Origin of the sequence: Clostridium bowmanii (genome assembly GCF_018861315.1) — a bacterium.
Lineage (GTDB): Bacteria > Bacillota > Clostridia > Clostridiales > Clostridiaceae > Clostridium_AD > Clostridium_AD bowmanii.
The window spans coordinates 1-57,671 of record NZ_JAHLDL010000009.1 but is presented as its reverse complement, the minus strand read 5'-3'; the positions used below and the strand labels follow the sequence as shown (position 1 = coordinate 57,671).

At 30.6% G+C, this 57,671-nt stretch carries 47 protein-coding genes and 1 pseudogene; 38 read left to right on the top strand and 10 right to left on the bottom strand.

The genetic code is table 11. The features are described from left to right. Positions 1–89: 89 nt before the first annotated feature. The 4 genes from ade (at position 90) to KPL51_RS07865 (ending at position 4,389) form a co-directional block, all read left to right on the top strand. On the top strand, positions 90–1,817 hold the full coding sequence (gene ade, locus KPL51_RS07880; RefSeq protein ID WP_224853975.1) for an adenine deaminase: 1,728 nt from the start codon (positions 90–92) through the stop codon (positions 1,815–1,817). Between the two features lie 276 nt (positions 1,818–2,093). Further along, positions 2,094–2,540, top strand: a complete 447-nt coding sequence (locus tag KPL51_RS23985) for a prepilin-type N-terminal cleavage/methylation domain-containing protein (protein ID WP_216159205.1) — start codon at positions 2,094–2,096, stop codon at positions 2,538–2,540. A gap of 256 nt (positions 2,541–2,796) precedes the next feature. After that, complete coding sequence (locus KPL51_RS07870; protein ID WP_216159203.1) at positions 2,797–3,573, top strand: prepilin peptidase; 777 nt, start codon at positions 2,797–2,799, stop codon at positions 3,571–3,573. Between the two features lie 177 nt (positions 3,574–3,750). Continuing rightward, positions 3,751–4,389, top strand: a complete 639-nt coding sequence (locus KPL51_RS07865; protein ID WP_216159201.1) for a hypothetical protein — start codon at positions 3,751–3,753, stop codon at positions 4,387–4,389. 239 nt (positions 4,390–4,628) lie between these two features. On the opposite strand, the gene KPL51_RS07860 is transcribed toward KPL51_RS07865, so the two are convergent. Then, positions 4,629–5,858, bottom strand: coding sequence for a 6-phosphofructokinase (locus KPL51_RS07860; RefSeq protein WP_216159199.1), 1,230 nt, complete (start codon positions 5,856–5,858; stop codon positions 4,629–4,631). A 307-nt stretch (positions 5,859–6,165) separates the two neighbouring features. Between KPL51_RS07860 and KPL51_RS07855 the strand changes: the two genes are divergently transcribed. From KPL51_RS07855 to KPL51_RS07845, 3 genes are all read left to right on the top strand, one after another. After that, the gene (locus KPL51_RS07855; protein ID WP_216159197.1) at positions 6,166–8,490 is read left to right on the top strand and encodes a VIT and vWA domain-containing protein; all 2,325 of its coding nucleotides are present in this window, start codon (positions 6,166–6,168) and stop codon (positions 8,488–8,490) included. 203 nt (positions 8,491–8,693) lie between these two features. After that, positions 8,694–9,440, top strand: a complete 747-nt coding sequence (locus KPL51_RS07850; RefSeq protein WP_216159195.1) for a SprT-like domain-containing protein — start codon at positions 8,694–8,696, stop codon at positions 9,438–9,440. Positions 9,441–10,198: 758 nt separating this feature from the next. Then, a complete protein-coding gene (locus KPL51_RS07845) occupies positions 10,199–10,783 on the top strand; it encodes a GerMN domain-containing protein (protein ID WP_216159193.1) in 585 nt (194 codons plus the stop codon). A gap of 624 nt (positions 10,784–11,407) precedes the next feature. On the opposite strand, the gene ltaE is transcribed toward KPL51_RS07845, so the two are convergent. Continuing rightward, a complete protein-coding gene (gene ltaE, locus KPL51_RS07840) occupies positions 11,408–12,445 on the bottom strand; it encodes a low-specificity L-threonine aldolase (protein WP_216159190.1) in 1,038 nt (345 codons plus the stop codon). Between the two features lie 266 nt (positions 12,446–12,711). Between ltaE and KPL51_RS07835 the strand changes: the two genes are divergently transcribed. The 3 genes from KPL51_RS07835 (at position 12,712) to KPL51_RS07825 (ending at position 19,090) form a co-directional block, all read left to right on the top strand. Then, a complete protein-coding gene (locus KPL51_RS07835; RefSeq protein WP_216159188.1) occupies positions 12,712–14,058 on the top strand; it encodes a metallophosphoesterase family protein in 1,347 nt (448 codons plus the stop codon). Between the two features lie 11 nt (positions 14,059–14,069). After that, positions 14,070–16,967 carry an AAA family ATPase gene (locus KPL51_RS07830; protein WP_216159186.1) on the top strand — a complete coding sequence of 966 codons (2,898 nt, stop codon included), beginning with the start codon at positions 14,070–14,072 and terminating at the stop codon, positions 16,965–16,967. A 125-nt stretch (positions 16,968–17,092) separates the two neighbouring features. Then, positions 17,093–19,090, top strand: coding sequence for a DNA topoisomerase (locus tag KPL51_RS07825; RefSeq protein WP_216159342.1), 1,998 nt, complete (start codon positions 17,093–17,095; stop codon positions 19,088–19,090). Positions 19,091–19,394: 304 nt separating this feature from the next. On the opposite strand, the gene KPL51_RS07820 is transcribed toward KPL51_RS07825, so the two are convergent. Further along, positions 19,395–21,155, bottom strand: coding sequence for a phosphoenolpyruvate carboxykinase (ATP) (locus KPL51_RS07820; protein ID WP_216159184.1), 1,761 nt, complete (start codon positions 21,153–21,155; stop codon positions 19,395–19,397). A 318-nt stretch (positions 21,156–21,473) separates the two neighbouring features. On the opposite strand from KPL51_RS07820, the gene KPL51_RS07815 reads away from it, so the two are divergent. Continuing rightward, positions 21,474–22,379 (top strand): DMT family transporter, encoded by a 906-nt coding sequence (locus tag KPL51_RS07815; RefSeq protein WP_216159182.1) that lies wholly within the window; start codon positions 21,474–21,476, stop codon positions 22,377–22,379. Positions 22,380–22,776: 397 nt separating this feature from the next. Continuing rightward, positions 22,777–23,064: an ArsR/SmtB family transcription factor gene (locus KPL51_RS07810; RefSeq protein ID WP_216159180.1), complete on the top strand. Its 288-nt coding sequence runs from the start codon at positions 22,777–22,779 to the stop codon at positions 23,062–23,064. 135 nt (positions 23,065–23,199) lie between these two features. On the opposite strand, the gene KPL51_RS07805 is transcribed toward KPL51_RS07810, so the two are convergent. Further along, the gene (locus tag KPL51_RS07805; RefSeq protein ID WP_216159179.1) at positions 23,200–24,450 is read right to left on the bottom strand and encodes a D-alanyl-D-alanine carboxypeptidase family protein; all 1,251 of its coding nucleotides are present in this window, start codon (positions 24,448–24,450) and stop codon (positions 23,200–23,202) included. A 161-nt stretch (positions 24,451–24,611) separates the two neighbouring features. Here KPL51_RS07805 and KPL51_RS07800 point away from each other — a divergent pair, with 161 nt between their 5' ends. Next, positions 24,612–25,223, top strand: a complete 612-nt coding sequence (locus KPL51_RS07800) for an NUDIX hydrolase (protein ID WP_224853987.1) — start codon at positions 24,612–24,614, stop codon at positions 25,221–25,223. Positions 25,224–25,292: 69 nt separating this feature from the next. On the opposite strand, the gene KPL51_RS07795 is transcribed toward KPL51_RS07800, so the two are convergent. Together KPL51_RS07795 and KPL51_RS07790 are read right to left on the bottom strand one after the other, a co-directional pair. Then, positions 25,293–25,643 (bottom strand): hypothetical protein, encoded by a 351-nt coding sequence (locus tag KPL51_RS07795; protein WP_216159175.1) that lies wholly within the window; start codon positions 25,641–25,643, stop codon positions 25,293–25,295. A 167-nt stretch (positions 25,644–25,810) separates the two neighbouring features. Next, positions 25,811–26,170 carry a winged helix-turn-helix transcriptional regulator gene (locus KPL51_RS07790; protein ID WP_224853970.1) on the bottom strand — a complete coding sequence of 120 codons (360 nt, stop codon included), beginning with the start codon at positions 26,168–26,170 and terminating at the stop codon, positions 25,811–25,813. A gap of 333 nt (positions 26,171–26,503) precedes the next feature. On the opposite strand from KPL51_RS07790, the gene KPL51_RS07785 reads away from it, so the two are divergent. Continuing rightward, positions 26,504–26,719 carry a hypothetical protein gene (locus KPL51_RS07785; RefSeq protein ID WP_216159173.1) on the top strand — a complete coding sequence of 72 codons (216 nt, stop codon included), beginning with the start codon at positions 26,504–26,506 and terminating at the stop codon, positions 26,717–26,719. Positions 26,720–26,803: 84 nt separating this feature from the next. Beyond that, on the top strand, positions 26,804–27,277 hold the full coding sequence (gene ndk, locus KPL51_RS07780; RefSeq protein WP_216159171.1) for a nucleoside-diphosphate kinase: 474 nt from the start codon (positions 26,804–26,806) through the stop codon (positions 27,275–27,277). 217 nt (positions 27,278–27,494) lie between these two features. On the opposite strand, the gene KPL51_RS07775 is transcribed toward ndk, so the two are convergent. Together KPL51_RS07775 and KPL51_RS07770 are read right to left on the bottom strand one after the other, a co-directional pair. Next, a complete protein-coding gene (locus KPL51_RS07775; protein ID WP_216159169.1) occupies positions 27,495–27,854 on the bottom strand; it encodes a hypothetical protein in 360 nt (119 codons plus the stop codon). Positions 27,855–27,900: 46 nt separating this feature from the next. Continuing rightward, entirely contained in the window at positions 27,901–29,379 is a 1,479-nt protein-coding gene (locus KPL51_RS07770) for a nicotinate phosphoribosyltransferase (protein WP_216159167.1), read from the bottom strand. A gap of 157 nt (positions 29,380–29,536) precedes the next feature. Here KPL51_RS07770 and KPL51_RS07765 point away from each other — a divergent pair, with 157 nt between their 5' ends. The 7 genes from KPL51_RS07765 to KPL51_RS07735 all read left to right on the top strand — a co-directional run bounded on the left by KPL51_RS07765 (position 29,537) and on the right by KPL51_RS07735 (position 38,740). After that, positions 29,537–31,570: an ATP-dependent helicase gene (locus KPL51_RS07765; protein ID WP_216159165.1), complete on the top strand. Its 2,034-nt coding sequence runs from the start codon at positions 29,537–29,539 to the stop codon at positions 31,568–31,570. 60 nt (positions 31,571–31,630) lie between these two features. Next, entirely contained in the window at positions 31,631–32,029 is a 399-nt protein-coding gene (locus KPL51_RS07760) for a hypothetical protein (RefSeq protein ID WP_216159163.1), read from the top strand. A gap of 126 nt (positions 32,030–32,155) precedes the next feature. Then, positions 32,156–32,455, top strand: a complete 300-nt coding sequence (locus KPL51_RS07755) for a hypothetical protein (RefSeq protein ID WP_216159161.1) — start codon at positions 32,156–32,158, stop codon at positions 32,453–32,455. Positions 32,456–32,588: 133 nt separating this feature from the next. Further along, positions 32,589–34,688 carry a cell division protein FtsA gene (locus KPL51_RS07750; protein ID WP_216159159.1) on the top strand — a complete coding sequence of 700 codons (2,100 nt, stop codon included), beginning with the start codon at positions 32,589–32,591 and terminating at the stop codon, positions 34,686–34,688. An 89-nt stretch (positions 34,689–34,777) separates the two neighbouring features. Then, entirely contained in the window at positions 34,778–35,950 is a 1,173-nt protein-coding gene (locus tag KPL51_RS07745; protein ID WP_216159157.1) for a M20 metallopeptidase family protein, read from the top strand. A 165-nt stretch (positions 35,951–36,115) separates the two neighbouring features. Then, complete coding sequence (locus tag KPL51_RS07740) at positions 36,116–37,069, top strand: RluA family pseudouridine synthase (protein ID WP_216159155.1); 954 nt, start codon at positions 36,116–36,118, stop codon at positions 37,067–37,069. Between the two features lie 42 nt (positions 37,070–37,111). Beyond that, a complete protein-coding gene (locus tag KPL51_RS07735) occupies positions 37,112–38,740 on the top strand; it encodes a putative polysaccharide biosynthesis protein (RefSeq protein ID WP_216159153.1) in 1,629 nt (542 codons plus the stop codon). A gap of 42 nt (positions 38,741–38,782) precedes the next feature. On the opposite strand, the gene spoVB is transcribed toward KPL51_RS07735, so the two are convergent. Next, positions 38,783–40,288: a stage V sporulation protein B gene (gene spoVB, locus KPL51_RS07730; protein ID WP_216159151.1), complete on the bottom strand. Its 1,506-nt coding sequence runs from the start codon at positions 40,286–40,288 to the stop codon at positions 38,783–38,785. A 244-nt stretch (positions 40,289–40,532) separates the two neighbouring features. Here spoVB and KPL51_RS07725 point away from each other — a divergent pair, with 244 nt between their 5' ends. The 15 genes from KPL51_RS07725 to def all read left to right on the top strand — a co-directional run bounded on the left by KPL51_RS07725 (position 40,533) and on the right by def (position 55,247). Continuing rightward, positions 40,533–41,105 (top strand): ferritin-like domain-containing protein, encoded by a 573-nt coding sequence (locus tag KPL51_RS07725; RefSeq protein ID WP_216159149.1) that lies wholly within the window; start codon positions 40,533–40,535, stop codon positions 41,103–41,105. Between the two features lie 127 nt (positions 41,106–41,232). Continuing rightward, positions 41,233–42,531, top strand: coding sequence for a PQQ-dependent sugar dehydrogenase family protein (locus tag KPL51_RS07720; protein ID WP_216159147.1), 1,299 nt, complete (start codon positions 41,233–41,235; stop codon positions 42,529–42,531). Positions 42,532–42,605: 74 nt separating this feature from the next. Beyond that, positions 42,606–43,307, top strand: coding sequence for a zinc dependent phospholipase C family protein (locus KPL51_RS07715; protein ID WP_216159145.1), 702 nt, complete (start codon positions 42,606–42,608; stop codon positions 43,305–43,307). A 90-nt stretch (positions 43,308–43,397) separates the two neighbouring features. After that, positions 43,398–43,937 (top strand): class I SAM-dependent methyltransferase, encoded by a 540-nt coding sequence (locus KPL51_RS07710; protein ID WP_216159143.1) that lies wholly within the window; start codon positions 43,398–43,400, stop codon positions 43,935–43,937. Next, positions 43,912–45,669: a B12-binding domain-containing radical SAM protein gene (locus KPL51_RS07705; RefSeq protein WP_216159141.1), complete on the top strand. Its 1,758-nt coding sequence runs from the start codon at positions 43,912–43,914 to the stop codon at positions 45,667–45,669. The genes KPL51_RS07710 and KPL51_RS07705 overlap by 26 nt, the downstream gene beginning before the upstream one ends. 324 nt (positions 45,670–45,993) lie before the next feature. Next, positions 45,994–46,320 carry an ATPase gene (locus KPL51_RS07700; protein ID WP_216159138.1) on the top strand — a complete coding sequence of 109 codons (327 nt, stop codon included), beginning with the start codon at positions 45,994–45,996 and terminating at the stop codon, positions 46,318–46,320. Continuing rightward, complete coding sequence (locus KPL51_RS07695) at positions 46,307–48,265, top strand: V-type ATP synthase subunit I (RefSeq protein WP_216159136.1); 1,959 nt, start codon at positions 46,307–46,309, stop codon at positions 48,263–48,265. The genes KPL51_RS07700 and KPL51_RS07695 overlap by 14 nt, the downstream gene beginning before the upstream one ends. A 13-nt stretch (positions 48,266–48,278) precedes the next feature. After that, positions 48,279–48,755, top strand: coding sequence for a V-type ATP synthase subunit K (locus tag KPL51_RS07690; protein WP_216159134.1), 477 nt, complete (start codon positions 48,279–48,281; stop codon positions 48,753–48,755). 56 nt (positions 48,756–48,811) lie between these two features. After that, positions 48,812–49,411 (top strand): V-type ATP synthase subunit E, encoded by a 600-nt coding sequence (locus tag KPL51_RS07685; protein WP_216159132.1) that lies wholly within the window; start codon positions 48,812–48,814, stop codon positions 49,409–49,411. A 66-nt stretch (positions 49,412–49,477) separates the two neighbouring features. Beyond that, a complete protein-coding gene (locus KPL51_RS07680; RefSeq protein WP_216159130.1) occupies positions 49,478–50,479 on the top strand; it encodes a V-type ATP synthase subunit C in 1,002 nt (333 codons plus the stop codon). Continuing rightward, a complete protein-coding gene (locus tag KPL51_RS07675; RefSeq protein WP_216159128.1) occupies positions 50,472–50,780 on the top strand; it encodes a V-type ATP synthase subunit F in 309 nt (102 codons plus the stop codon). The genes KPL51_RS07680 and KPL51_RS07675 overlap by 8 nt, the downstream gene beginning before the upstream one ends. A gap of 17 nt (positions 50,781–50,797) precedes the next feature. Next, complete coding sequence (locus tag KPL51_RS07670; protein ID WP_216159126.1) at positions 50,798–52,570, top strand: V-type ATP synthase subunit A; 1,773 nt, start codon at positions 50,798–50,800, stop codon at positions 52,568–52,570. Continuing rightward, positions 52,563–53,945, top strand: a complete 1,383-nt coding sequence (locus tag KPL51_RS07665; protein WP_216159125.1) for a V-type ATP synthase subunit B — start codon at positions 52,563–52,565, stop codon at positions 53,943–53,945. The genes KPL51_RS07670 and KPL51_RS07665 overlap by 8 nt, the downstream gene beginning before the upstream one ends. A 2-nt stretch (positions 53,946–53,947) precedes the next feature. Then, positions 53,948–54,619 (top strand): V-type ATP synthase subunit D, encoded by a 672-nt coding sequence (locus tag KPL51_RS07660; protein WP_216159123.1) that lies wholly within the window; start codon positions 53,948–53,950, stop codon positions 54,617–54,619. Positions 54,620–54,770: 151 nt separating this feature from the next. Beyond that, a complete protein-coding gene (def, locus tag KPL51_RS07655; RefSeq protein ID WP_216159121.1) occupies positions 54,771–55,247 on the top strand; it encodes a peptide deformylase in 477 nt (158 codons plus the stop codon). Between the two features lie 1,032 nt (positions 55,248–56,279). On the opposite strand, the gene KPL51_RS07650 is transcribed toward def, so the two are convergent. Next, positions 56,280–57,113, bottom strand: a complete 834-nt coding sequence (locus KPL51_RS07650) for an SDR family oxidoreductase (protein ID WP_216159119.1) — start codon at positions 57,111–57,113, stop codon at positions 56,280–56,282. Between the two features lie 106 nt (positions 57,114–57,219). Here KPL51_RS07650 and KPL51_RS07645 point away from each other — a divergent pair. Then, positions 57,220–57,671 (top strand): annotated as a pseudogene (locus KPL51_RS07645) (IS200/IS605 family element RNA-guided endonuclease TnpB); the annotation flags it as partial.

The window sequence follows — 57,671 nt, the reverse complement described above, 5'->3', positions numbered from 1 at the left end:
TACTTAACATAGCAATGAGGCATACTGTGACCCTTTCAGTAATAATTTAATAGAAGGTGTGTGAAAAAATATTGAAGGGGGGAAAGCTTGTGGAGAAAGTTAAGAGAAACATCGATGCGGCAATGCTAAGGATGAAAGCAGACTTGGTTTTGAAAAATGCAAATTTTATTAATGTATTTACTGCATCTATAGATCGAGGGGATATTGCTATAGTAGGTGATACTATCGTAGGGATTGGTGAATACAAGGGTGAAGAAGAAATTGATTGTACAGATTTATATGTGACACCGGGCTTTATTGATGCTCATGTGCACATAGAATCTTCCATGATTATGCCAGAGCAGTTTGCAAGGGTTGTAATTAAAAAAGGGGTAACTACAGTAATAGCGGATCCGCATGAAATAGCTAATGTAGAAGGAACTAATGGTATTGAATTTATGCTAAAAAATAGTGAGCCTGCACCTATAGATATCTTTTTTATGCTACCTTCTTGTGTTCCCGCCACACAGGTTGAGGATAGTGCTTGTGTTCTTAATGCTGAAGATTTGGTAAAATTAATAAATAATAATAGGGTATTGGGTCTTGGGGAAGTAATGAATGTTCCTGCAGTTATAAATGCAGACGAAAATATATTAAAAAAAATAGATATAGCTAGGTATAAACATATCGATGGACACTGTCCTATCATTACGCAGAGAGAATTAAACGCATACTTAAGTTGCGGTGTAAGAACAGATCATGAAAGTACTAATGTTAAGGATGCCACACTTAAAGTTAGTAGGGGGATGTATATTATGCTAAGGGAAGGCTCTGCGGCAAGAAATTTAAAGGACATACTTCCGGCTGTTAACAATCATAATTTTGGAAGATTTTTATTTTGCACAGATGATAGGCATATAGACGATTTATTAGAAGTTGGTTCTATAGATAATTGTATTAGAATTTCTATAAAACAGGGGCTTAATCCTATAAAAGCATATATAATGGCCTCATTTAATGCAGCTCAGTGTTATGATTTAAAGGATAGAGGAGCAATAGCACCAGGGTATAAAGCAGATTTAGTGCTATTTGAAGATTTAAAAGGCTTAAACATAAAGAAAATTATAAAAAATGGTAAAGAGTATACAGAATTACAAAGTAAAAAATATTTAAACTTAAAAATAAATTCTTCTATGCATATGGATTTCGTAAACAGTGAAATTTTCAAAGTCCAAAGTGGGACTGAAAATATAAATGTTATAAAATTAATCCCAAATTCCCTGGAAACTAAGCTAGTGCAGAGAAAAGTAGAAAATGAACTTGGATATATAAAGAAAACTATTGAAAAAGATATATTAAAAGTAGCAGTTTTTGAAAGACATCATAATACAGGTAAGCACTTTGTTGGTTTTATAGAAGGATTAGGCTTAAAACATTGCGCTATTGCACAAACTATAGCTCATGATTCTCATAATATTATTGTGGTAGGGGACAATGATAAGGATATGGAGGTGGCAGTTAATACTCTTGTCTCTACTGGTGGTGGTATAGCTATGGTGTCAGAGGGAAAGGTGATTGCTCAATTAAATTTGCCGATTGCAGGAATAATGACTTTTGAATCCCCTTATATGGTGGCAGAAAACCTGAAGAGGCTCAATAGAATGGCTAGAAGTTTTGGAGTACGGGATGAATATGATCCTTTTATAAGTTTATCTTTTATGGCACTTCCAGTAATACCTGAAGTTAAAATCACTACTAGAGGATTGTTTCATTATAAAAAATTCGCTTTTATAGAACTTATGTCAAATAACGAAAAAAATATAAATTTGAAAGAATAGCTGATATTATTAAATTCAAAAATAGATAGTCTAATCCATTTTATTTGGAGAGGACTATTTGTTTTTTTTGCTCAACAATAATTTTTATTAACAATATAAAATTTTTTTAAAATTTGGAAATTTAATGGTATATCTTCTAATTCTTCTGGCAATATTCTTAGTGGAAGTAATATTTACCTAAAATTTTGAACTGTGGAACTCAATTTATGAAAATGTTATTAGCTTCCAAAAGAAGTTTAAATAAAAAAAACAAAAGAGCAGGAGGAATTATGAACTATGAAAAATGTTAAAAAGAAAAAAGGATTTACCCTGATTGAGCTTATAATTGTAATTTCAATTATTGCAGTATTGGCTGCTATTGCAGTACCTAAGTATGGAGAGATTCAAAAGGATGCTAAAATAAAAGCTGATATTGCTAGTGCAAAGGTTATTGCTGATGCAACGGTAGCACTTATTGCTCAAGAAAAAATTACTAAAAGCGCCTATACATCGGCAGCTGTTTTAGGTGACGATATAAAGGGTTATCTTCAAACAGTACCTGTTACTAAGGCTGTTAAGGATGGTGTATTCAAAGTTCAAATCGATGCTAGTGACAATGTTGTGGTTACAGTTCTTAGCACTAATCCGGCTGGTACTTTTACATTGTATCCAACAACAACACCATTGGTTTATCCTACACCACCAGTAGCACCAGTAGCACCAGTAGCACCAGTAACTAATTAAACTTATTTTGTGTCAGATTGACCTGTCCAAAGTTTTACGACTTTGGACATTAAATTATTTCATTATTATAAAACAATACTAAACATTATTTTAAGATGTAAAATTATAACGATTTATGCAAAATAATGTTGTGCTAAGCTTAAAATAGTTATAAAATAATAATGGTTAGTTTAGCAGGTATATTCGCACACCATTAATGTTTCTATCCAAAATACCCTGCATAATTAGACTAAATAATATTAGATGAGGTGTTTCAATGAAAAGCATTTTCCCAATAACTATTTTTATTTTAGGACTATTAATAGGAAGCTTTTTAAATGTATGTATTTACAGAATTCCAAGAGGAGAAAGTATAGCATATCCAGCCTCTCATTGTACTTCTTGTGGAAATGATATTAAGTTTTATGATCTTATACCAGTAATTAGCTGGATTTTTTTAAGAGGTAAATGCAGAAACTGTAAGGAAAAGATATCTATTAGGTATGCATTGGTAGAATCAGTTACGGCTATACTTTTTTTATTAACCTATTTTCAATATGGGATGAGTATTTATCTCTTAAAGTATTTAATATTTATACCCTTTTTAATTGTTATAGCTATGATAGATTATGATACTATGGAAGTATATACTGCAACTACTTGGCTTGCAATAGCTGCAGGTATTATTTTACTAGGAGCATATTTTTACCTGGGAGAACCAATTGCTACATATATTTATGGCGCACTATTAGGTGCAGGTACTATAGCCACAATCATTTTATTATCAAAACTTATTATTGGAACCGAGGGTATGGGCTGGGGTGATGCAGAGATTTGTGGACTTTGTGGTCTGTTTCTAGGTTTTAAATTAACACTCTTGATGCTGTTCTTTTCTTTTATAATTGGCGGAATTATTGGTGTTTATTTATTAATGTTTAGAAAGAAAAATGGTAGGTCCGAAATGCCTTTTGGCCCATCTATAATAATGTCATCACTATTAATGATGATTTGGGGCGATAGAATTTTAAATTGGTACTTAAATACATTGAACTAAGCAGTATAAATTTTTATGAAATATATATAGGTCTAAACATAAGGACTTTAACGGAAACGTGAGCATAACTTGAATAGTTTCAATAATCCGTAAGCTATCTGGAATGGTCCTATTTGGCTATTGTCAGGAGTCGGTGTATAATGAGACATAACTGTATTGTTATGAAGGGTTGATAATATGCAAAATGTATTGCAGAACATGAATAGTAAATGGAAGGAAAAAACCATGAAGGCTAAAAAAAATGATTATCTTCAAAAAATTTACGAGAAAAATTCTAGTACAGGAAATTACGTTATACAAGTAGCTTTAGACAAGTATAATGACATATTTAATGATTGGGATCATGCTCCTTTTAAAAAAAGAGACATGGATCCGGATTTGGCAAATTTTCTTGAAAACTGTTTTGAAGAGATTCCCGCTAAACATGGAGTAGATATATGCTTTTACTTACCAAAAGAGGAAAAAGACGTAAACAGAGAAGAATTGCTAATTGCAGGTATAAAAACCTATTATTCTTTTTATTTACATCAAGAAATCAAAGTTTTAAATAATAATTATCGTAAACTGTTTCAATATTTACTCACATCACTTAGCCTGCTGGCAGTATCTGTTTTTTTGACTACAATAGTTGGTGACAATATAATTTTAGGAACAATACAACAGGGATTTAATATTGGTGGATGGGTATTTTTATGGGAAGTTATTTCAATGGTAGTTTTCAGAGGAAGAGAAGTTAGCTCTGAAATCAATAAATACCAAAGGTTTTTGAATTCATTAATTTATTTTAAATATGGTAACGAAAATCCACTATTTTAGTATGTGATATGTTCAGAAAAGTTCTATGAGATTTTTTTCGTAGGACTTTTTTTATTTTATAGTAAACAGCTTGCGGAAAATAATGTGGATAACTTTTTTATAGATGAGAGTTTATATAACATTTGGAAATTTTTATTTGCTAACAAATGTTTTTATGTGTAAAAAAAAGAATATATTACGTATAATGCATTAATCGTATTGCAATACGCGTAATATATACTTTTTTTAGTGCCTTGTTTTTATTTATTAAAGGCTTGTTCTAAAAATGTGTATTTTGGAAGACCATTTTCTATAGAAATTTTTGGTTCCCCCATTATTAATGGTAAGGTGTATTCATAGGCTTCTCTGGTAACATTATTTCCCTCTTTATTAATCCATTCAAGTGGGAAGTATTTAATGTTATTAGCAACCTTTGAGGTTTCAAGTGCAAAAGGCTCAGAGGTATATGGCGAGTTTGAAAGTCTTCTTATACCTATCATGTTACCGCTTATTCCTTCAATAGAATAAGAAACGGCAGCTTTTCCTACTTCAAAGGCTTCATCGATATCTGTTTGTGAGGCACAGTGCATTGAACAACGCTGAATTGTAGAAAGCTCTAAAACTCTAACCTTTTCAGCCGTATTGGTTTCTAAAATTAAATTTTTAAGAAAGGCACAAACACCACCTAATTGAGCATGACCAAATTTATCAAGTCCAGTGGAAGAAGCCTCACCTATAAATTTGCCTTCTTTAGTTCTTATGCCCTCAGATACTACTACGAAAACATGATTTTTTTCAGTAAGTTTTTTACTTACATCTTTCAAGAATTTCTCTGCACTAAAAGCAACTTCAGGAAGATATATGAAATCAGCAGCAGGAATACCGTTAATAGTTGCAACGCAAGCACTAGCAGCTAGCCAACCAGTATCTCGTCCCATAGTTTCAAGTATAAATACTCCTTTTGCAGGATACACACTTGCATCTAGGAAGTTTTCAAGAACAGAAGTAGCAATTAGTTTGGCTGCACTTCCAAAGCCAGGGGTATGATCCATAATTGGCAGGTCATTATCTATAGTTTTAGGAATGCCAATAAATTTAACATCCTTATTATGCTCTCTTGCGTAGATACTAAATTTATGTACAGTATCTTGTGAATCGTTACCTCCGATATAGAAGAAGGTTTTTATTTCGTGTTCCTCTAATAATTCAAAAAGTTTTAGGTACTCTTCAGGACTTTTATCATAGGACTTAAGTTTATATCTGCAAGAACCTAGGCCAGATGAAGGGGTATATTTTAATCCTTTAACCTCATCATAGGGTAGGGTGGATAGGTTTACAATGTGGTTATTTAAAATACCTTGTATGCCATTTATGCCAGCATAAACATTATCATAATAGTGAGAGCTATTGTTTTCCTCTAGAACTCCCATAGCACTAGCATTAATTACAGAAGTTGGACCTCCTGATTGCGCTACTATACAATTTTTCATTTAAGAATTTCCCCTTTCAATCGGAATATTATTGTGATTACAATTCATAGAATCTACTAATTAATTATAAGGTATAAATTTAAGTTACTCAAGGTAGAATTGAATTTTAAATTAAATCAGTTGAAAATTTCTTTACTATAGTGCCTGTCACATATAACTATTAGAATTTGCATAAAATAGTATATATATATTTATAATAAAATTGTTTAAAAATTCAAAGACTAATTTTAATATTAATGATAAAATATATGTATAATATTTTAAAGATTCTGTTAAGTCTTTAAAATATAAAATCAGGAGGGGTACAATGGTAATTAATAAAACAAACCATGGAAAAGAATCCAAAAACAATATAGTTTTAAAGGAAGTTAATATAAGAGGAAATTTATGTGGGGAATTTGCTGAATACACTATTGACCACGTATATGAGAATAAAGGAACAAATGATGTAGAAGCAATTTATACTTTCCCAATACCAGAGAGAGCAGTTATATCTGGTTTTGAAGCAGTACTTGGTGGGAGAACTATAAAGGGGCTAATACAAGATAAAGATGAGGCAAATAAGATATATGAAAATTTTAACCAAAAGGATAATAATACTTTTCTCATGGAAGAATTCAGTGATAATATATTTAGAATAGTTATTGGCAAGATAATTCCTAATGAAGTCGTAAAAATAAAAGTGTCTTATATAGAAGAACTTAGTTATGAAAATAGAAACTTAAAATTAATTATTCCAACAATAATAGCTCCAATAAATCTTTCTAAGAACAATAAATTACTATCTAGTAAAGAGAGAAATATCCCTAAAGATAATAATTACAAATTTACTTTAAGGCTACTCGTTGAATCACTAACAAAATTAGAATTTAAGTGCCCTTCTCATAAAATAAAGGTGGAATATGAAGAAAATAATTTATATAAAGTGACATTAGATGGAAACAATCAAAAAATGGATAAAGATTTGGAAATTACACTAGAAGAACTAGAAAAAATAGAAACTACGGGAATGATTTATGACTATCCTAGGGATGATAAAGGAATTTTATATTTGAGATTTATACCAGAAATTGAAATAGAGCAAAAATCTACTGGTGCAAATTATATATTCCTTTTAGATGTATCACGATCAATGGACGGTAATAAATTAATAGAGGGCAAAAACGCACTGCAGCTATGTTTGAGAAACTTGTCCTTAGGAGATACCTTTAATATTTCAGCTTTTGGAGATAAACTTCATTATTTTTCTAAAGAGACAAAAGTTGATTTTAATGAAGAGAATCTAAGTAGTGCTAGTAAATGGATCGAAGAACTTAAAGCAGAAAAAAATGCAGTGATTTTTGATGCAATTAAGTTTGCGCTACTGGGGAAAAGTGAAAAAGAAGAAAATATAATATTCTTGTTCACAGATGATTTGGTGGAAAATGAAAAAGAAATTCTTGATTTTGTAGACGATAATATTAAAGAAAGTAGAATTTTCCCTTTTGGTATAGATACTTCAGTAAATAGTTATTTTATAAATAAATTAGCTCGTATTTCTTATGGAGCAGCAGAGGTTATTTACCCAGGTGAGAGAATTGAAGATATTGTGCTTAAACAATTTAATAGAATAAAAAATCCTCAAATTACTGATATTGAAATTGATTGGGGTAAAATGAATGTGGAAACAACATTCCCAAGAACTATAAAATACATGTATGACAAAGAACCATTTTCAGTTTTTGCTAAAATTAATGGAGAAGTGGGCGGAGTTATAATATTAAAAGGAAAAGTGGGAAAGGATAGAATTCAAAGAATAATTACTCTCAATGACCTTGAATTAGAAGAAAATGTTAATTTGATTGAAAAAATATGGTATAAAAAACGTATAGAATCCCTTCAACATAGAGTTAAATATGAACGAGGCGAACTTCAAGAGGCAATGTATAATAAGATTGTTGAAATTTCTAAAAAGGTAGGAATAATTTGTAAAGAAACATCATTTATTCTTTATGAAGAAATGGAAGACCCAATCTTAGGCATAAGAATAAGAGAAATTTTACCTGTTAAAACCACGAAAAGCTTAGAGCTTTCCTATGAAAGTTTAGATAGTGAATCTGAATCAACAGCGTTTTATTATAAGGATTTATCAATAGTAAAAGAAGATAATAATAAATATTCTGATTATAAAAGAAATCAGTTATTAAAAGTCTTAGCATCTAATCAATTTGCTAGTGGAGCTTTTGGTATTAATGTGGAAGACAGCCTTGAATCAAATATAAAGTATACTACAAAAGCAATGCTAGCCTTTATTCTAGGCAATGAAGATATTAAAATGTATACAAATCAATTAAATAAATCTTTAGAGTTTTTATCTAGAGCTTTAAAAAATAATGGTTTAGAGCTAAATAAAGATGAGTATATGAAATTATTATTAGTTTTTGAATTATCTATTAAAAAAGATATAGTACTCTTATTTTACAAAGAAAATATTGAGAAAACAATTGATGAAATCAAGACAAAACATCAATTGAAGGATGTTGATTTAAGTGAAATTCAGAATAAATTTATACAGAGGTTAAGAGAAAGTTTTAATGAGCCTAAAGATACTCTGAATTTTATAATCCATAATGCTATTTTAAAAACACTATAAAATTTATTTAAATTCTTAGAGAGAGTTTTAAAATTCCACATATTTTACATGTGGGATTTTTATCTGTGTATTTATAATGGATGGGTAGTTATTATTTTATAAGAATGGTATATTATATTTAGAAATTATTAGTTAAAATAAGGTGATTTTAAAATAAGTAGTATTTATTTTTAATAGTGCCGAGGCATAAGGAAGTATGGATAATGATAAGGGGAAATATAAAAGATTTAAAATATAGTGAGGAAGAAGTAATTCGAAAAAGAAATAATGTGAGAGCTAAATTTATAACTAAATCTTTAAATGTGAACACGGGAAAGATACAATGCATGTCAAAAGTGGATTTGGAGATTTTATTTAAGTTATATGATGAAGAATTTTTCCAATATTATTTTAGTGAAAATTTGAAGAGAAACTTAACTTTTTCATTATCAACTAGAATGACAAACGCAGCAGGAAAAACTATGTATACTAGAAAATCAAAACCATCAGAGGCGGTAATAGAAGTTTATGAAATAAGGATAGGGATAAAATTCTTTTTTCAGTATGATTTGATTGATAGAGATAAAATAGTATCTGGTATAAATACAGTGGATTCCTTAGAGGCACTTCAAATAGTTTTTGAGCATGAATTATGTCATTTAATAGAGTTTCATATTTATGGTGAATCTAGCTGTAAAAGGCTCAGGTTTAAAATTATGGTTAATAATATATTTGCTCATACAGAGGTACATCACCATTTGCCAAGTACAAAGGAGATAATATCAAAGAAGTATGGATTAACAATAGGACAAGAGGTGAGTTTTATTAAGGGAAATAAAAAATATAGTGGTTTTCTTTATAGAGTAAACAAAAGAGCGACAGTTATGGTAAATGATAACAAGGGGACTTATAGAGATGGGGATGGAAACAAGTATGCAAAATGGTATGTGCAATTTGATCAATTAGTATGATACAAAATGGTATATAAACACTAGTGGTTTGTTTTGTCTAAATAAATGCTAAAGGCAGGTTTAGCTAAAACCTGCCTCATCCTAGGATATATTGAAAGCTCAGAACAGTTTACACTACAACCTATGCACATCCCTACACACCTAAGGATAATCTTTCGACTATATATAAGCATTACACAACATACATACATCTTTGCTCGATTAAAAGACGTACCTTGGAGAACATAAATAATCTTTCGACTATGTACAATCCCTAACTCTTATCAGTATAGTTTAATTATTAAAGTATAACGCAAACATAATGTTATACACTACAACTGGAGCCTGCGGCACATAATCTAGTCTTAGCTCGACCAATACACATCTATTAAGCTCATATATACACAGTTATGCAAATATACAACCTTTTCAAGACATATAAGAATCTTCCCTCCAGCACATACCAAGCCTTGCGACCTAGGATACACCTTTGGCCGAATATTAAAAAGCTATTTAAATAACCTCGTAACACTCTTGGCTCAACCAATCTAAACCCTCTGGTAAATATTATTACCTAATATATTTTTAATTATTCAAAAATCAATAAAAATTTTGAAAATTTCATATTATAAAATGTAAAAAAAAATTTTAATAAACATTTCCACATAAGGGAATAAAATATGATATAATTTACATATTATTTATAATAAAATCAGAGATGTATTATTTGTCTTCGAATTTTATTAATTATAATATAATATTTTATTAGGACGGTGACAATGATGAAAAAAATTTTTTCAGTAATATTATGTAGTGTATTAATGGTTTCATTGGTTGCTTGTGGAAAAGCCGAGGAAAAAAAAGAAGAGACTTCAAAAAGTGTAGTTAAAGAGGAAACAGTAGCAGCAAATAAAGTAGAACCAACAACAGAAGTAAAAACTGAAGAAATAAAAAGTAGTCAAGTTGTATTATATTTTAGTGACGACCAAGCTATGTACTTAGTAGGGGAGAAAAGAAATTTAGAGAAGCCTACAGCAAAGTCTATTGTAGCGGAATTAGTTAAAGGTCCAAGTGGCACAGAAAAGTTAACTGCAACAATACCTGAAGGCGTAGTAATATTAGATGTGGCGGTTAAGGAAAATATAGCTTATGTTGATTTTAAAGGTAACGTAAGTGAAAAAATAAGTGGATCTACTGGAGAACAAATGGCTTTATATTCAATTGTAAATACATTGGTTTCATATAAGGATCTAGGAATAACAAAGGTTCAATTTTTAATTGAAGGAAAAAAAGTTGAGTCTATTGCAGGTCATTTGGATACTAGTCAACCTATGGGTGAAAATACAGAGATATTAAAGAAATAATACTTATAGGACATAATGTCATATTTAAAACATAAGAATCTCAAAACAAATAACCAGTCAAAGATGCTAGCATCTTTGACTGGTTATTTATTTCCATATGTCTAATTTTAAAAGGCAGAAATTTGAAATATGCCTCTTAACCCTAGGAATTTATTTGACAACCCAAAGCAATCTACGCTACAACCTATACACATCCCTACATACCCATATGCAATCTTTCGACAACAATGGAGCATTACAGCACATATATATATCTTTACTCGACCATATAGAACACCTTGGGAGCTAATAATAATCTCTCGACCAAGAATAACCCCTAGTTATATATTAATAAAACCTGCGGCAACCTATATCATCTTAGCTCGACTATTACACATCCGGGAGAACCATATACATACAGTTGGGCACATATACAGCTGTTAAGAACCCATAATAATCTTCCCTCCGGCATATAAAAAACCTTAGTAGATCTCGTATACACCTTTGGCCGAATACTCTAAAACTATTTTAAGTCTAGGAGCACTCTTGGCTCAACCACTTTGAATCATCTATTAACATTATTGTATGCTTTTTTTAATTTATTATACTAAAACAGATAATAATGATATAAGAAAAAATTGTAAATTAATTGATTAAAAGAATCTCTTTTATAGAGTCTACAACAAACTTAATATCTTCTTTTGAAACCCAATTGTGAGTAACAAAGCGCATTAATCCATCCTCTTCACCATTAATTTTGATTCCTTTAGCATAGAATTTCTCTACTAATTTATCGCTATTTAAGCCAGTGCCATGCATATTAAAGAATACCATATTAATATGTGTATCTTCTTTATTTACTACTATGCCTGGTATCTTTGTCAATTCTTCTCCAAGTAATATAGCATTTTCGTGATCTACTTTTAGTTGAGGAATCATTTCACGCAAGGCTACAAGTCCTGCTGCAGCTAAAATACCCACCTGTCTTAAACCTCCACCTAAAACCTTCCTTTTCTTCCTTGCTTTATCAATAAATTTTCTATCTCCAGCAAGCATTGAACCAATAGGTGCACAAAGACCTTTAGATAGACAAAACATGACAGAGTCACAATATTTAGTGATTTCACTGGCATCCACATCTAAGTAGGCAGCTGCATTAAAAAGCCTTGCTCCATCTAAGTGAACTGGTACATCATGGTTCTTTGCTAATGTGTAAATTTTTTCCATTGTACTTAGTGGTATCACTCTTCCACAAGAATGTGCATTTTCTACACAGATAAGACCTGTACTAGGATAATGGATATCCTCATTTTCTTTTCTAATTCTAGATCCGATTTGGGTAGGGTCGAGCTCTCCTTTATTGCTAATTAAAGTTCTAAGCTGAACTCCAGCAATTATTGATGAGGCACCAACTTCATGGATTACTATGTGGCAATCATCACCAAGAATAACTTCATTACCTCTAGTACAATGGGTAAAAATAGCTAGTTGATTTCCAAAAGTACCACTTGGTACAAATAGTGCGGCTTGTTTGCATGCAAGTTTGGCAGCATATTTTTCTAATATTTTTACTGTTGGATCATCACCATAAACATCATCTCCAACCTCTGCTGTAAACATAGCTTGTCTCATATTTTGGGTAGGCTCCGTTACTGTATCGCTTCTTAAATCTATAAATTTCATTTTATATTTACCTCCCTAACAATTCACTAGAGGATATAATAATTTTTAATTGTTATTCCCCATTATTATTATTATTATTATTATTATTATTATTATTATTATTATAAATACTATTATAACGTAAAACGTTTTCACGATGTGTGATATATAAAATTAATATTAAAAAATTATGAACTTTCGAATAAGTTGGGTGATATATATTTTTGTTTTTTATGGTAAAATATATATATATTAGCATCGCAAATAAATTAGGTGGTGGAAAAGTAATGAGCGGAACATTTCGATTTATTCATACTGCAGACTTGCATTTGGGGTCCTTTCTTAATATAAATGGGCAGCCCAGGGAAGAAATACAAGACTTGTGTAAAGATGCTGTTTATAATGCTTTTGAGAGAGTATGTAAAGTTGCTGTTTTATATAAAGTGGATTTTGTTTTGATTTGTGGAGACGTATATGATAGCTATTTAAGGTCTGTAAAAGGAAATAGATTTTTTGTTAATCAATGTTTAACACTAAATGAAAGAAATATAAGTGTATATGTTATTTATGGTAATCATGATGCTACAGATGAAAAACGTGAATTGTTTGACATGCCACGTAATGTTCATATATTAAGTTCTGATAATGTAGAAACATTTCAGGTATACAAAGCAGGGGAACTTATAGCGAGAATTATTGGAAAATCTTATAAGAGTAGAAAAGAAAGAGAAAAAATTTATGAGAATTATTTATTGGATAATGATGTTTTTAATATTGGCATGCTACATACTGCAATGGAGGGGGATAATAAAAATTATATTCCTTGTACCTTGGATGGGCTTATAAAGGTACCTAATATAGATTATTGGGCACTGGGACATATTCATAGAACCAATATTTTAAGTGGTGCAAAACCTATTGTAGCTTTTCCAGGAATTCCTCAAGGGCGAGATATGGGAGAACTGGGACAAGGCGGAATTTTCTTAGTTGAGGTACGCAAGAAAGAAATTGTCAGTATGGAAATCTTGCCTATATCAACTATCATATATAAGAGGTTAGAAATAGAAATAAATGAAGACAATAAGACAGAAAATTTTAGTGATTTAATGGTGGTAATTCTAGAAAAAACAAGGGAGCTTATATACAATACACCTGAAATTTCTATTGGCTTTGTGAATTCAATGGATGATTTGTCCCATGTATTTAAAGGCCATATTGTGCAATTAATAATAAAAGGAAGGACAGAGTTACAGGATAAAATAACTCACATGAGGGAAGATGATTATAAACAATTCATAGATGATATAAATGAAGAACTTTCCTCAGAAAAGTATTTTATATGGGTTGATTCTATAATATTTAGGACAACATCTATCATGAGAGATTTTGAAAGCCTTAAAGTACAAAACTCTATCTTCCGTGATTTAGAGGAGGTAATTAATTTATATCGGTTGGAGGGAGAAAGTAAAGTGCAACTCCAAAAAAACTGGGGTTCTATTTGGAAGCAGCAAATTTACACGGAAAATATAGATGAAGACAAATTTGATTATGATGAAGAAATTACAGAAGATATCATACTGCAAGCTAGGCAGATAGTTATTGAAAAATTAGTAGAAGCACTAGAAATAGTTTAGGGGGTGAGAATTTGCAAATAACACAGCTGGATATTAGGGATTTTGGAGTATTTCAAGGCGAAATGCTGGAAAACTTAGAGGGAAGAATAATAGTTGTTGGTGGAGCAAATAGGTCTGGTAAAACAAGCTTAATGCAAATACTTAGAAATATACCTTATGGGTTTTCTCAAAATAACAATTTACCACCAGCTAAATTCCAATATGATGTCAGATGTGATTTGGAACTAGAGAAGGGTAATGAAGTAAATGTATTGTTAAAGGGATTTAGTAATCCAGAGATAGTTTATAAAAATTGCAAAGACAATATGGTAAATAAAAACTTATATACTATAGATAAGACAACCTACAGAGAATTATTTACCATAAGTCTTGATGAGCTTAATAAGAGTTCGGATAAAGAAGATAGTAATTTACAGTCCATGCTTCTAGGAGCAGGATTTAAGCATATTATAAAAATACCCTCTGTAGCTAAAGAATTAAGAGATAAAGCCAATATGATTGGTGGTACTCGGGGAAACCCATCTACTAAAATGTTTAAGCCTTATACAGAAAACATTAAAAAGGGTGTGGAGGGAAGGAAAAAATCGATTTTGCTATTAGATACTTTTGTGCAAAAGAAAAATATTGCATCTAAGCTTTTAGGTGTTATAAGTTCAAAGGAGAAACAGCTTCAAAACAGTAATGGTAATATGACTATATTAGATATGTTAAAGCATAATTATCAGCTTAATGAGAGTAAAATAAAATTGGAAAACGATCTTCTAAGCTACACTTTTAGCATAGAGGATATAAAGGAATATAATATAGAAAAAGCTAAGGCCCTAAAAGCTCAATATATTAAAGACCTAGAACAATATAATAATGACAACAATGAATTTGAAAGAGAAATTTATGATGATGCCAGTATTAAGGAGTTGCTACTTGAAAATAAGATACCAATTAATAATTTTTATAATGGGTTATCAGGAATTAAAGAAAGAAGTAGAAATCTACTTATTATAAAAAATGAATATTATGAAAAAATGCAAACCTTAATGGATAAGATTAAAAAGGCAAACATTAACTGGAATAGCTTTGACCTTGTACAAGAGATTAATTGTGATGAGGTTCAAGGGGCTATTTTAAATGGTCATATTGAAAAATTTAGAAAAATAGTAGTGGAAAGAGTGGAGTGCAATAAAAAGATAGAAGATTTTAAAATTCAAAAGGAAATTTTAGAAAAACAAATTGGACCCTATAATCCAGAAGCATATACTAAAAAATATTTTTATTTAACACTGTTTTTTATGATTTTAGGACTTATATTGTTTTTTATAGATAAATTACTAGGCTGTTCAATAATAATAATAGGAGCAATAGGCACAGCTCTATATTTGTTTGTAAATCACTCTAATAGTAAACTAATACTAAAAAGAAATGAAGAAACTAAATACGGAATTGATAAAATAGAAGTGGGTTTTAGTAAAACCTACGGAGAACTAAAAATTCTTGATGAAGAACATATAGAAATGAATAACATAATGGATGAGTATAGGGATATTCTAAAGCTTGATGTGAGAGTTTCAGAAGGAGACATTAAAGAATGTTTTAAGACAGCTGCTTTTTTAAAGGATGAAATATCTGGATATAATTTATTAGAGAAAAAACTAAACAGTGAATTTGTTGCCCTTAGTGAAACAGTGAATAGAATTATTGTGGTGATTAATAAATTTACTAACTTTAATACCAAAAGCTTTAATGGATTGGATTTTAAAGGAATAAATATAGATAATATTGGGAATATTTGTAGCACTATACTGTTAAAAGTAGAGGAGTTACATAAGCACTCCATACTGGTAGAGAAGACTGAGAAGAGCTTTTTAAAATTAAATATATTACAGCAGGAAATATATTACTTCTTAGAGGAAAGTCAATCAAAAGGAAATAGTCCACAGGAAAATCACTATGAAAATGTAATCATATCCTTAGAAAATTATATATGTAAGGGTGATAAGTATATAAAATATACAAATCTGCAGAAGGATTTAAAAATTATTAAAGATAAGTTATTACAAGGAGTAAAAAGCCAGCGCATAAAAAACATATTGTATAATGACAAAATTGAATTTGTAGAGGATAAAAATTTAAAGATTGAGAATGAAGATGAAAAGCTATTAAAAATATTGGAAGACTTATATAAAGAGCATCCGGGTATGGATGAACTTCATTATGATTATGAACTTTTGAATACTGAAATTAAATCATTAGTAGAGGACATAGAAACATTAAAGAATAAAAAACAAACCATTAAAGATGAATTGCGAGCCTTAAATTCCGATGAAAAGATTTTAGAGTATGATAAAAGTATTAAAGAAGCAAGAACTCAGTTAAGACCCCTTGCGGAAAGATATGCTGTTTATAATACAGCAGCCTTATTCTTAGAAAAAATTAGAGAAAGATTTTTAGTGAATACTAAGGATAAATTATTAAAAGACGCCAGTGAGATTTTAAGTGAAATAACCTCTGGGGAATATAAAGATATTATGCCCATGGAGAATATAATGCAAGGAGACTTTAAAACGATGCTGCAAGATGAAAGCATTGTGGAAAGTTCTAAACAATTAAGTAGGGGCACTAAGGAACAATTATTCTTGGCAGTGCGTATAAGTAGAATAAAAGAAATTATGCCAAGTTTGCCTGTGATACTTGATGATTCTTTTGTTAACTTTGATATAGCACATACCAAAAACACAGTTAAGGCCTTAGTAAAACTGGCAAAGACTCATCAGATATTTGTGCTTACCTGCCATTCCACCTTAGTAGAACTAATAAGGGAGCAATGTGCGCAGGTACAATATTTCAAATTGGAAAAGGGTAAATTTACAAAATCCAAAGGGGAAGAATTAAGCGAATATTTAAAAACACTATAAGTCACATTTGAATTTTCGTGTGCCTAAGTGCACAGATAATGGTATAATAGATTCTTTAAAACAATTTTTATTGATATCTAAAATTAGAATTGTTATACAATTTAATAGAAAGTGAAGTGATACATATCAGTAAGGCATTATTTATTACAGAAAAACCAAGTGTTGCTGCAGAGTTTGCCAAAGCCTTAAAAATAAATGGGAGAAAATCAGATGGATTTATAGAGTCTGACAAAGCTGTTGTTACATGGTGTGTGGGACATCTTGTTACTATGAGCTACCCTGAAAAATATGATGTAAAATTAAAAAAATGGTCTTTGAGTACTTTGCCATTTTTACCTAAAACATATAAATATGAAGTTATAGATGGAGTGAAAAAACAATTTAATATAGTTAAGAGCCAATTAATTCGTGAGGATATTGACAGAATTTATGTTTGTACAGATTCTGGAAGGGAAGGGGAGTACATCTATAGATTAGTGGATGAAATGTCAGGTAGACCTAATAAGCAAAAACGAAGAGTGTGGATAGATTCACAAACAGAGGAAGAGATAATTCGTGGAGTTAAAGAAGCAAAGGATTTAAGTGAGTATGATAATTTATCAGAAGCCGCTTATTTAAGGGCAAAAGAGGACTATCTAATGGGAATTAATTTTTCTAGACTTCTAAGTCTGGTCTATGGAAAAACTGTAAGTAATTATCTTGGAAAAAATTATATAGTTATTGCAGTGGGACGTGTAATGTCTTGTGTACTTGGAATGGTGGTCCAAAGGGAAAGAGAAGTCAGAGATTTTGTTGTTACTCCTTTTTATAGGATTATGGCTAGCTTTAAAGTAGATGAAGAATCTAAATATGATGGGGAATGGAAAGCGGTAGAAGGTTCGGAATATTTTGAATCACCCATGCTTTATAATGAGGGTGGATTCAAAACGCAAGATATGGCAGAAAAATTAATATCAGACCTTAGAGATTCTAGTATAGATGGTAAAGTTGTAGTTGAAAGTATTACTAAGAAGAAAGAAAATAAAAATGCTCCACTATTATTTAATTTAGCAGAAATACAAAATGAATGTTCTAAAAAATTTAAAATAAATCCAGAACAAACACTTGGTCATATTCAAGCTTTATATGAGAAAAAAATGCTTACCTACCCAAGAACAGATGCTAGGGTATTATCTACAGCAGTGGCAAAAGAGATAAATAAGAACTTGAAAAAATTAACCAATTTTAATGGTGATCTAGAAATAAAAAATATAGCTGAGAATATTCTAGACAAAAGGTGGTTTAGTAATATAGCTAAGACAAAGTATGTTGACGATAGTAAGGTCACAGATCACTATGCTATTATTCCAACAGGAGAAGGTCTTCAGAGCTATATGGCACTAAAGGATATTCAAAAGAAAATCTATAATTTAGTTTTAAGACGGTTTCTTTCAATATTTTATCCACCTGCTGTTTATAGCAAGGTTTCCGTTATAACTAAAATTGATAAGGAAAGATTCTTTACGTCAGATAAGGTTTGCGTTGAAATTGGCTATTTGGAGGTCTTAAAACCTGATAATGATAGCTATGACAGTGAAAACAAAAACATGAAATTTTTAAGTACCTTAAAAAAAGGTCAAAGTGTAGACCTAGATGACTTAATTGTAAAAGAAGGTAAAACATCTCCCCCTAAAAGATTTACTACAGGTTCAATAATTATTGCTATGGAAAATGCGGGTAAACTTATAGAGGATGAGGAACTAAGGGAGCATATTAAAGGTTCTGGTATCGGTACAAGTGCCACTCGTTCAGGAATTTTAACAAAGCTTGAAAAAATAGAATATATTAAATCTAATAATAAGACCCAGGTGGTTATGCCTACACTTCTTGGAGAAATTATCTATGATGTGGTGAGAAACTCTATACCCACCTTGCTAAATCCAGAGTTAACAGCTAGTTGGGAAAAAGGATTAACCATGGTTACGCAAAGTGAAATAGAGGGTACTATATACATGGATAAGTTAGAAAATTATATAATAAAAAATACTGATAGAGTACTTAAACTAAATAATGGCTTAAGACTTGTAAACCATTTTGATATGATAAGTTCATTTTACAAAAATCCTCAAACTGGGGCGGAATAATTACAATAAATGTTTTTAGTCACAAAAAAAAGTATATAGGAAACAGTTTGCGAAAGTGGCTGTGGATAACATTTATACTCCACCGTAATAAGAATTTGGTCTTTACACGGTAAAAAAAGTATATATTACGTAAACTTCATTTGAGCAAGCTTTAGTAATTCTTAAGTGATTTTAATGAGAGATGCGTTAAGAAAAGTGCATGTTTGAGCGTTAGCGAGTTTGCACTTTTTAGCATCTTTCATTAAAATCAGTTTAGAATTACTTAGCACAGCGAACAGAAGTTGTAGTAATATATACTTTTTTTCTATTTTATGATTAAATCAAATAATTTCTTAGCGGCTTTTTTTGGACCGTCTTGTTCCTGACCTTTTACACCCAAGGAAGTTCTAATTTGACCAACTTTTACTCCTGTTTTGAAAAATTCCTCAAAATATTGGTCTATAAGGACATCTACTAGTTCTTGCTTTTGCACAGGCCCAAAGGGATTTGCAAAATAGGAGGTAACAAGACCGAGTTCTGTAGTAGTGCCTTTTGCCATTCTTGCACCTCTTTTACAAACAGCAATAGCATCTTTTGGGTTTGTAAAGAAATTAATCTCTTCATTACCTTCCTTTACTTCTTCATAATTATTTGCATATAGAAATAAATCTATAGGGTAGCCTTTAATAATATCTTTATAGCTTGCTACGGGCATAACAAGTCTTGCATTAATTTTATCAGGATTCATAAATATACTTCTATCAATTTCTTTAAAAGCATATCCAGCATCTAAATCATCAAGTCTTACAAAAGCTCCAATTTCTGTTCCAAAGCCTAAGGGTTTATTACTGGAGTTTAGAGTTACAACACCCATATCATCAAATACTATGGTCATGTCGCTGATATAATCCTCACTTAAACTTCTAAAGGCCTCTAGGCATTCTGACTTGCCAGCTCCACTATCACCCATAATAACAACATTTGCACTTTTACCATTATTCATAACTATGTTTACCATTGCGCCATGGATTGGTAAATAGCCACGTTTAATCATTATTAGGTTATGAAGAGTTAGAGCCATTTTCTTTACATAGCCGAAATAATCAATTTCTTCACCATAACTAATGTAGCCAAGCATAATATTATTTTCTATATCGTCATAAAATACTGTTTTTACTTTAGATGAAAGAGCTTTAGCAGTAGCTGAATCTTTACCACCAAAAACAAAAACTATATCAGGTTTAATGCCCCTATATTCTTTTTCACGAGCCATTTCAAATAAGTTACATAGAGTTATTGCATGAGCCATAAAATCTCTGTGTACATAGATAAAGGCAAGCAGTGTTCCTACTTTAGCAGGATAACAAAACCAATGGTCTGTGCTTATAGTACAATTTTTTAATGGGTTTTCAAAACATTCCTGAAAAATTCCATCACGAGTATTTTTTTTAGGGTAGCTAATATAAGGCAAATCTAGCATTATTGATTCAATGAATGGAACATCTTTTAAAAGTTCATATCCAGAAGGAATAGGCCAATACGCATTGTTAACAATTAGACCCGCATTGCCACCAGCTGGTAGTTGTCTGTAAACCATAGGCTTATAGCCAAGAACATTCTCTTCAATTTTTCTGTATAAATTAAGTATAAGCATAGAAAAATCATTGTTTGCTTCAAGGAAGCTTGTTTTCTCTAAACCCTCATTAATCTTATTGTTATGAATTATTGTATACCTTTCAAGCTTTCTCCAAAAACTATAAAAATCTTCTATAAAATCAACAAAAGTACCGCGGCTAGTAATAAGTGAACTATATTTTGTATTTAAATTTATAATCTCATTTACATTTAGTACTGATAAGAGTTTAAACAAATGTATCATAAAGACATCTAAGTCCTCATTTTCTGTGCTTGCATTTTGGATTAAATATTTATAGATATTTGAGTTTTTCTTCTTTATTTTCTTGAGGTAAGAGTTAAAGACTCTTCTAAAACCGGTACTTTCTAATAGCTTTTCAGGGCTATTACAATATTTCGCAGTGAAATTAATCATTACGTTGTCGTTACTTAAAGAAAATTCTTTTTTCAAATCTGCACCTCCGTAGGCTAGTGTATATTTTTTTTAACAATACAAAATGAATTTTATTAGAACAGATGATATCATAAACAGTAATTAATATTTAAATACTATACTATAATACTCTGAAAATGAAATATTGACAACACTAAAATTGCAAAAAAACTTATTTTAGAAAAGTTTTAAATATAAGTATGGTGTAATTTTTGGTAATTTTGAGATATAATAATATTGTACACATGGAAATAGATAACAAGTCGGAATAAGCTAGTATACTTGCTGGTTGTTTATTTTCTTGTGTCCTAAAGAAAAAGTAAAGGGCGTGGTATTGTGAAAAACAAAAGAGCATCTCATGTAATGGCAATAATTTTAATGTTTATCTGGAGCTTATCTTATTTGAGCATAAAGGTTGTATCACAAGAGGTAAGCCCTACATTATCAGCGTTTTATAGATTTATGTTAGCCGCAATAATTTTATTTATAATATTAAAAGTAAAATTTCCGGAAGAGAAAGTTTTAAAAGTGGACAAACTCAAATTTGCACTAGGCGGGCTCTTTGGGGTAGCAATATATTTTATATTTGAAAACTATTCTGTAGCATACACCTCTGCATCAAATGTAGCAATTTTAATTGCGACTATACCCGTATTTACTATATTTTCTCAAAGGCTAATTTATAAAGAAAAACTGACCTATGGAAAAATATTTGGTGCTACCTTGAGCTTGGTTGGAATTATTATAATAATTGCATCCAAGCAAAGAGTAAGCTTATTATCAAAAGGGAATATAGGAGATTTGATGGCACTTGGAGCAGTCTTTTCTTGGGTGATATATAATATGGTTTGTAGTAGCTTTAAAGGTAATTATAAAGTTATTACTATAACTACTTATGAAATCATGTGGGGATCCTTGTTTCTAAGTCCTTCACTGTTTTTTAATACATTGCAAATCCCATCTACAAAAGTTGTATTAAATTTAATATTTTTATCTATTTTTTGCTCTTGCATTGGATATGTAATGTATGTACACTGTCTAAAAGATCTTGGAGCAACTGTTATTACTACCTATATAAATCTACAACCTATCATGAGTTTATTTGCGGCAGGATTCTTACTACATGAAGTTGTTACAATTTGGCAGGTAGTAGGATGTATTATAATAATAATAGGTGTAACTTTAGTAAGTTTGGATGGTAGGATAAACCTTAGAAAAGGTATGAAATTTCTCTTCTCATAGTATTCTATAACAAAAAGGATATATTGCTACAACTGCGTTCGCTTCACCTAGTAATTCTACAATTTATTTTATTTATAGCTGCTAAAAACCACAAACTCGCTATGCTCAAACATGTGGGTTTCTTCACGCAACTACAAATAAAATAAATTGTGAATTACTACGGTTTGCTCAGACACATTTTACGCAATATATCCTTTTATTAGAATACTATAAGATAAAGTATCGGAGTAGGTAGTATAGAGTATTCTTTTGTTATGTATTAATAAAAATATATTATTAAAAACCAGGTTGAAATATTGACATTAATATCGCAATATATTAATATAAGAATATAGTAGTGCATTCTATTTTTAAAAATTAAAACTAAAATTTATTCATTTATAAAAGGAGATCAATTATGGATGCCAATTTTCAACAATATACAGAAATAGCAGAATTATTAAAAGCTCTTGCTCATCCCGTTAGAATATGTATTATTAGAGGACTTATGAATAAAGGAAGCTGCAACGTTAGCTATATGCAGGAGTGTCTAAATATTCCTCAATCTACAGTTTCTCAGCACCTTCAAAAGCTAAAATCCTTAGGAATTATAAAAGGTGAACGAGATGGCCTACAAATTAATTATAAGATTTGTAATGAAACCATAATAAATGTGGTAAGTGCAATGTTCCCAGATGAGGATTAATTCGAATTTAATTTTATTAATATAGAAAAAGCACATGCTTCTAAAAATTAGCACAATATATTAACAAATATAAAAAAGAGCCTATATTAATTTTAAAATTAATATAGGCTCTTTTGCACTCATCAAAATACTTATTTAATATCTTCCTCTTCTACCGCCACGATGTTTACGTCTATTTATAGAAGAGATTAATAACAAGATTAATACTATAACCACAATTAGTAAAATGGCTATCCCGGCATATATAATTATATTGTCTTTAATGAGAGTAGATTTTGAAATCATTGGATATAATTTAATACTTTTGCTTACATCTCTTTGTTTTAGCTCTAAGGTTCCAACAGATGTATCTTTATCAAGTTTCCATGGATTTATGCCTGAAACTTTAATAGTAGTTTGTGGTTTGATATCATTATTATAAAAAGCCACATCTTCTTTGGACTCTAATGGAACATTAATTGTTCTTTCAGGTCCTATAAATGGAATAACTTTATAGGGTACAGAAATTGTTTTGATGGCAGTATTTTTTTTGCTCCGTACTTCCTTCTTAGAGGCATAACTCCAATCAATTAGTTTTTGCATATCTTCAAAGACTTTTGTATCTTTTGCATCATTTTCAGAATTCATAACAACACCTAAGATATGATGACCGTTACGTTCATATATAGAAATTAAGCATCTTCCAGCCTTTAGTGTATAGCCAGTTTTGCCACCAAGGTTACCATCTACTCCAAGAAGTTTATTTCTATTTTCAACAATAGCGACCGGTCCATTAGCAGATTTTATTGTGCTTGTTTTTTTACCCATAGATTTCTTTACCCATTCATTTTTATAGGCCGCTCTACCTAAAAGAGTTAAGTCATATGGGGTTGTATAATGTTCATCATTTATATCATCCAAACCATTGGGAGTGAGAAAATGAGAACCTTTCATTCCTAACTTAGCAGCTTTTTCATTCATCATTTTAGCAAAATTAGTAGGGGTTCCACCAACGTTATCTGCAATCATATATGCAATATCATTTCCAGAATAAAGAAGAAGTCCATCCATTACGTTGTCAGCTGACATGGTATCGCCTATTGCTACAGGATGAACATTTACGTTATAAGAGAAAGCTGGTTGCTCCTTTGCATTTTTTGTATAGTTCAAATTATCAGTTGTCTTTTTATTTTCAGCAAGTAACAAGGCTGTAATAAGCTTTGTAATGCTTGCTGGATACATCTTATTATCAATGTTTTTGGTGTAAATAATTTCATTAGTATCTATATCTACAGAAATAGCAGCTTTACCAATTAATTCTAGTGGTTTAACAGCAGCAAAAGCAGTTGTAGAAAACACTAAAGTAAATACTAGTGCAAACAATAAAAGTCGATTCGTTCTCTTCAATTTTCATCTCTCCATTACAATTAAATTTTATATTTATCTACTGATAAACACAAAATAATTATAGCATTTTAATATATTAAGAACAAGGTACATCGTATATTGAGAAAGAAAGCCCATTATGATATTATTATTTTAATATAAATTTGGTGGTGATTAACATTATAAATAAGCTAGAGCAAATCTTTAAAAATAGGCATTCTAAGGTCATAGGGGAATTTAAGGAAAGTTCAGTTATGATATTATTTACAGAGGATTCAGGGGAATTATCCATAGTATTTGAAGTACGTGCTCTTAAATTAAGGAGTCAGCCAGGGGATGTTTGCTTACCTGGAGGAAAAGTTGAAGAAAATGAGGATCCAAGGGAAACTTCTCTACGTGAAACCATGGAAGAATTAAATTTAGAAAGAGATCAAATTGAATTTATAGGAGATATGGACTATTATATAAGCCCTTATGGAAATATAATGTATGCCTTCGTTGGTAAATTAAAATATGGTCAAATAACTCCTAGTCCTGATGAAGTTCACCATATATTTAAAGTTCCATTAAAATTCTTTTTAGAGCATGAGCCTTTGCTTTATAAAATGGAGATAGGGCCTGTAAACCAAGAAGGTTTTCCTTTTCATTTAATAAATGGAGGTAAAGAGTATAAGTTTCGTAAAGGGTATTTAGATGAGTATTTTTATGAGTACAATAACTATATAATATGGGGTTTCACAGCGCAAATAGTTAAGAGCTTTATAGAAGTTTTAAAAAACAGTAATAAGATTTAAGATCATGCTTAGAGAAGTTAAAAAAAGCCTCCATTTATAATCAAATAGAGGCTTTTTTTAGTAGATATACTATTTACTGCTTACAAGCTTATTTTTCTTAAGGAATATTGAAACACTTAATACAATAACAGCTAAATACACAAAAACATATATAATAGATATCAAGCTTGATTTATTGAAGAATTTTAGATATATAAAGGCAGTTTGTGAGATAAAGGCCCAAAATAAAGAGATAAAAGCCATAATATTATTTCTGTGTCTCCAATTATCTGGGTCTTTCATGGAACCAATAATTTTATCTCGTCTTTTACTTTTAGCACCGGTGTTAATTACTAAAAATTTGTAATATAAGAAAAATACAAATGCGACTATAGAAATACCAAAAAATATATAAGCTAAAGAGATACTGGTTATACTCATAAAAATCACTCCTTTTAGAAATATCCTGGCTAAATTTTATATATTTAATATGCCCTAAAAATTAAAACATATGTTTATATCATATATACAATATGTGAGTTTTCAAGTATATCTAATTTTAAAACATCAAAAAAGAGAGGAAAAGTTCCCTCTCTTATAAAAAAATCCTATTCTTTTTTGTCTGACTCAACACTTTCAAAATAATCTGTTCCCCATTTACACATAACGTCGAGTATTGGCATCACACTTTTGCCTTGTTTAGTTAGCGAATATTCTACTTTAGGAGGAACCTCGGCATATACTTTTCTATTAACCATTTCATATGCTTCCAATTCTCTAAGTTGTTGTGTTAACATTTTTTGCGTTATTATGCCCATGGATCTTTTTAATTCGCTGAATCGTAATACACCGTTTTTGGCTAATCTCCAAAGAATAATTGGTTTCCATTTACCACCTATAATATCAAGTGTTAACTCAATGGCACAACTATATTCTTTATTGTTTATTTTCATTGTTTTATCGCTCATAATACCTCCTAGTATTGATGTGAGTGTGTAAGTGTTATTAATATACTAAGTCACTATTAAGTGAGTACTTGATTAAAAAGCTCTAATACGTACAATTATACCATTGATATATTTTATATGCAATGTAATAAAAATAAAGACATTTACCGAACTTTTAAGTTCGTTTTTTTTAGTTTATAGAATAGGAGTTAAGAGGACAAATTAAGCACAAAAATAAGGCCTATTTGTGGCATTAAATATTTATTTTAAAAATTAAAAAAAAACACTGTAAATTATTGCTTAAATGTCTTATAATGTTACGATAGTAGCAAATTATGGGAATGAGGTGATGAAATGTTACAGTGTCCTTTTCTAACAACCATAGAAGAAGAAATAGAATGTTTTAAGGAGTGTGCATTATATAAATGGGCAGACAATGGAGGTAAATGCCCATTCGTTGAACTAAAAAATTTCAAACCTTTCACTATTAATAATATTTCTGATTATGATTTATTTAATGATGATATCAATTCACCATTAAAAATGTTATATAAAGAAAAATATTCATAGAAGTTTTTGTGTAGTTGTGTATTTTATGTAATTATAGGATATAATTAAATTTATAATGAATACAGTGCAGGGATGTGAATTTATATGGAAAGAACCTTAGTTTTAATTAAACCTGATGGAGTTAAACGAGGACTTATTGGAAGAATTCTTAATCATTATGAAGAAAAGTCACTAGAAATTGTGGCATTAAAAATGATTACTGCCACAAAAGATAATGCAAGAGAACATTATATTGAGCATGCTGGAAGAGAATATTTTGAAGAATTAATAAGCTATGTTACTGAAGGTAAAATGTGTGCAATGATTATTAGGGGCGAAAAAGCTATTGAAGTAGTACGCAAAATCAATGGAGATAAGGATCCTTTAAAAGCAGAACTGGCTAGCATAAGAGGGGAATTTACATTAGATAAAACTCACAATCTAGTTCATGCTTCAGATTGCCCTGAAAGTGCAGAACGTGAAATTGCAATTTGGTTTCCAGAACTTACTTATAAAGATAAGTATAAGAAAAATGTTGATTTATTCCAAAAAATTGAGGGACCATTGGTAAATGTATAATAAAAAGTATATATTACTACAACCGCACTTTATTCGCTAAGTAATTCTAAGCTGATTTTATGAAAGATACTAAAAAGTAAAAACTCGCTATACGCTCAAACATTTACTTTTCTTAACGTATCTTTCATAAAAGCATCTAAGAATTACTAATGCTCATTCGGATGCAGTTTACGTAATATATACTTTTTTTAACGTTCTTTACTTTTTTAAATAAGAACTAATGAGAACCGCAATTTCCAGAGCAGCCATTACATGATTCACTATTAGCCTTGGAACAATGTTTGTCACTATCTTTTGAGGATACAGTTTTAACCCAAAATCTAGAATCAGTATAGGCTATTGTGAGCTCGTTAATGTTGTCTAAGAGAGTGTCTTCGTATAATACTTTCAAATCATCAATATTATTTTTAATGTCACCTGTTTTAAAATTGTCTAAGTAAATATCGACTTTAGCAGATTTGCAACAACCATTTGTATACACAAATCTTATGCTAGAATAGTCAACACTCTCTTTAATCATTTTAATAAGCTCGTCATGAGCTGCTTTTGAAAGCTTGATTTTTAATGTTTGATTCATAAATACCTCCTAGTATTTCTCTGAGGCAGAAAACAATGTATTTCAGTTATTCCTCAAAGGTCTCAGAATAATAATTCAATAAGCCTTGCTTAAGATTCCATAAATTTGAAGAAAGATCCACGTAATATGCATGTGGGTTTTCAAATCTTAAAACTTCGCTCCATAATTTAGAAACTTCTTTAGCAGAAAATGCTTTTATCTCCATAACAGAAGGAGATTCGTAAATTGGCTTTCCGTTTTCAAAAATTTTAACCATAAGATCTTTCACATAGAAATTTTTAATTTTCTTCTTTTTCCAAGTGAAAATAGAATTAAATATTTCAAGTGGTTTACTTTCATCAATAATCTCATCATGTAAGGTTATAAAATCTGCAATGGCTTTATGTGAAGTTTTATCAAATATTCTATATAATTTTTTAAAAGCTGGATTAGTAATTTTTTCTTCATTCTCACTAATTTTAATTTTTGGGATTATTTCTCCATCATTCTCAACAGCAACAAGCTTATAAACACCACCGAATACTGGTTCTGATCTTGCAGTAATAAGTCGCTCGCCAACACCGAAGCTATCAATCTGTGCTCCGTTTTCCAAAACTCCTCTTATTATATATTCATCAAGTGAGTTGGAGATAGTGATCTTTACATCTTCGTATCCGGCCTCATCTAGCATTATTCTAACTTTCTTTGTTAAATAAGTAATATCACCGCTATCAATTCTAATTCCTTTAGGCCTTTTGCCCATAGGTTTAAGTATCTCATTAAATACCTTTATGGCATTTGGAACACCAGATAGTAGCACATTATAGGTATCTATAAGTAGTACACAATTATCAGGGTAAGTTTCAGCCCAAGCTTTAAATGAATCATATTCGGTATCAAAAAGCTGTACCCAACTATGGGCCATGGTACCTAGTGCTGGAATATTAAACATTTCATCAGCTATGGTACATGCAGTACCAACACAACCTCCAATTACAGCCGCACGAGCACCATATATAGCACCATCATAACCTTGAGCACGTCTAGAACCAAATTCCATAACAGGCCTATGCTTTGCTGCTCTACATATTCTACTTGCTTTAGTAGCTATTAAGGTTTGGTGATTTATTGTGAGTAGTACCATTGTTTCAACAAATTGAGCCTGCATAACAGGTCCTCTAACTATAACTAAGGGTTCACCTGGAAAAACGGGATAGCCTTCAGGCACTGCCCATACATCGCAGGCAAATTTAAAATTCCGTAGATAATCCAAGAATTTTTCAGAAAAAATATCTTTGCTTTTTAGATAAGCTATATCTTCCTTAGAAAATTCTAAATTTGAAAGATATTCAATTAATTGTTGGACTCCGGCCATAATGCAATATCCTCCACCATCCGGTATTCGTCTGAAAAACATATCAAAATAGGCAATTTTATCTTGTACATTATTATGGAGATAACCGTTTCCCATAGTTAATTCATAAAAGTCTACTAGCATTGTTAGGTTTCTTTCATTGCTCACATTGAATTCTTTTGAGTGATTCATAATTTTTTCCCCTTTGAAATTTAATAAAAGTATATAATGGAATTATAACATATTTATATATTAATATTTAAATGTGATTATTACAATAGATTTTTGGGTATAAACATAATATATGACAATTTAAAGTAGGTGAATGATATTGGAGACAAAACGCAGTATGAATAATAACGTTAGAAATAACAGGATAAATACAAAATTAAGTAAAGAACAACGAGCAGCAGTTTTTTCAGATAGTAGGAATTTATTGGTTACGGCGGGCCCAGGTTCAGGTAAAACGGTGGTTATAGTTAATAGAATTGTTAATTTAATAAATGAGCAAAATACTAGCCCTAAAAATATTATTGTCATTACTTTTACAAGAGCGGCGGCCATTAATATGAAAAATAGATATATTGCTATAAATGGAAGAGATAGAGTTCCTTTTTTTGGAACCTTTCATGGTTTATTTTATAAAATTCTTAAAAATTATTATGGTGAGATAACCATAATAGACACGCTTGAGGTATATAAGTTGATAAAAAATGTGCTAATGTCCTATTTAGATGAGGTAAGTGATGAAAAAGTAAAAGAGGTCATAAATAGCATTTCTGTATTTAAAACAAGTGGTGATTCAATGGAGAATTTTGCTCCTAGTATTGATAAAGGAATATTTACAGCAGCCTATAATATTTATGAGCAGTATAGGAAAGAAAAAAACTTATATGATTTTGATGATCTACAAATATGTTGTAGAGATTTGTTTATAAAAAATTATCCCATACTTACGGGATATAGAAAACTGTTTAAGCATATTTTAGTTGATGAATTTCAAGACTGTGATTCTATGCAGGTGGAGATATTGAAACTTTTAAATGAAGAAAATTCTATTTTTGCAGTAGGTGATGAAGATCAATGTATTTATGGGTTCAGGGGTTCAAACCCTGAGTGTATGGTTAAGTTTTCACAGCACTTTGAAGGGGGAGGGAAGTTACCTCTTTCAACTAATTATAGGTGTCCAAAGAATATAGTGGAAATATCTATGAATATTATAAGGAATAACAAAATGAGAAATGAAAAAGACATAGTAGCATTTAAAGAGAAAGATGGCGGTATTGCAGTAATTAATAATATAAATGAAAACTCTCAGGCTGAGGAAATTAGTTGCATTATTCAAAGACAAAGTGAAACACAGAATAAAAATTATAGTGATAATGCCATATTGTACAGAACAAACGTAGAGTGCAGAAGTCTAATAGACATCTTTATTAAAAAAAGAATACCTTTTAAGCTTTTAGATAGGGAATATGACTTTTTTCAACATTTCATTTGTAAAGATATAATTGCATATTTAAAACTAAGTATTGATAGCTCTGATAAATTTAGCTTCCTTAGAATAATTAATAAGCCCTTTAGATATATAAGTAAACTAAATTTAGATAAATTAAGAAGAAATGTTGTACGCGAAGACTGCTTTGAAATGCTAAAGGAAGCTGAAGGTATACCGGTGTTTCAAATGAAGATGTTAGATAAGTTAAAAAAAGACATCCATATTTTGAACAAACTTTCTCTGAAAAGTGCAATAGATAATATAGTTTTAAGTATTGGCTATCATGACTATATTAAGGAGTACTGTACCAAATTTAAAATTGATTTAGGTGAGATGGAGGATGTTATTGACGAATTTAGACAATCAATAGAAGGATATAACTCGATTATTACTTTTTTGGCCCATGTAGACCAGGTTAAAGAAGAAATTAGTAAAGGGAAGAAAAATGGGGATGAGGATGCTGTAATACTTAGTACAATTCATGGCGTAAAAGGAATGGAGTTTAAAAATGTATTCTTAATTAACTGCAATGAAGAGAATATCCCACATGTAAACAGCATGGATAAAAACATAGAAGAAGAACGAAGACTATTTTATGTAGGAATAACAAGAGCCATAGATAATGTTTGGATGTGCATTTGCAAAAGTGTAAAAGGAAAAGTCAAAGAAACTTCACGATTTGTTGTGGAATGCAAAATTATGGCGGAAGGCGGAGAGAACTTACCTTTTAAAGAAGGGGATAATATATTACATAAAAATTTTGGAGCTGGAAAAGTAATTTCTATTACTAGTAAAGATTTAAACCTTGAATTTGAGGGTGGAATTATAAGAAAATTTGACGCTGAAGTGTTATATAACAATGCTTTAATATCAAAAGTGGAGTAATGTAAAATCAACTTTATAGTAGAGACACTATTAGAAAAATAGGAGGTGGAACGCATCAGCATGTATAAATTAAAGGAAAATGGAGCAATGCATAATAATGATGCATTAGTAAAAAACATATCATTTGAGGGAATAATAATAGGCAACATATCATTTGAGATTGTTGAAAATAGCATGCACGTAAATGATATTAACATAGATATTAAATATACACATAAGAATCATGCAACAAATTTATTAATACAATTAGTAAAAGAATTTAACATTGATATTATTGATGGTACTGGAACGTATGATGAAGGAGAATACTTCTGGGAAAGGTTAGGAGCTAAAATGTCAGAGTATATATATACTAACGAAATTATGGACACCCAGGGAGACACCCCACAATATTGTTGTTTAGGTAGGGATTTTAAATTATCAAGAGAACAGTTAATAAAATATAGTGAATTAAAATAGTGCTATTTCATTATATTCTTTACTTGCAAAGAAAAAGTATAAAACATATAATGTAATGGGAAGGAATATTTTACAAAAAGCAGAATGGTATACTAAAAAATTAATTGTTTAATAAGGAGGGTTTTTATGGTTGCATTTAAAAAGATGTGGGAGGATGTACGCCTAATTTTATCAGATGAAGACTACTCAGGTATAGAAATTTTGGAGAGATTTAATTGTGGTTTTACAGTTAAAGAGCGAGATAATGTAATTTTTATTACAAGAGATGATTTTGTAGACTTTTGGTGTAAGCTATTGTACTACAGTGAATTATCATTAGAGCAGGTTTCGAAAGATGATAAATTAAAACCTAAATATATTTACACTATTATAAAACAATTACCATATATATCAGAAAACTCTGGAGTAATTAAGTTAATGCAGTAGTTTTGTTGAATATTGTTATATAATGTTATATAATTTTATTAAGCTCATATTCATAGAATATGAGCTTAATAAAATTTCATAAAATATGTGCTCAATATATATTTAAATAATTTTGTGAGGAAGAGGTATAGAAATGGAAATCACAAATGTACATTCCGAGGAACTTATATTTGCACTAGATATAGGGACAAGGTCCATCATAGGGACAGTAGGGGTAATAGCGGAGAAAAAGTTTCAAGTTATTGCTGAAAGTTATATAGAACATGAAGAGAGAGCGATGGTTGATGGTCAAATTCATGATATTCAACTGGTAGCTAACGGAGTAAAAAGAGTTAAGAAGCAGTTAGAGGCTAGCTTAAATATTACACTATCTAAAGTAGCTATTGCTGCTGCGGGAAGATTTTTAAGGACTACAAAAATAAAGTCCGAAATAGAAGTTGAGGGCGATATTGAAATTGATAGGGAAATTATTAGAAGTTTAGAACTTACTGCGGTTAAAATGGCGGAAAATGAAGTCAATAAGTCTACTCAAGGTAAGCTTTATTGTGTAGGATATAGTGTGAAAAATTATTACTTAAATGGATATATAATATCAAATCTAAACTCGCACAAAGGAGAAAAGATTGCAGTTGAAATAATAGCTACCTTTCTTCCTCGTTCAGTGGTTGATAGCCTTTATGTAGTTATGAATAAGGCTTCACTTGAGGTTGTAAGTTTAACCCTGGAGCCAATAGCGGCCATGGAAGCTGCAGTACCACAGAAGCTGCGACTTCTGAATTTAGCACTAGTTGATATTGGCGCAGGTACTTCTGATATTGCTATTAGTAGTAAGGATAGTATAAGTGCATATGGTATGGTGCCCATGGCAGGAGATGAGGTAACCGAAATAGTAGCACAAGCATATTTAGTAGATTTTAACACAGCTGAAAAAATTAAAAAGCAATGTGGTGGCAAAAACAAAATTCAGTATACTGATGTTTTAGGGCTTGATAATGAAATAGAGCCAGAGGAAGTATTAAAAATAATTAACCCTGTAGTAATGAAAATTTCAGAAGAAATTGGAAACCGGATAATTGAATTAAATGGAGGTAAAGCTCCTAATGCTGTATTTTTAGTAGGAGGTGGAGCACATACACCATTAATTAAAGAAAATATAGCAAAAATTTTAAATCTACCAATACAAAGAGTTGCAATTAAAGGAAGGGAAGCCGTAGTTGACTGTATTTGTAATGCTGAAATGGGAAGTGTTGGAGTTACAGTTTTAGGTATAGCACTTATATCAATTAAGAAATTAGGACATGACTTTGTTGACGTTACCATAAATGATAAAATTGTAAGTTTATTTAATGCACATAAACATACAGTTATGGATGTAATGGTGCAAGAAGGTATTAGCCCTAAAATATTGATTGGTAAGAATGGACGTAATATAAGATTCACAGTTGATGGAATAAAGAGAGTAGCTTTTGGAACTTTAGGTGTGGGGGCAGAAATTGTGATAAATGATACCCTTAGTAATATTGATTCTGAGGTAAAAGAAGGCGATATTATAGGAGTTAGTTTTGCTAAAGACGGTAAAAATGCTGAGCCTAGAATTATGGATTTTGTGAAGAACATTCAAGCCGTGAGTTTTTATTTTGATGATATAATACAAAACATTGAACCAATAGGGTTTATTAATGGGGAGAGAGCTCTTATAAATGATGTAATAAAAGAAGATGACAATGTTACAATAGTAATCCCTACTACAATGCAGGACTACGCGAAACATTACCTAGATAGTGTAAAAGCATCGAATTTTATAATGAATAATAGTGAAATTATTGTGGAATATGTTATAAAAGAAGGGGACAAAATATATAGTGCAACTATAAAAGATGAAAAGCCTGCTATAGAAAAACATGAGAGCAAAGAAAAACAAATGGAGTCACAGAATATGTTGCATAAGGAAGTACAAAGGCTACACAAGGTAGTTAATAATGAATACGATAGAACAAAAGTTGTACATAATAAAGTGGATAATGAAGAGATAGAAGTTGTGGTTGAAGTTAATAAGAAAATTATAACCCTTAAAAATAAAGATAAATACATATTTGTGGATATATTTGATTATGCAGAGTTTGATTTATCTAAGTCAAAGGGAAACCTAATACTGATGCTGAATGATAGCAAAGCTAGTTATTACCAGCCACTAAACAATGGAGATATAATCAAGATATATTGGGACAAATAGCATTAGCTCATCTGAAACAAAAAACTAGAATAAGTAGTTTACTCACTAGTTATTTTTTTAGATGGCATGCAAATAAAGAGGTGTGAATAATGAATTTTTTAGCTAAGGCAAAAGATATTCAGAGTGAATTAATAGAAATAAGGCGAGATCTTCACGAAAATCCAGAACTAGGTTTCGATTTATTTAGAACTTCTCAAAAGGTAAAAGATTTTTTATCAAAAGAAGGCATTGAGTTTTATGAGGTAGCAGGAACAGGAATCTGTGCTATTATTAGAGGCAATGGCGATAAAACCATTGCACTAAGGGCAGATATGGATGCACTTCCCCTAGAGGATAAGAAAGTATGCAGCTACTCATCAAAAACACCAGGAAAAATGCATGCTTGTGGACATGATGCTCATACCACTATACTTTTAGGAACAGCTAAAATTTTAAATAGTATGAAGGATGAAATTAAAGGAAATGTTAAATTCTTTTTTGAACCTGCAGAAGAAACTACCGGTGGGGCACCACTCATGATTAGTGAGGGAGTCCTAGAAAGCCCTAAGGTAAATGCTGTAATTGGACTTCATGTAGAAGAGTGGTTACAGGCGGGAACTGTCGGTTTAAAAAGAGGAGTGGCCTATGCAGCATCAAACCCTTTTACTATAAAAATAATAGGTAAAGGAGGTCATGGTGCAAGTCCACATATGACTATTGATCCTATTGTAATAGCTAGCAATGTCATCATTTCCCTTCAGAGCATTGTAAGTAGGGAAATTCCACCTACAGATGCGGCAGTAATCACTATAGGTTCATTTCATGGCGGTACAGCTCAAAATATTATACCTGAAGAAGTCACAATATCAGGAATTATTAGATCTATGAAAAGCGAACATAGGGAATATATAAAGAAAAGGTTAGTTCAGGTAGTAGAAGGTATAGTTGGTTCTATGAGGGGAAAATGTGAAATTAATATAGAGGAAAGCTATCCCTGTCTTTATAATAATGATGACTTAGCAGGAATGTTTGAAATAAAGGCAAGTGAAGTAATTGGAAAAAACAATGTTTATAAAGTAGACCAGCCTACTATGGGTGTGGAAAGTTTTGCTTATTTTTCCAATGAAAGACCAGCACTGTTTTATTTTTTGGGAAGTGGAAACCAGGAAAAAGGTATAGATAATCCGGCCCATGGAAGTTTATTTGACATAGATGAGAGTTGTTTATCAATAGGTGTAGCATTGCAATGTAAATTAGCTTATGAATTTCTATTGAATTCATAGCGTATTTTAGTATATAATTAATGCTTGATGTAATTTTTTAAAAGTGTAAAGTAATTTATTAGAAGATAAATTTAATTATATAGGGAATTCGTCATTATATAAAAAACTATAGATAAAAGAGCTAGAAATAGAAGAACTAGAGATAGAAAAAGTAGGAGGATATTTATGAGGATAGAAATTGGAGCAAACGAAGCAGGACAAAGAACGGATAAATTCATGAGGAAAGTACTTGGAGATGTGCCACTTAGCAAAATATATAAAGCTTTTAGAAAAGGTGATATTAGGGTTAATGGTAGCAAAATCAAAGAAAAGCATTGTTTAGTAGAAGGTGATATTGTTGAAACAAAATATATTACTAGCGATGTTAAAAAGGAGCCTTTTCAAAGAATTGATAATAAATTAAAAATAACATTTGAAGATGCTAATATATTAATGGTGGAAAAATGGCCAGGAGTTTTAGTTCATTCTGATAAAAAGGGTGGAGAAGCTACTTTAATAGATTATGTGCTATCTTATTTATATGATAAGGGAGATTATAAGCCAGAAAATGAAATAACATTTACTCCAGCACCATGTAATAGACTAGATAGAAATACTTCAGGTATAGTTATGTTTGGTAAAAATTTCAAATCTCTTAAACTTTTAAATGAGATGATTAGAGAAAGAAATGTTGAAAAATTTTATATGGCACTAGTAAGTAACAGAATTAAAGATGGAATTTATGAGGGATATATATATAAAAATGAAGATGCAAATATATCACAGGTGTTTGACACTGAAATGCCAGATACAAAAAGAATAGCAATGGAAGTTAAAAACATAGAAAGCTGTGGTACATTTTCTTTAATAGATATTAATCTTTTAACAGGAAGAAGTCATCAACTTAGAGCGCATTTAAGTCATATGGGGAATGCAATTATTGGTGATCCAAAATATGGAGACAAAAAAATGAATAGTTTCTTTGATAATAAATATGGTTTGAACTATCAATTTTTATATGCATATAAGGCAACATTCAAGAATTGCCCAGAGGAATTTTCTTATATGGAGAATAAAACTGTTGCAGAAAGCTTACCACCAGTATTAAAAAAGATTAAAAAGGATGTATTTAAATTTTAAAGGTCTTTTAGTCAACATTTCAGTACTGAAGGTGATGATTTAATGAGTGAAAGTATAAATTCAAAAAAACAATCAACAACAAAAGGCTTTGCCATATTATCTGCGGCAGGTTTTATGGTTAAGCTTTTATCACTACTCTATATACCTTTTTTAGGGAAAATATTAGGCGAGGATGGACTAGGTGTATATTATTCTGCGTACAATATTTTTGTCTATATGTACATATTAACAAATGCTGGTATTCCTGTTGCTATATCCAAGATGGTATCAGAACTCATAGCAATGGGAAATTACAAAGATGCGGTAAGAACATTTAAAATAGCTAGATTTTTACTCTTGATATTAGGAGTTGTTATGTCACTTCTAATGCTTATTTTTGCATTGCCTCTAGCTAATATAACAGAAAGTTCTACTTCAAGACTGGCCATTATGGCCTTAGCTCCAACTATTTTAATAAGTTCTGTATTGTCAGCTTATAGAGGGTATTTCCAAGGAAGAGGGAATATGACTCCCACAGCTATATCACAGGTTCTAGAACAGATTGCAAACACTATATTTAGTTTGGTTTTTGCAGCCTATTTTATAAAATATGGAGTAGAAGAAGGTGCCGCGGGTGGAACCATAGGTACATCTGTAGGAGCAGTTGTTGCTGCAATGTATATGATTTATGCCTATGAAAAAAACAAGGTTTTTAAGGTGCCCAAAGGATATAATAGTCTAGTCATAAAAAGATTAACCACTAAAAAATTAATCAAAAGACTATTAAGTTATGCAGTACCAATGACAATATGTTTAGCAATACAACAAGCAGGATTACTAATTGACCTAAAACTAGTTAAATCAAGAATGCTAGTTTCTGGAATTGATAAAATGCAAGTTGAAGTTTTATGGGGTGTATTAAGTAAATATACTACATTAATAGGTGTGCCTATAGCTATTATTTCATCTTTAGCTATAACTATATTACCTTCTATATCTAGCTTAATGGCACTTAGAGATAAAAAAGCTGTAAGAAACAAGGTTAACTATGCTTTTAGGTTATGTTTTTTAGTAGCAGTGCCTTCCGCAGTTGGACTTGCAGTTTTAGCTAACCCTATAGTAAATCTGCTCCTATATGGTTCTAGCGTTGGAAGATTACTTGTATATGGGTCAATAGTAATTGTATTTATGGCTGTGGTTAGTATTCAAACTTCAATACTTCAAGGCCTTGGAAAACTTTACTTAGTTACGTTTTATGCAGTAGTTGCATTAATAGGAAAAATAATTGTTAATTATATTTTTGTATCTATCCCAAGTATTAATATATTAGGTGCGGTTATGGGGAATGGAGTAAGTTTTGCTATACTTTTGATACTAAACCATAATACTATGAACAAAGCACTTAGGGTTAAAACAAATCTATTTAGTCATGCAATTAAACCTATAATAGCCTCAGGTGTTATGGCACTTGTAGCGAGACTAATGTATGGCTACTTTAATTATATATTTAGCCTTGCACGCGAAGGATATTTTGCTAATGCAATGGCAATATTAATTGCTATGGTTTTAGCTATAATAACTTATTTCTTCACCTTAGTTCTTATAGGTGGAATACGTAAAGAGGATTTAGAGGTATTCCCTCGCAAAATCACAAAACTTATACCTAAGTCTATTTTACATAGAATTAGATAGAACATAAATAAAAAATAAACAAGTCTAAGGCTATTTTGTGTCTTAGACTTGTTTGCTTTTTTTCGTGAGTAAAATAGAAAATAATAATAGAGAGAAGCCAGTAATAATAATCACTATATTTTTAGTTATAAACATAGAATTTGGTATAGTATTATCTAGAATTTTCAATATAAAGTATAAAAAGATGCTAAGACAAATATTTATTGAAATTTCTGGGGCGGAAAATTGTATATAGCAGCTCTTTTTAATCGAAATAATATTTAATACAAAGTTTACTAAAGAGGTTATGAAAAATGTTATGCCGTAACCTAAAATATTTATGCTTGGAATACCTAGAAGCATATATAGCAAGATAAGTTGAAGAATAGCGGTTATCACCGAATTTATTAAAAGAGCCTTCTGTTTGCCAAGTCCATTTAAAATTCCATAGGTTGAACCAGCCATATACATGAAAGGTGCGCTTAGGGCAGCGAGGCGTATATAAATACCTAAATCATATCTGTCAAAAAAAAGTTTCCCTAGGGAGTCTCCATTACTTAAACATATTATCATAGTTGAAATACCTAGTAAAAATGAGATTTTTATAACCTCCATTATTCTATTCTCTAAAGAATGATAATCGTTTTTTATAACGTTTTTAGAAATATCTGGAGTTAACATGGTTGCCATGGACATTACTATAATAAACGGAAAGAAAACAATGGTCATAGCCATACCTGAAAACTTACCTATTAGAGCTAAGCTAGCTGTGTATTCTATTCCAGCATAAACTAGTCGCCTAGGCACAATCAAGGTGGATAGGGCGGAAATAATGGTGGTTAAAAAGCCATTTAAGCTTAATGGCAAGGAAACAACAAGAACATTAAATAAAAGTTGAGCTCTGCCTTCTGCTTTTTTTCTGTAATCTCTAAATTCATTTTTACTTTTCTTATAGAAAACAAACAAAAGAATAAAACTTATAAGTTCTCCAATACTTAAGGATATATAGGTAGCAGTTACAGTAGAAGTTATAGTTTTTAATGCGAAAAAGTTAATTAGTGTTAGTATTATAGCCATTCTTACAAACTTTTCAACCACGTCTATGATTGCAGGTACCTTAACATTTGAAATACCATAGAAATATCCCTTGTATATAGAGGACAGAGCAACAAAGATTAGTGCAGGGCAAATAACCCAAAGGGAATACAGGGTTCTTACGTCTTTAATAATATATGTACTTATAAAAGGCGAAAAAAGAAAAACTAAAATTGTTATCAATATAGCAAAGATGAAGTCAAAAACTAAGGCGGTATGTATAGTTTTATTTAGATTACCATAGTCATTTATTCCATAATAGGCTGAGGCCTCTTTTGAAATAGCTGTTACCATGCCTCCACAAATAAGGCAAATGAATAAATCGTAAATAGGCATTACAAGACTATATAGACCCATGCCTTCTGCCCCTAATTTTTTTGAAAGTAAAATGGAAAACATAAATCTGAGTATTCCGGCAATAAGATTAGATACTGTGAGTATTATCGAATCTCTATAGAAATTATCTTTAACCATAAAAGCTACCTCCTTGTTCTTTAACTTGTGTAAGTAAAAGGTATTAATAATTAGTATGTGAAACGACCTAATTATATTCTATAGGAACATGAAAATAAAAAAGGAAGTGGTGTTATTGATGATTTTGTAAATGAATTTTTTTATGTTAGAATAACTTTATTAGTAGATTGGTTACATGCAAACAAATAAACAAACTAGCATGGTGACTTGTTAATTATTCAAATTTGAGTTAAGGAGAGAAAATATGAAATGTTTGGTATGTGGGATGGATATAAACATAAATAATTTCAATATTAATAATGTGGGCTTATTAGAAAAAAACGAAAGAGAAAATTTTAAATATTGTCCGTTTTGTGGCGTGAGTAGTAAATATTTAAGACCAGAAGGTGAAATTGTTTCTGATAGCGAGATGTATAAGGTCCCAGCTGAAAGTTTAGATGACAATATTTCAGTAATATTAGACCATGCAATGAAGCTTGAGATATTTAATTCTGAGTTTTACAAGTCAGCAGTGAAACTTTCACATAACTTAGAGGTTAAAGAAACTTTTGAGGCACTATCAAAGATTGAACATATGCATGCTGTAGTGCATCAAAAACTAGGAGGGTTCAAAGCGCTTCCCACATTAGTACATATAGATTATAGCAAATATAAAAATGACAAAAGCTTATTGGAATTGGCAGAAGCTAGAGAGATTCATGCTGCTACGTTTTACGAAAAAAACGGTAAAAAAATTAATAATCCTATTATTAAGGAAGTATTCTTTGCACTATTTCAGGTTGAACATGATCATATGCAAATTGCTGGGGGTTATTAACAACGCAACCTAGGTTTTTAATTAAGCTGGAGTAGTAGTTTGTACTACTTTAGTAGATTATTAACACATATACTCTAATTTATATAAATATATATAGATTAGAGTATTTATAATTTAGGGGGGAAGTATGAAGAAGACCATTGGATTTATAGTGATTTTAGTTGCAATGGCTTTTGTATTATTTTCATTGAAAAGTTCTTTTAAAGAATATAGGGCTACAGTGAAGGATAAACTTATAAAATCAGAGATAATGTTTAAAGGATTAAGTGATGCTGTAGATTTTACGAGAGACAGTGAAGGTAATTATTATGTAGCATTTCAAGATAAGATACAGTACATTGATAAAAGGGGTAAAGCATACAATATATTTACTAACAAAAATCTTGTTATAACTAGTTTAGATTATAACAATGGAGTATTGTATTATGCATCAGGTACTAAAGTTTATTCTTATAATTTAATTTCAAAGGAAAGTATTGAAATAATTAAAAATATACCTAATTATGGGGATTATAATAAGAGCTCCATTAGAATCAATGGAGAGTATCTATTTGTTACGATAGGGGCAGCAACAAATTCTGGAGTAGTAGGACTGGATAATCAGTGGATAGATGATTACCCTCAGAACCATGATATTACACCAAAGAGGATAACTATAAAAGGAACTGATTTTGGAGAAGAAAAAACCGGAGCATTTGTTTCATATAAAACTAAAAATATTAATGGACAGATTATAACAGAACATATGCCAGGAAATTCATCTATAATAATTTATAATCTAAAAACTGGAGCACAAGGAAACTTTGCTTGGGGCATAAGAAATATAAAGTCCATAGACTTTAATACGGGGGGCAAAGTATTAGTTACAGTGGGGGGCATGGAGAATAGAGGACTAAGGCCTGTACTGGGAGACAGTGATTATATATATCAAATTAAAAAAAATATATGGTATGGTTTTCCAGATTATGCTGGTGGAGATGAAGTAAGCTCCCCTAAATTTAAAGGTTCAGATAAGAATACTATACCATTTATTTTAGAGAAGCACCCCACAACAAACCCACCTGCACCAATTTATCAACATAGCTCAGTAGATAGTTTAGTAAGTTTAGCAGTTGATCAAAAAGGAATATTAGGAGAAAAAGACTGTATATATTTCTACGAAAAGAATGATAATAGTATATATAGTTTAAAGAGCACAGGTGTTATTAATGAAAAAATCAACTTTTACGAGGAGACCTATATATCTAGTATGAAATTTTTTGACAATTTAATAGTTTTAGACTCTAAAAGTGGGTATATAATTAGCATAGGAAAAAATAAAAGTCTTAATAGAGGTATAGGATCGCAAAAAAACATTTTTTATTTAATGGTAATTGTATTAACTTTAATAGGTAGTATACTTGTAGGTTTGTGCAAAAAGAACTAAAATAGAGTTAAATATATTTTGTAAATATGTTTTCAAAGTATATTTAGTGTATACTAAATTAAGAGGTGAATAGTTTGAAAAAAACAATTGAAGCTACCTACGGAAAAACATTAAAAGGATTAATGATAGCAGCAAATCCAATTAAAAAAAAGATTATGAAGACTCATTGTATTGTTCATAAGTTTATAAATATTCAAGCTATAGAAATATTAAAAAATCAGGGATACAGTGAAGTTCATAGTTTCTACAAATCACATATAAAAGAATTAAACAAAGGGGTTACTTGGGCAGATCAAGATTTTAAAAGTTCAAATCATTTTTATCATCATTTAAAAGGTACTGGCCTCTATGGATTTTCAAATGCATTAACTGAATTTGAAAAATATTATAAAACTGCTTTGAAATTTGTGGAAGAAGGTGACGTTAGGCAAGCAATGTTCTATTTCGGAGCAGCCTGCCATTTAGTTCAAGATTCTACGGTGCCTCAACATGTGAATAATAAACTCCTGAAAAGTCATAGAAGTTTTGAACTTTGGATTATAAGTAAATTAATGAGTGATTATTCTTTTCCTATTTTCAACGAAATAATACAAGAAGATAAGGTAGAAGATTATATAAAAAACAACGCATTATTTGCTAATAAAACTTTTATTTATTATGCCAATTTAAAAATCAAAGAAGAAAAATACAACAAAATATCTGTACTCATAGTTCAAAGGGCACAAAAGACTACAGCGGGGTTAATGTTAAATTTTTATAACCAGATTAAGAAATAATTCCTTTATTTTAGAGGAATTATTTTATTTTTGAAGAATATTTAAAAATAAGTAAAATATTAAAAGATATCTGGCGAGGGGGGGAAATAATTGAAAAGGGAGGTTTTTATAAATCTAGAGAAAGAAATTTTCAAAGGAAATTTATTAGATATAGGGTTTTCTAACCATGGGATTATATATAATATCTGCAAACAATATATTGATGACAGAAGTTGTGTAGAGTATGTAGAGGGGAAACAGGATAAAAATAAAATTAAAGAGGGGTCCTATGACACCTGTGTGCTTTTTTTTACTTTAAGTGGAATAAAATTGACAGAGAGTAAAAATAAATTAATTAAAGATATATATAAATTTTTGAAAGAAGATGGGCTCTTATATATATGGGATATAGATAAAGGTTTCCTTAAAACTTTTAATTCTAAAATAAATATATTGTTACCGGACAAAAGTACAAAAACAATAAATTTTAGAGACTTAAATATATTTAAAAATAGCGATAAAGAAAATACAATGAAAATTCTAAAACCTTATTTTAAAATAACAACTCTTAAAAGTTCAGATAATATTTATTACATGGTATGCAAAAGGAGAGGAAAATCAGAAGATGAAAGTAACATTAGTAGGGATTAATGCAAAATATATACACAGCAATTTGGCGGTAAGATACTTAAAAACATATACTGAAGAGTTAGATTACGAATGTGACATTATGGAATTTTCTATTAATGATCAAATTGAGAGAATTTTAGAGGAGATTTTACGTTGCAAACCAGATCTTGTAGCATTCTCTTGCTATATTTGGAATATTGAGTACGTTAAGACGGTAGCAACTCTTATTAAACTTGTGAATAGTAAAATTGAAATCCTTTATGGTGGACCAGAGGTTAGTTATAAATGTAAAGATTTTCTTGTGGAGAATGTAGGTGATTATGTAATCCAAGGCGAAGGTGAGATAACCTATAGTGAATTTATTAAGTGGAAGATTGCCAGCCAGAAAAATGATAAGCAAAATATTCAACTTAATACAGAAAAAGAAACTGGTAATGACCAAAAAAATAATATAAAAATTGGAGAAATACTCGGGTTGTATTATAGGAAAAATGGTGAAATAGAATATAATGGTGAAAGATCTGCAATGGATATGAATGAGATTATTTTCCCATATAATGAAGAAGAACTTGGAAGTAAAATAGTTTATTATGAAGCATCTAGAGGATGTCCTTTTAAGTGTAAATATTGTCTTTCTTCAACTTCACATGGAGTTAGATTTTTGAATGTTGAAAGAGTAAAAAAAGAATTGAAATTTCTTGCTGATAAAAAAGTAACTTTAGTGAAGTTTGTAGATAGAACTTTTAATTGTAATCCTAAATATGCAATAGAAATTTGGGAATATTTAATAAAGATACAGGGCCAAATAACCTTTCATTTTGAAATTTCAGCAGATTTATTAACTGATGAGGAATTAGATGTTTTATCTAAGGCGCCAAAGGGCAGATTTCAATTTGAAGTAGGAGTTCAAACAACAAATCCTACTATACTTAATAATATAAATAGATTTGTGACCTTTGAGGAAATAAAGGAAAAGGTTTTGCAGGTAAAAGCAATAAAGACTATTAATCAACATTTGGATTTAATAGCTGGTCTTCCTGGAGAAGATTACGAATCTTTTAGAAATTCTTTTAATGATGTTTATAGCCTTAATATAGAAGTAATACAACTAGGCTTTTTAAAATTACTTAAAGGTTCAGATATGATGGATGAAGCGGAAATTTGGGGAATGGCCTATTCTCCTTACTCGCCTTATGAGATTCTAAGAACTAAGGATATAAGTTATGGCGAGTTAGTTAAGTTAAAAAGGGTAGAGAAAATGGTTGATAAATACTATAATTCACAAAAATTCAGCACTATTTTAACTTACTTTGTAGGAAAGTTTAATACACCCTTTGATTTTTATTACGAGCTAGGATTATTCGCGTATGATAAGGGATATTTAGCAAGGAAAATTTCTTCAGTAGATTATTATAAAATATTTATTGAATTTAATGAAGAAAAACTAAAACAAGATGATTTTGCACTAAAAGAGATTGTTAAATATGACTATCTTAAATATAACAAAAAGAAATGGCTTCCAGATTTTTTAGTTAGGGATATAGATAAGGAAATAGAGAGAGGAATTAAGGATAAATTTTTAGAAAACAATAATATGAAAAATGCAAATAATATTCATATTGAAAAATTTATGATTGATATCTTACAATATATAGATAACAATACTATTTGTGAACAAACTCATTATTTAGTTTATGATATTAATAATGAGGAAGATATAGTGGATACAACATCAATTTTAGATTGTGTATAAAAAATCCATAGAATTACAAGAATAGACTAAACTTTCCTTTAAAATGATATATACTGTATTAAATTAAGCTAATTTTAAGAATATTCATTGATTTGAAAAAAAAGAAGTTGAAATTTATAAAAATAATAAGTATAATACAAGTTGTATTCAATACTACATAAAGTATAATGAAAAATACCAAACCATATTTGGTGTTTGCTATTATCAAAAAGTATTAATAATTGAACTGATTCATTATACCTATTTAGGTACATAAAAATAGAGTAGCATACTGACATGTTATTTGTTTAGATGTGCCTTTTTAGAAAAAAAGGTGGTGATATTTTGGCATTAGAGGCAATAAAGAGTATAAAAAATGCAGAGCAGCAAGCAACAGAGAATATCAACAAGGCAATTGAAGGTAGTAAGGATATACTAAAAAAATCTGAGATTGAATCTGTTGGTCAGTACAAAAAAGTTTTGGATGCGGCTAAAGAAGAAATTAAAAAAATCATCGAAAGTGCTAAAGAGGAAGGCAGAATAAATTCTGAACCAATTTTAGAGCAAGGTAAAGCAGATATAGATAATATACTTAATCTAGATAGTGAAAGATTTCATAGGGCGGTTAACAAAGTGGTTGAAAGGATAGTGAAAAATAATGGCAATAGTTAAAATGAGTAAATTTACATTATTTGCCTTTGAATCACAAAAAGAAACTTTGCTCGATAAACTTCATAGATTTGAAAATGTTCAATTTATAAACTTACAACAACTTGATGAAGAACATTTGCAATCTCTTAAAAAAGACTCAGAGAATGAGAAAGTTTCTTATTTAGAAGGTGAACAGGCAAAAGTAAAATTTGCTCTTGAACTATTACTAAAGCACTCAGAAAAACAAGGAGCTATAAAATCTTTAGTCAAGGGTAAAAGTTTGCTTAGTTATGATGAATTAGAAAAGCTAGCTAAAGAATCAAACTATAATGAAAACTATAAAGATCTAAAAGAAAAAGATAATTATTTAATACAAATGAAAAGTGAAAGATCTAAAATTAATTCTGAAATAGAAGTATTAACCCCTTGGATACAACTTGATGCAGCTTTTGAAGATTTAAAGACATTAAACTCCAGTACATTCATGATGGGGTCATTACCAAAAACTTTTAAGGATACTTTTAGAGAAAAATTTGAAAGTGAGGTTCCATATTCTTACTTAGAAGTTATTAGTGAAGTAAAAGAAGCTATGAATGTAATTCTTATAATCTACAAAGGTTATGAAGATAAAGCTAAAGAAATACTTAAACAATATAATTTCAGTAATATTAGTTTAAAATATGATGGAATTCCTGAACAGATTGTACGTGGATACAAGGAAAGATTAGAAGAGATATCAAAGGAAGAAGTAAGAGTAAATTTGGAAATAAAAGATAACTGTCAGTATTTAGAGGATTTTAAAATAGTATCTGAATACTTATCAAATAAGCATATAAAGGCATCAGCTTGTGAAAATTTTTTAAAAACAGAAAATGTAGTGGCTATAGAGGGATGGGTACAAACAGGACTTAGAAGTGAGTTAGAAGAATTAATAAAGACTATAACTAAAGAAAATTTTTATTTAGAAATAGAAGATGCTAATAAGGAAGATGAAGAAGTACCAATACTTTTAAAAAATAATTCTATTGTTCAACCGTTTGAACTAATAACATCAATGTATAGTTTACCTAAATATTCAGAGATAGATCCGACACCGCTATTGACACCTTTTTACATGGTGTTTTTTGGAATGATGCTGGCTGATATTGGATATGGGATAGTGATATTTTTAGTAACATTGCTTGCACTAAACAAATTCAATTTAGATGACGGGCAACGAAGATTCGCTAAGTTTTTCATGTTTCTAAGTATACCAACAGTAGTGGCAGGAATTGTTTATGGAAGTTTCTTTGGAGATTTAATTCAATTTAAATCTATAATAACTCCTAAAGAAGATATAATGCTTTTACTTATAATATCCATTATAATGGGTGCATTCCAAATTTATTTTGGTCTTGGAATCAAAGGATATATGCTTATTCGCGATGGTAAACCAATGGATGCTGTTTATGATGTTCTAACATGGTATGCTGCATTAACTGGAGCATTTTTATTATTAGGTGGATCATCATTAGGTTTAAGCCCAGCTGTAATTAATATAGGCAAATGGGTTATGATAACAGGGATGGTTGCACTAGTATTAACCCAAGGAAGACAAAACAAAGGCATTGGCGGAAAACTTGCCGGAGGTTTTTATGGATTGTATGGCATATCTGGCTATATAGGAGATTTAGTTTCGTATTCAAGAATTATGGCAATCGGACTTGCTGGTGGATTCATAGCAGCATCTTTTAATATGATTATTAGAATGATGCCAACACCTTTTAATATTATTATAGGTATATTTATATTTGTGGCTACACAAACGTTTAATTTATTATTAAGTGCATTATCAGCTTTTGTTCATAGTGCTAGGCTTCAATATGTAGAATATTTCAGTAAATTTTATGAAGGTGGAGGAAAAGCCTTCAAAGTGTTTAAATCAGCAAATCAGTATATTACTATAATTAAAGAAAAGCAAATTTGAGGAGGAATTAATAATGACATTTATGGGATTTATAATTAAAAATGGTGGAATTGTATTCGCTGTATTGGGGATGGCACTAGCGGTTATTTTACCTGGAATAGGATCAGCAAAAGGTGTAGGTTTAGTTGGTGAAGCGGGTGCGGGACTTACAACTGAAGAACCTGAGAAATTTGGTAAAGTACTTATTCTACAATTGTTACCAGGTACACAAGGACTTTATGGTTTCGTTATAGGACTTATGGTATTACCTAAATTAGTTGCAGCTATGACTTTAGGTACGGGATTATATTTATTTATGGCTTGTTTACCAATAGCGTTTGTAGGATACTATTCTGCAATAGCGCAGGCTAAAACTTCAGCAGCAGGTATTGCAATACTCGCTAAAAAACCAGAACATATGGCAAAAGCTATAATATTTGCTGTAATGGTTGAAACATATGCTATTTTAGCATTTGTTATTTCAATAATTTTAGTTATTCAATCTGTATAATCTTAGTAAGTAAGATATTCTAATTTTAAAATTAAGAAGTTAGAGGAAGTGAATATATGTCAAATTTAGATAACTTATCAGCTAAGATAATTGAGGATGCGAGTATTAAAGCAGAAACTATATTGAGAGAAGCAAGTGACAATGGAAAGTTAATGGTAGAAAATAAAATTAAAAAAGCAGAACTACTAAAAAGTCAAATGCTAGAGAAAAGTAAAATAGAAGCTATTACCGTTAAACAGAGGATTATATCTAATACTCAGCTATCTGTAAGAAATGACAAGATAGTGGCTAAGCAAAAAATGATTGATAAAGTATTTGTAGATGCATTGGAAAAGCTTTTAGTCATTAGTGATGTAGAATATTTAGAAATTGTAAAAAGATACCTTTTATCAATATCAATAGTTGGAGATGAGGAAATAATACTTCCTGGGAAATATAAAAACATAGTAAATAAGGAGTATTTATCCGGAATAAATTCAGCACTTATTACATCAGGTAAACTAGGTGAAATAAAATTGTGTTCTGAAGATAGGGATATAAAAAGTGGATTTATTATAATTAAAAATGGTATAGAGATTAACAATACTTTTGAAAGTTTAGTTAATTCCTTAAGAGATGAGCTTGAATCAGAAATAGTAAAAGTACTATTTAATTAAATTTAAGGAGGGTAATAATTTATAATTATTATCCTTCCAAAAGCAAAACAAGGAGGATAGCCATATATGGATAATATGAATTTTACACAAGCTGTGGCTAGGCTAAGAGTATTAGAAACAAGACTCCTGAGTAAAGTAAAGATTGATAGGATGATTGATAGTACCTCTGCGGAAGAAGTGCTTAAAGTCTTACAGGAAACAGAATATGCAGGTTTGATGGGAACTGTAAAACGACCAGAGGACTACAATTTATTACTTAAAGAGGAGTTAAATAGAGTATATTCGCTTATGTATAGTATTTCTCCAGAGCCTGCTATAGTAGATATTATGAGTCTGAAATATGATTATCATAATATTAAGGTAATGTTAAAGGGCAGGGCATTAGACAAAGATTTTTCTCACATGTTAATTCCTGTAGGTACAGTGGAGATAGAGAAATTAAAACTCTACATGACAACAGAGGATTATAGAGAATTAAATCCTAGCATGAGAGATGCTATACTTAAGGCTGATGAAGTCTACCAGGAACTTAAAGATCCTCAGAAAATAGATATTATAGTAGATCAGTATATGTATATAGATATGTTAGCAAGGGCAAAAGAATTAAAAAATAAATTTATACTTGATTATGTTGTGAGAAGTATAGATTTTTCTAACATAAAGTCGGTTATTAGATTAAAGAAACAAGAAAAGGATTTAAAATTTTTAAAAGAGGTTATTCTTCCAGGTGGGGATATAGCTATGGATATTTTAATTAGAGCCTTTGATGAGCCTATTGAAAACATGGCAGCTAAATTTGCATCATCTAAATATGGAGAAGTTGTAAGAATGGGACTAGAGGAATATATTAAAATAGGAAAACTTTCTCTTTTTGAAAAACTTTCAGAAAATTTTATTATGAAAGATCTGAAACCTGCTAAATATATAACTTTTGGACCTGAGCCAATATTTGCATATATTGCAGCAAAGGAAACAGAAATAAAAATAATAAGAATTATTATGGTTGGAAAATTAAATAACGTTGATACGGCTGTTATAAGAGAAAGGGTGCGTGAGGTTTATGCATAAAGTTGGAGTAGTTGGAGATAAAGATTCAATACTTGCTTTTAAAGCTCTTGGAATTGACGTATATCCTGTTATTGAAGTTGAAGAGGCTAGAAAAACTATAGATAAAATGGCAATGGATAATTATGCAGTTATATTTGTTACTGAGCAGATAGCCCAGCATTTAGATGAAACTATTAAAAGATATAACGCACAAATGCTTCCTGCCGTTATATTAATACCAAGTAATCAAGGCTCACTAAATATAGGAATGCAAAGAATTAGAGACAATGTGGAAAAAGCTGTGGGCGTAAATATTTTATAGAAAGGTAGGGAGATAACTTGAAAATCGGTAAAATTGTAAAAGTTTCAGGTCCTTTAGTTGTTGCAAAGGACATGGATGAAGCTAATATATATGACGTAGTTAAGGTTGGAGAAAAAGGTCTTATTGGCGAAATTATCGAGATGAGAGGTGATAGAGCCTCAATTCAAGTATATGAAGAAACCTCAGGCCTAGGACCAGGAGATCCAGTAGTAACTACTGGCGAACCACTAAGCGTGGAACTTGGACCAGGACTTATGGAATCCATGTTTGACGGTATTCAAAGACCACTTGAGGCAATAAGAGCTATTGCTGGAAATTTCTTAACAAAGGGTGTAAATGTTCCATCACTAGATAGAAGTAGAAAATGGAATTTTGTTCCTAATGCCAAAATCGGGGATGAAGTTTCAGCAGGTTTTGCTATAGGCACAGTGGTGGAAACTACTGTTATAACTCAAACAATAATGATACCTAACGGAATTTCTGGAACTATATCTTCTATAAAAGAAGGAGAGTTTACTGTAGATGAAGTAATAGCAGAAGTAGAAACCTCTGATGGTATTGTGCAAATTACATTAATGCAAAAATGGCCAGTAAGACGTGGTAGACCATATGTTAGAAAATTAAATCCAATAGAACCATTAGTTACAGGACAAAGAGTAATAGATACCTTTTTCCCAGTAACAAAAGGTGGTACTGCTTGTGTACCAGGTCCTTTTGGAAGTGGAAAAACTGTAGTTCAGCATCAACTTGCAAAATGGTCCGATGCAGAAATAATTGTATACATTGGTTGCGGTGAACGTGGAAACGAAATGACAGATGTTTTGAATGAGTTTCCAGAGCTTAAAGACCCTAAAACCGGTGAATCATTAATGAAAAGAACAGTGCTCATTGCAAATACCTCTAACATGCCAGTGGCAGCTAGAGAGGCTTCAGTATATACAGGTATAACTATTGCAGAGTACTATAGAGATATGGGATACTCAGTAGCAGTAATGGCGGATTCAACGTCTAGATGGGCAGAAGCACTTAGAGAAATGTCAGGAAGACTTGAAGAAATGCCCGGTGATGAAGGATATCCAGCATATCTAGGGTCACGTGTTGCAGACTTTTATGAGAGATCAGGAAAAGTAGTTTGCCTAGGAGATGGGGAAAGAGAAGGAGCACTTACAGTTATTGGTGCAGTATCACCTCCAGGTGGAGATTTATCAGAGCCAGTTACTCAAGCAACCCTTAGAATAGTTAAAGTATTCTGGGGACTAGATGCGCAACTTGCTTATAGAAGACATTTTCCAGCAATAAATTGGTTAGAGTCTTATTCATTATATTTAGATAAGATAGGTAAGTGGACAGATGATAATGTTGCAGATGATTGGGTTGAACTAAGAATGAAAGCTATGACTATTCTTCAAGAAGAAGCAAAGCTTGATGAAATAGTAAGACTTGTAGGGGTAGATGCTCTGTCTGAAAAGGATAGATTGAAATTGGAAGTTGCAAAGTCAATTAGAGAAGATTATCTACAACAAAATGCTTTCCATGAAGTTGATACTTACACATCTTTGGATAAACAATATAGAATGTTGAAGTTAGTTTTAGCTTTCCAAACGGAAGCAGAAAAAGCTTTGGCTGCAGGAGTTTATTTTAAAAAGATACTACAAATGCAAGTAAGAGATAAAATAGCAAGAGCAAAATATATTCCTGAAACTGAAATGTCAAAAATTGATGATATTATTGTAGACTTAGCTAAGGAAGTAGAAAAACTGATTACAGAAGGAGGGGTTATTAGTGCTTAAAGAATACAGAACCATAACAGAAGTTGTAGGACCCCTTATGGTTGTAGATAAAGTTGAAGACGTAAGATATGATGAACTAGTAGAAATAGAGCTACAAAACGGTGATATTCGTCGTGGAAAAGTACTTGAAATAAATGAAGATAAGGCAATGGTTCAGTTATTTGAAAGCTCTGCAGGAATTAACTTAAAGGGTAGTAAGGCGAAATTTTTAGGAAGACCACTAGAACTTGGAGTTTCAGAAGATATGCTTGGAAGAGTCTTTGATGGTCTTGGTAGACCTAAAGACGGTGGACCTAAAATTATTCCAGATAAGAAATTAGATATAAATGGAGAAGCAATAAATCCCGTAGCCAGAGACTATCCCTCTGAATTTATTCAAACAGGTATTTCAGCTATAGATGGACTTAATACTTTGGTTAGAGGACAAAAACTGCCAGTGTTTTCTGGAGCAGGTCTTCCACATGCACAACTTGCAGCTCAAATAGCAAGACAAGCGAAGGTATTAAATTCAGAATCGAAATTTGTTGTTGTATTTGCAGCAATAGGAATAACCTTCGAGGAAGCACAATTCTTCGTAGATGACTTTACAAATACTGGTGCAATAGACAGAACTGTATTGTTTATGAATCTTGCCAATGACCCAGCTATTGAGAGAATAGCTACACCTAGAATGGCTCTAACTACAGCTGAATATCTTGCTTATGAAAAAGGATATCATGTTCTTGTAATTATGACTGATATTACAAATTACTGTGAGGCTTTACGAGAAGTTTCAGCTGCAAGAAAAGAAGTTCCAGGTAGACGTGGATATCCAGGATATCTTTATACTGACCTTTCAACACTTTATGAAAGAGCTGGTAGGATTAAAGGACTTGAAGGTTCAATAACTCAAATTCCTATACTTACAATGCCTGAAGATGATATAACTCATCCTATTCCAGATCTGACAGGATACATAACTGAAGGTCAAATTATTTTAAATAGAGAACTTTATAAAAAAGGCATTATGCCTCCAATAGATGTTCTACCTTCATTATCAAGACTTAAAGATAAAGGTATAGGTAAAGGCAAAACAAGAGAAGATCATGCTGATACAATGAACCAATTATTTGCTGCCTATGCTCAAGGTAAGCAAGCAAAGGAGCTAGCAGTTATTCTAGGAGAGTCAGCCTTATCTGATGCAGACAAAGCATATGCAAAATTTGCAGAAGCTTTTGAAAACCAATATGTATCTCAAGGATTTGAAACTAATAGAACTATTGATGAAACAATAAATTTAGGATGGGAGCTTCTATCAATACTTCCAAGAACAGAACTTAAGAGAATAAGAGATGAATATCTTGAGAAATACTTACCTAAAAAAGAGGGTGAGTAAACATGGCAAGGTTAAGTGTCAATCCAACTAGAATGGAGCTTACTAAACTTAAAAAAAGATTAGCTACAGCGGCTCGTGGACATAAATTACTAAAAGATAAACAAGATGAACTCATGAGAAGATTTATTGATCTTATAAAACATAATAATGAACTTAGACAGAGTGTTGAAGAAGAACTACAAAACTCTTTTAAAGATTTTGTTATGGCAAGTGCCTTAATGTCTTCAGAATTTCTAGAGGAAGCCATTGCTTATCCAAAAGAAAATATTTCTGTAAAAGTTGACACGAAAAATCTTATGGGTGTTAATGTTCCAATGATGGAGTTTAAAAGGAAATTAGAAGATGATGCTGGTAGCATATATCCCTATGGATTTGCCAGTACTTCAGCAGATCTTGATGGAGCAATAGAAAAGCTATATTTAATACTTCCAAAACTTTTAGAGCTTGCAGAAGTAGAAAAATCTTGTCAGCTCATGGCAGATGAGATTGAAAAAACTAGAAGAAGAGTTAATGCTCTTGAATATATGATTATTCCTCAACTTGAGGAAACTATAAAGTATATAAGAATGAAGCTTGGTGAAAATGAAAGAGGAGCTTTAACTAGACTTATGAAAGTTAAAAGCATGATGGAGAAAGCAGAGGCAATTGCGGAAGCAAAGAAAATCAGCACATAAATAAAATGAAATTAAGGTGTCTTTTATGACATCTTAATTTTTTTTATTAAAATTTGTTGATGTATACAGTGATTTAGAATAGAATATATAATATAAGAAATTAAATTTATTGCTAAGTAAAGCAATTAATATAAGGTAAAGGAGAAGGCATATGGCAGTTAGAAAGATTTTACAATATGGTGACAAGCGTCTTAATACAGTATGCGCAAAGGTTGAAAAAGTAGATAGAAAGATATTAAACTTGATCGACGATATGATGGACACCCTTTATGAGGGTACCGGGATAGGTCTTGCTGCTCCTCAAATAGGAGTTTTAAAGAGAGTTATTTTAATTGATTTAGGAGAAGAAGAAGAAAATCCAATAATAGTTATAAACCCTATAATAACAGCACAATCTGGAAATGAAAAGGACTTTGAGGGTTGTTTGAGTTATTTAGGCCATGAAGGCGAAGTATTTAGACCTACAAATGTTACAGTGGAAGGTATTAATTACAAAGGAAAACCAGTAACATATAAAGCAGAAGGGTTACTAGCAAGAGCTTTCTGTCATGAAATTGATCATTTAGATGGAATAATGTACATTGACAGAGCTGAGGAAATGTATGAATTAGCTGAAGGGGAAGAGTAATTATTCCTATATTATTCTTTAACGAAAAGTATATATTGCTGGAATGCGTTCACTTCGCCAAGTAATTCTAAACCAATTTTATTGAAAGATACTAAAAAGTGCAAACTCGCTATCGCTCAAACATGCACTTTTCTTAACGTATCTTTCACTAAAATTAGTTAAGAATTACTAAGGCTTGTTCATACGCATTCTGCGCAATATATACTTTTGTTAGCATAAGATAAGAATAATTTTGCGATATAATCCCAGCTATATTTAATTTTGGGGGGAGACGATTATTAATTTTTAATACTATGTGTTGAGTTTTTATAATGTTATTAAATAAATATATTTAGTTAAATATTTAAAAAAAAAGCATTCCCATAATTTTAAATATCATAGGAGATGCTTTTTTTATTTCCTTCAAATAAAAAACCTGAGAATAGACTGGCCTATTCTCAGGTTTTTATTAATATAATGATTAAACCCATTTTTCAAAACGGGACCTAATAACATATGAGTTTATTATATGAGAATATTAATAAGGATATAGTAGATAAATAGTTATTGAGACATACAGTGAGAGTTATAATCTAACACCTTTAATTCCAAATATGGAGCCGAAAAATGGAATTTTAAGCTTTTGATAAACATGTATATCTTTATTTATGATAAGGCTTTTATGAAGATACACCTTTACACCCTCATGTTCCATTAAAATAAATTGTTCTGAAGGGAAAAAATTCTTCTGAGTCTCAATCCAGAGACTTCTTGTAGGTGTGCCTCCTCATCCGCAAGAATTTATTACAGACTTAACTACTAAAACTGAATTCAATTTTTTTATGGCACTTATTGCTTTATCGTCTATAGTTAACATAAAAACACCTCCATACCCGTGCAGGGTATACCTATATATACATAATAAGCTGAAAGTGATTAAATGTCAATGTGATAAAAGAAGTAATATTTAAATTTAAACTATATATGATAATTTAAATATATGATAATTCAGTATGCTAAGTTACTATATAGATTAATCTATTCTAGCTTAGTCTATTCCATCAGCATATTAATATAATCTTTAAGTCTATCATCCCAAGAAGAAATTTCAATACCCAGTGAGGATTTTATGCGAGAGCTATCTACGCAAGTATAATTAGGTTCGCTTATAATATTAGACAAAAGTTTATCTGATTGTACTACCAAAGGAACATTAAGATTACTAAATTCTATTATACTATTTATTAGCCGTGATTTTGATAAACAACCTTCATTGGTGAAGTTATATATCCCATATTTATCAGTTGCCAAAAGCTGCTTAAGCACTCTAACTAGATCTCCAATATAAGTTACACAAAGGGTGGGGTTTGAAAATAGATAAATAGCTGTATGTTTTCCTTTTATTAATTTTTTTACGAAACAGTCATTGCCACCAAATATATTTGAGGTGCGAAGTATAAAATATTTTGTGCAAATAGTTTGAATTAGTTCTTCCGCGCCGAGTTTACTCTTACTATATGCGTTTATTGGAGTACATTCATCAATTTCACTGTAGGGAGAAGATTTAATATCACCGTATACATCTGTGCTAGATAGGTATAATATGGGTATATTAAGTGAATTGCAGCAGCTAGCAATATTTAAAGTGCCTACCGTGTTTACACCGTAGGCTAAAGTCTCGTTGTATTCACAAATATATTTATTTGTTATGGCTGCAGTATGAATCACTGCATCGGGCTTTAATTCATTGAGCGTTTTCTCAGTAGCTATTTTATCCATTATGTTAAGCTCGGTTTTATCTAATCCATAAATAGTATGTGATTTTGATAAAACATTACAAAGATAAGCCCCAACATTACCTTTTGCACCAGTTATTAAAATATTCATAAATACCTCCTTAAATTTCATGCTACTAAAGTATATGACACAGTATCTTTATTATTAAAGAATTAGATATTTTTTTTAAAGAGGTCTTATAGAAAGGTGGGTATCAATGGCAATAAATAAGAGTGAAATGAAATTAGAAAAGCAAAAACTAGAGGAGACTGTAGAATATTTAGATAGTGCTTATCGGAAATTTTTCAAAGAACATACCGGTTTTCCTAAATTTAAATCAAAACATGATCATAATTATTCTTACACCACTAACTTTACAAATAATAATATTAAGGCTTTATTCCATAACAATTTAGTTCAATTACCTAAATTAGGTAAAGTAAAAGCCAAATTACACAGAGAATTCAAAGGAAAAATATTATTTGCTACTGTTAGTAAAGTACCTAGTGGTAAGTACTTTGTTAGTTTTAATGTAGAGACTGAAAATTTCAAGTTACCTATAATTAATGAAATGATAGCATTTGACTTAGGGCTCAAAGAATTTCTTATAGATACAAACAATAACCATATAGAAAGACCAAAATCATTATATAAATATGAGGATAAGTT

What these genes read in the sequence shown, in the direction of transcription:
- KPL51_RS07675 (WP_216159128.1), top strand. Translation starts at nt 50,472, where the DNA reads ATGCATAAAGTTGGAGTAGTTGGAGATAAAGATTCAATACTTGCTTTT.
- KPL51_RS07745 (WP_216159157.1), top strand. Translation starts at nt 34,778, where the DNA reads ATGAATTTTTTAGCTAAGGCAAAAGATATTCAGAGTGAATTAATAGAA.
- KPL51_RS07705 (WP_216159141.1), top strand. Translation starts at nt 43,912, where the DNA reads ATGAAAGTAACATTAGTAGGGATTAATGCAAAATATATACACAGCAAT.
- KPL51_RS07795 (WP_216159175.1), bottom strand. Translation starts at nt 25,643, where the DNA reads ATGAGTATAACCAGTATCTCTTTAGCTTATATATTTTTTGGTATTTCT.
- KPL51_RS07735 (WP_216159153.1), top strand. Translation starts at nt 37,112, where the DNA reads ATGAGTGAAAGTATAAATTCAAAAAAACAATCAACAACAAAAGGCTTT.
- KPL51_RS07850 (WP_216159195.1), top strand. Translation starts at nt 8,694, where the DNA reads ATGATAAGGGGAAATATAAAAGATTTAAAATATAGTGAGGAAGAAGTA.
- KPL51_RS07685 (WP_216159132.1), top strand. Translation starts at nt 48,812, where the DNA reads ATGTCAAATTTAGATAACTTATCAGCTAAGATAATTGAGGATGCGAGT.
- KPL51_RS07790 (WP_224853970.1), bottom strand. Translation starts at nt 26,170, where the DNA reads ATGAGCGATAAAACAATGAAAATAAACAATAAAGAATATAGTTGTGCC.
- KPL51_RS07720 (WP_216159147.1), top strand. Translation starts at nt 41,233, where the DNA reads ATGAAGAAGACCATTGGATTTATAGTGATTTTAGTTGCAATGGCTTTT.
- KPL51_RS07765 (WP_216159165.1), top strand. Translation starts at nt 29,537, where the DNA reads ATGAATAATAACGTTAGAAATAACAGGATAAATACAAAATTAAGTAAA.
- KPL51_RS07750 (WP_216159159.1), top strand. Translation starts at nt 32,589, where the DNA reads ATGGAAATCACAAATGTACATTCCGAGGAACTTATATTTGCACTAGAT.
- KPL51_RS07695 (WP_216159136.1), top strand. Translation starts at nt 46,307, where the DNA reads ATGGCAATAGTTAAAATGAGTAAATTTACATTATTTGCCTTTGAATCA.
- spoVB (WP_216159151.1), bottom strand. Translation starts at nt 40,288, where the DNA reads ATGGTTAAAGATAATTTCTATAGAGATTCGATAATACTCACAGTATCT.
- KPL51_RS07865 (WP_216159201.1), top strand. Translation starts at nt 3,751, where the DNA reads ATGCAAAATGTATTGCAGAACATGAATAGTAAATGGAAGGAAAAAACC.
- KPL51_RS23985 (WP_216159205.1), top strand. Translation starts at nt 2,094, where the DNA reads ATGAAAAATGTTAAAAAGAAAAAAGGATTTACCCTGATTGAGCTTATA.
- KPL51_RS07690 (WP_216159134.1), top strand. Translation starts at nt 48,279, where the DNA reads ATGACATTTATGGGATTTATAATTAAAAATGGTGGAATTGTATTCGCT.
- KPL51_RS07770 (WP_216159167.1), bottom strand. Translation starts at nt 29,379, where the DNA reads ATGAATCACTCAAAAGAATTCAATGTGAGCAATGAAAGAAACCTAACA.
- KPL51_RS07660 (WP_216159123.1), top strand. Translation starts at nt 53,948, where the DNA reads ATGGCAAGGTTAAGTGTCAATCCAACTAGAATGGAGCTTACTAAACTT.
- KPL51_RS07755 (WP_216159161.1), top strand. Translation starts at nt 32,156, where the DNA reads ATGGTTGCATTTAAAAAGATGTGGGAGGATGTACGCCTAATTTTATCA.
- ltaE (WP_216159190.1), bottom strand. Translation starts at nt 12,445, where the DNA reads ATGAAATTTATAGATTTAAGAAGCGATACAGTAACGGAGCCTACCCAA.
- KPL51_RS07775 (WP_216159169.1), bottom strand. Translation starts at nt 27,854, where the DNA reads ATGAATCAAACATTAAAAATCAAGCTTTCAAAAGCAGCTCATGACGAG.
- KPL51_RS07650 (WP_216159119.1), bottom strand. Translation starts at nt 57,113, where the DNA reads ATGAATATTTTAATAACTGGTGCAAAAGGTAATGTTGGGGCTTATCTT.
- KPL51_RS07760 (WP_216159163.1), top strand. Translation starts at nt 31,631, where the DNA reads ATGTATAAATTAAAGGAAAATGGAGCAATGCATAATAATGATGCATTA.
- KPL51_RS07845 (WP_216159193.1), top strand. Translation starts at nt 10,199, where the DNA reads ATGATGAAAAAAATTTTTTCAGTAATATTATGTAGTGTATTAATGGTT.
- KPL51_RS07810 (WP_216159180.1), top strand. Translation starts at nt 22,777, where the DNA reads ATGGATGCCAATTTTCAACAATATACAGAAATAGCAGAATTATTAAAA.
- ndk (WP_216159171.1), top strand. Translation starts at nt 26,804, where the DNA reads ATGGAAAGAACCTTAGTTTTAATTAAACCTGATGGAGTTAAACGAGGA.
- KPL51_RS07870 (WP_216159203.1), top strand. Translation starts at nt 2,797, where the DNA reads ATGAAAAGCATTTTCCCAATAACTATTTTTATTTTAGGACTATTAATA.
- KPL51_RS07835 (WP_216159188.1), top strand. Translation starts at nt 12,712, where the DNA reads ATGAGCGGAACATTTCGATTTATTCATACTGCAGACTTGCATTTGGGG.
- KPL51_RS07725 (WP_216159149.1), top strand. Translation starts at nt 40,533, where the DNA reads ATGAAATGTTTGGTATGTGGGATGGATATAAACATAAATAATTTCAAT.
- KPL51_RS07855 (WP_216159197.1), top strand. Translation starts at nt 6,166, where the DNA reads ATGGTAATTAATAAAACAAACCATGGAAAAGAATCCAAAAACAATATA.
- KPL51_RS07785 (WP_216159173.1), top strand. Translation starts at nt 26,504, where the DNA reads ATGTTACAGTGTCCTTTTCTAACAACCATAGAAGAAGAAATAGAATGT.
- def (WP_216159121.1), top strand. Translation starts at nt 54,771, where the DNA reads ATGGCAGTTAGAAAGATTTTACAATATGGTGACAAGCGTCTTAATACA.
- KPL51_RS07860 (WP_216159199.1), bottom strand. Translation starts at nt 5,858, where the DNA reads ATGAAAAATTGTATAGTAGCGCAATCAGGAGGTCCAACTTCTGTAATT.
- KPL51_RS07740 (WP_216159155.1), top strand. Translation starts at nt 36,116, where the DNA reads ATGAGGATAGAAATTGGAGCAAACGAAGCAGGACAAAGAACGGATAAA.
- KPL51_RS07680 (WP_216159130.1), top strand. Translation starts at nt 49,478, where the DNA reads ATGGATAATATGAATTTTACACAAGCTGTGGCTAGGCTAAGAGTATTA.